We start from the raw sequence: 57,302 nt of genomic DNA, 5'->3' as shown, positions 1-57,302 counted from the left end.
GGCCGCGACGGAAACTACTACGGCCCGGTGGACAGCCCACGCATCTTCGGCGCGGAAGTGGGGTACCGCTTCTGAGGAGGCGGGGGGCGCGCCGGCCAGCGGCCGGCGCTACCGGTGGTGGTGCGGCGCAGACGGCCTGCGCTTCCAACGAACGGTAGTGCCGGCCGCTGGCCGGCATCTTCGGAACGCTACCGGTGCTGGTGCAATGCCCGCCGGTTGCCGATGTGCGCGCATGCCAGCAGCACGCCACCACAGGCCGTGGCGACGCCGTGCCAGAGCAGCGATTCCTTCAGCGGCAGGTAGAGCGAAGCCGACAACAGCAGGATGGCGCCCGTTGCGGCCAATCGCACCGGCAGCCCGCGCCCATGCCGGTACAGCCCGGCCGTGGTACTGGCCAGCGCCAGCGTCGAGGCCATCAAGGCGAACAACCATTCCCAGCGCGACATCATCAATAGCAGCGTCATCACGCCGTGGCCGGGGTGCTGGAACGAGCGCAGCGCCATCATTGCCGCCGGCACGAAGGCCAGCAGCAGGGGCAGGGCGATGCAATGGGCGGCGCAGGCCAGTGACAGCCAGGCACCGGCCAGATCGAAACGGGGATGCCAGCGTGCCGAAGTTGGCGGCTGGGCCAGAGCCCTTGCGGGGGTCGGGGGGATGTGGTCCATTATGTTACATAGTAACAATTGGAGTCTCCCTCATGAAGCTTCCTGCTGCTCTTTTCCTGCTGCTGGGCGCCAGCGCCGCGCAGGCCCATGACGTGCGCCAACTGGGCGCACATGTGCACGGCCAGGCCACTGTCGATCTCGCGCTTGACCAGCAGACGCTGGAATTCGCCCTGCAGGCGCCGGGCATCGGCATCCTGGATTTCGAGCGCCCACCGGCCAATGCAACCGAGCGGGCATCGCTGGCAGGTGCCACCGCCGTGCTGAAGAGCGGCAGCTGGGTCACCCTGCCCACGGCGGCCCATTGTCGTCTGGTCAGCGGTGATGCCAGGGCCGAAGGCTTCGATGCGACCGTTGCCGTGCCCACGGCCGGGCAGCATCGTCATGCCGGCTTCAGTGCCAACCTGCAGTACCACTGTGCGAATCCGGCGGCGCTTCGTGCCCTGGTGATGCGCCTTCCCACGCTGTTCCCGGGCCTGCACGAGGTCATCGTCAACACCGCGACGGACGGTGGCCAGGGGCGCACCGTGCTGACCACGGACAACCTGCGCGTGGTGCTGTCACCGTGAGCAGCGCGGCGGTGATCAGGCTGGACGAGGTGCAGTTCGGCTATGGAATGCGGCCCGTGCTGGACATTCCCCGGTTGCTCATCGCGCAGGGCAGCAGCGTGCTGCTGCGCGGCGCCAGTGGTGGCGGCAAGAGCACCTTGCTGGGCCTGCTGGCCGGCGTACTGCTGCCCAGCCAGGGCCGTGTCGAGGTGGCCGGCCATGCGCTGCATGGGTTGCGCGGGCCAGCGCGGGATCGCTTCCGTGCCGATCATCTGGGCGTGATCTTCCAGCAGTTCAACCTGCTGCCCTTCCTCAGCGTGCGCGACAACATCGCGATGGGCCTGCGCTTCTCGCGCCTGCGCAGTGGACGCATCAGCGGTCCGCTGGATGCCGAGATCGAGCGCCTGCTGCGCGCGCTGCAGCTGGACCCGGCGCTGATGCCGCGACGTGCCGGTACGCTGAGTGTCGGCCAGCAGCAGCGCGTGGCGGCCGCACGTGCGCTGATCGGCCGGCCGGCGGTGCTGTTGGCCGACGAGCCGACCTCGGCACTGGATCGCGAGGCCGCGACCGCGTTCCTGCAGTTGATGTCCGTGCAATGCCAGGCCGCCGGCACCACGGTGCTGGTGGTCAGCCATGACCACAGCCTGCAGCCCTTGTTCGACCGCACCATCGCCCTGGCGGAAATCAACCACGCAGGTGCCGCCCATGCTTGAACTTGCCTGGGCGAGCCTGCGCAGCCGCGCGTTGAGCGTCAGCCTGACCGTGCTGGTGATCACCCTCAGCGTCGTGCTGCTGCTCGGTGTCGAGCGTGTACGCACGCAGGCACATGAAGGCTTCGCCAGTACGGTGTCGGGCACCGACCTGATCGTTGGCGCGCGATCAGGGCCGGTGAACCTGCTGCTGTATTCGGTGTTCCATATCGGCGACCCGACCAACAACGTGTCCTGGCAGTCCTACCAGGAGCTGTCCTCTCTGCCGCAGGTGAAGTGGGCGGTGCCACTGTCGCTGGGCGATTCCTGGCGCGGCTACCGGGTGGTGGGTACCAGTGGTGGCTACTTCGAGCACTACCGCTACGGCGCGGGCCATGCGCTGGCGTTCGCGCAGGGGCGGCCATTCGATGATCTGTACGATGCAGTGATCGGTGCCGAGGTGGCGCGCGCGCAGAAGGTCGGTGTTGGCGACGAGATCGTGCTGGCGCACGGCACCGGCGCAGTCACCCTGGCCACGCACGCCGACAAACCGTTCCGCGTGGCCGGCATCCTGCAGCGCACCGGCACGCCGGTGGATTCGTCGCTGCTGGTCTCGCTGCCGGCCATCGAGGCGATCCATGTCGACTGGCGTTCGGGTGTGCAGTTGCGCAGCCAGAGCGTCAGCGCCGAGCAGGCGCGCCACCTCGACCTGACCCCGACCAGCATCACCGCCTTCATGCTCGGCCTGAATTCGCGCATCGCCACGTTCTCGGTACAGCGCAGGATCAACGAGTATCCGGACGAGGCGATGCTGGCGATCCTGCCCGGCGTAACTCTGCAGCAGCTGTGGCAATCCCTGGGCACCGCCGAGCGGGCGTTGCAGCTGATCAGTGCAATGGTGGTGCTGCTGGGCATGGTCTCGCTGGTGGCGTTGCTGGTTTCGACGCTGCAGGAGCGGCGGCGCGAGATGGCGATCCTGCGTGCGACCGGCGCACGGCCGGGTTACATCGCCGGCCTGCTGGTGGTGGAAGCGGTGGCGACCAGTGCCATGGCCTGCGTGCTGGCGTTGGCGCTGCTGGTGGCCGCCAGCATTGCCGGGCGTGGCTGGGCGCTGGCGAACTTCGGTCTGTCGATCACCCATGTGTGGCCGGATGGCCGCGAACTGGCGTGGGTGGCGGGTGTGCTGGCGACCAGCGCGGTGGCCGGCCTGGTACCGGCGCTGCTGGCCTATCGGCGCACGCTGGCCGATGGCCTGTCACCCGGGGGCTGAGCATGCGCTGGTTGCCGATGTTGCCGATGGTGCTGCTCCTGACCGCCTGCGAACGACCGGTGGATACCGGTGTGCAGGCGCTGCCAGCGTCACCGGTGGTCGATCACGATGCCTCGGCAGCTACCGAAGAACAGGAACTGGACTGGCTGCAGATGATGCCCAGGGACGAGCTGGCCGCGCTGGAGCGCGGCGAGGGCCCGGAAGTCGAGCACAACGGCAACCGGCGCATGCCGCAGTTCGGTACGTTCCGTACCGTGGACACCGTACTGCAGCGGCCGGTGCGCCTGCCCGGCTACGTGGTGCCGCTGGCCAACGCACAGGACGGGCGCCTGACCGAATTCCTGTTCGTGCCGTACTACGGCGCCTGCATCCATGTGCCGCCGCCACCGCCGAACCAGATCGTGCACGTGGTGCTGCCGCGCCCGATCGAGATGCCGGACATGTATTCGCCGTTCTTCCTGGCCGGTACCCTGCGTGCCGAACGGCTGGATGACGATCTGGCCGGTTCGGCCTACACCATGCGTGACGCTCAGCTGAGGCCGTATGAACCGTAGTGTCATGATCGGACTGACCTGCTGCCTGGGCCTGTTGGGGTGCACGCAGGCGGGTGGGGACGCCATGGCCCCCAGCGCAGCACCAGGCGCTGCGCGGCCGGCCACGACCGAGGCTCCCATCGATCGCTGGGACGCGCTGCGGCCCGATGAAGTGACCTACCAGCGCCCACCGCCGCAGATCGGCCTGTCACGCAATGGCATGGACGGGGTGGGCGGGCTGATCGACGACACCGGCTCGGGCACGCCACCGGGGCAGGAGATCGACCACTCCAGCCCGGACCGCGCCAAACAGTTCGGTTCCTCGCAGGTGGTCGATGCTGCCGATGGCCGCGCCGTGGACCTGGATGGCTACGTGGTGCCGCTGGGCACCAACGATGCCGGCCTGGTCGATGAACTGCTGTTCGTGCCGTTCTACGGTGCGTGCATCCACGTCCCACCGCCGCCACCGAACCAGATCATCCACGTGACCCTGGCCACGCCGATCGCACTGGGCGACCTGTGGGACCCGTACCGGTTGGCCGGCCGCCTGCAGGTGAAGCGCTTCGATGCGGATATTGCCAGCGCCTCCTACGACGCCGCAGCGGCGACACTGACGGCGATCCACAACTGATGGGCACGCGTTGGATCATCGTTGCGGGGGTGTTGGTCACCAGCGTGGTGTTGCTGGTGTGGTGGCACCTGCGCGCCGACGTCACCGAGCCACCGGCGATCGCCTTCCCGGCACCCGCGGCCGATGCCAGCCAGCGCATCGAACAACGTCTCGGCGAAGACCACGCTTTTCGCAACGATGTGCTGTTCCTGCTGGCGGCCACGTTGCGCGACCGCTGCGTGCCGGCACAGGCGGGGCTGCTGGCGCGCATGGCCAATCGTGCATCGCTGCCGGTGCTGGCCGCGGTCAGTGCGGTGACCCAGCAGGATCCAATGCTGGACCGGCCGATCTACCAGTACATCCAGCATCGCGCCGATGCCACGCGCTGTGGCCAGCCGCTGCAGATGCCGTTGGCCGGTGGGCGCAGCATGGAGGTGGACATCGAGCAGTACGCGCGCACCTTCCCGGACAGCTACTTCGACCCGCAGCGCAGCACTGAGCCGCGGGATTTCGGCGGCCTGTCGTTGCAGCAACGCGCAGGGAATGCCTGCAACAGCGTGCTGTATTCGGTACTGCCGCTGGGCGGCGCCGATTGGCGGTGCAGCAGCCTGCGCGCCAATGCCCGTGCGCGGGTGCGCGGGCTGTGCGAGGACGAACTGCGGCGCCAGCATGGGGCAACGGGCGGGGAACTGGACATGGCGGTGGGGCAGGGCATGCAGGCAGCCGTGGTGTCCGCGATTGCCGCGTTGCCGGAAGACTGCCGCTAGCCGCGTCCCGCTGGGGCCGGGCCATGCGTCGCCCGACGCAGTAGAGCCAGGCCATGCCTGGCTGGCGGTTCAGTCGAGCAAGCGCGCCTCTACAAAAGCTGAACCGACTGATTTCTCGGATCATAACTATACAGGACATCCTGTATAGTTATGGCTGTACTCCACCCCACCAGGTTCTCCCATGGCTTTGTCCCAGCCCCTGGCCGGTGCTCCGGCCCTGTCGCGTGCCCGTCGCTGGGCGCTGTTGTTCACCGTCGCCGCCGGCCTGCTGCTGGTTACGCTCGACAACTCCGTGCTCTACACCGCACTACCCACCCTGACCGAGGAACTCTCGGCCAGTGCCGGCCAGGCGCTGTGGATCATCAACGCCTATCCGCTGGTGATGGCTGGCCTGCTGCTGGGCGCGGGCACGCTCGGCGACCGCATCGGCCACCGCCGCATGTTCCTGATCGGACTGGTCGTGTTCGGCCTTGCATCGCTGGCAGCGGCATTCGCCGACAGCGCCGCACAGCTGATCGCTGCCCGCGCGTTCCTGGCGGTCGGCGCGGCGGCGATGATGCCGGCCACGCTGGCCCTGATCGGCCTGAGCTTCCACGAAGAGCGTGAGCGCAACATCGCCATCGCGATCTGGGGTTCGGTGGCGATCGTCGGTGCGGGGCTCGGTCCGATCATCGGCGGCTGGCTGCTGCAGCACTTCTGGTGGGGCTCGGTGTTCCTGATCAACGTGCCGGTGGTGGTGGTGGCCTTCGTCGCTACGCTGCTGCTGGCGCCGGAGGGCCAGCGCGACACGTCGCGCCCCTGGGACATGGTGTCCTCGCTGCTGGCACTGGCCGCACTGTCTGGCCTGGTGCTGGCAATCAAGTCGTTGATCGCTACGCCGCCGTCGTATGCGCTGGGCGCAGGCGCGCTGCTGCTGGCCGTCGTCACTGGCGCGGCGTTCGCACGCCGCCAGCAGCAGCTGCCGTACCCGCTGCTGGACTTCGCGATCTTCCGCAATCCGGCGTTCCTGGCCGGCACGCTGTCGGCGGTGTTCACCCTGTTCGCGATGGCCGGCCTGCAGCTGGTCACCACCCAGCGCTTCCAGCTGGTGGCGGGCTTCACTCCGCTGCAGGCGGGCCTGCTGGTGTCGGTGGCGGCGCTGGGCAGCCTGCCGAGTGCACTGCTGGGCGGCAGCATCCTGCACCGTGTCGGCCTGCGTCCGCTGATCTGTGGTGGCCTGGCGGCTGGCGCCGTGGGTGTCGGCGTGGTGGCGTTCGGTTTCCCGCACGGCCTTGGCTGGGTGGTGGCTGGCATGGCCATTACCGGCTTTGGCATGGGCTCGGCCATCTCGGTGGCGTCCACCGCCATCCTCAACAATGTGCCGGCACACCGCGCAGGCATGGCCTCGTCGGTCGAAGAGGTGTCCTACGAATTCGGTGGCCTGCTGGCGGTGGCGATGCTGGGCAGCTTGAGCGCGGCGATGTACGGCGCCTTCCTGCCGGTCTCGGCCGACATGCCCGAGCTTGCCCGCGAAGGCTTCACCCAGGCGCTGCACGTGGCACGCGAAAGCGGGCAGGGCGAGTGGTTCGCGCTGGCCACGGCCGCGTATGACCGCGGCTACCAGATCGTGCTGCTGGTGATCACGGTGATGCTGGCGCTCGGTGCGACGATCATCGCGCGCCTGCTGCGCGGCCGCGTCGGCAGCCGCGAGGGCGCGGCCGATCGCGTAAAATGACGCGATGAGAACCAGCAAGCGCGACCGCATCCTCGACGCCGCCGTCAACGTGATCAATCGTGACGGCGTGCGTGCGGTGACCTTCGAGTCGGTGGCGGCCGAGGCCAAGCTGACCCGCGGCGGCCTGCTGTATCACTTCCCGTCGCGCGAGGCGCTGCTGCGCGGCATCGACGAGCATCTGGTGCAGGCCTGGGAGACGTCGATGGAAACGCTGCTGGGCAAGCGTGCGGAGGAAGCATCGGCGCTTGAGCGCTACCAGACCTTCGTGCGCGTCTCGGCGCAGAGCGCCACCCGTGCCGAACTGATGTTCATGCTCGAATCGGCCGACCCGGACGCCGACGAGCGCCCGTGGGGCCCGGCAGTGCGGCGCTGGGCGCCGCTGCCGCCGTCGGCCGGGCAGAATGACCCGGCCGCACTCGACAACTTCGTGGCGCGGCTGGCCGCCGATGGCCTGTGGATCTACGAGGCGATGTACGAAGGGCAGCTGGATGAAAGCGTGCGCGCCCAGGTGGCCGAACGCATCGCGGGGCTGCTGGCGAAGCCCGATGGAACGTCCAGCTGAGCCGTTGACCGACGCGCGGACGTCGCTCTTGGTAGCGCCGACCGCTGGTCGGCTGTCATGTAGCGTCGAGCCTTGCTCGACTGACTTCCGGTCAGGTCACGAAATCCCGCGCTTCGCGCGATAGTCGACCCGCGGTCGACGCTACCCCTCACCCATTTACCCGACCTGTGCTGCGGTCGCCGCCAACCACGCCCTGGGCGACGCCCCCAACCGCTTGCGGAACGCCTTCGACAACGATGCGGTATCGGCAAACCCGACCTCGATCGCCACCTGCTTGACCGCCATGCCTGCCCGAAGCTGTGCGCAGGCCAGGCTCAGCCGCCAGTCGAGCAGATAGCTGGCCGGCGTCGCCTGCATCACCTCCTTGAACACGGCCGCGAACGCGCTGCGTGACATGCCGGCGGTCGACGCCATGCGTGGCAGCGTCCATTCGTCCTGCGGCGCCTGGTGCATCGCCACCAGCGTGCGTGCCAGTCGCGCATCGGACAGCCCGCGCATCAGCCCATGGCTGACGCCTGCCGCATCCGGATGGTCGACCACCCAGCGCAGGACCTGGATCAACGCCACCTCGAACAGGCGGTTGGTCAGCAGCCGTGACCCGCAGCGCTGGCGGTCGGCCTCGGTGAACAGCAGGTGCAGGGTGTCGTCCAGTTCGCCGATCGCGGCCAGCGGCACCACCATCACCGGCGGCAGCGACTGCACGATGGGATTGCGCGCTCCGCCATCGAAATCGAGCGTCGCGCAGGTGAAGTCCGGGCCATCCAGTGGGGCATTGAAGAACACGTGGTGCAGCGGCTGCGGGTACAGCAGCAGGCTGGGGGTGTCGATCTTCAACCGCGGCAGCGCGGTATCGCCATCGGGATGGCGCACCTCCATTTCACCCCGGCGCAGGATGTGCAGGAACGCACGACCGGGCTGCGGCTCGAAGACATGGCGCCCGCACAGCGGACCGCTATGGAACAGCGCCGCGTGCACCCGGAATCGTTCCAGCAGGGAGGAGAGGCGGTCGGGCGCGGAGGCGTCGAGGGGAATGCTCATGGACGAATGGACAAAATGTGCGGCATATTTAGCCTGATGAGTCCAGTGAGTCTACCTAGGATGAGCGGGTCGTCCAATCCCGGGCGCTTTCCCAAGGAGATCCACCATGTCCCGTGTCCCCCTGATCGATGCCGCCAACACCACCGCCGACCGCCAGGCCCTGCTGGGCCAGGTCCACGCCGCCTTCGGCGCCACCCCGGCCATGTTCCGCGCTGTGGCCAATTCGCCGGCCGCCCTGCAGAGCATGTGGGGCTCGTTCGGCGCAATGGGCGGCGGTCGCCTGTCGCCGCTGCTGGGCGAGCAGATCGCCGTCGCCATCGCCAACCGCAATGCCTGCGAATACTGTCTGGCCGCGCACACGGCATTGGGCCGCAAGGCCGGCGCCAGCAGCGAGCAGATGGCTGCCGCGCAGATCGGCCAGTCCAGCGATCCGGCCACTTCGGCGGCACTCGACTTCGCGCTGAAGGTGGTGGAGCAGCGTGCACAGATCACCGACAGTGATGTGCAGGCGTTGCGCGCAGCCGGCTTCGATGACGAGCAGATCGTCGAGATCCTCGCCCATGTGGCACTCAACCTGTTCACCAACTACGTCAACGTCGCGTTCGACGTGCCGGTGGACTTCCCGAAGGTGGCGCTGCGCTGAGATGCGGTTCGGCCCGGGTGGCAGTGGGCCGCCCGGGCCGGTCGAAATGGAGCAGACGGCGTGGTCGGCTCTACCTGTCGTCCGCCTGCAGCCGTTCGGGATGGGTATACACATTGAACCCGCTCTCCCGCGCGAACCCGACCAGGCACAGGCCGGCGCTGCGCGCCAGGTCGATCGCCAGCGCGGTCGGTGCCGACACCGCTGCCAGCACGCTGGCACCAGCGCGCACCGCCTTGCTCACCATTTCGTAGCTGGCGCGGCTGGAAATCACCAGCAACCCACCGTCGATGGCGTGCTCGTTGTGATGCAGGGCGCCGATCAGTTTGTCCAACGCGTTGTGGCGGCCCACGTCCTCGCGCACCCAGCCGATGCGCCCACTGGCATCGGCCCAGGCGGCGGCGTGGGTGGAGCCGCTTACCGCATTCATCGGTTGATGTTGGGCCAGCGTGGCCAGCGCCCGCTGCAATGCGGCATGCGGATAGGTGCGGCGCTCGCGGATCTGCGGCAGCGGGCGCAGCACATCCTCCAGCTGCCGCGTGCCGCACAGGCCACAGCCACCGCGACCGGGCAGCAGGCGGCCATTGGCCGGATCCAGATCGGCACCGGGTGCATCCTCGGTCACGGTCATCTGCAGCTCGATGCCCTCCAGCTGCGGGCGCACCTCGATCAACAGCAGTTGCGAGGGCGCAGTGATCAGCCCCTCGCTGAGCGAGAAACCCAGCGCGAAGTCTTCCAGATCGCAGGGGGTGGCCATCATCACAGCGAAGGCGGCGCCGTTGTAGCGCAGTGCAACCGGAACTTCCTCGGCCACCACGTCGACCTGCTGCTGGTGCCCCTCGCTGCGCCAGCGCTGCAACGGGCGCTGCGCCGTGCCGGCAGGCGGGGTGTGCGGCGGGGTCGAGTCAGGCATGCAGCGCGTCCGGGCAAGGGAAATACGCAGGTGGTGAACCACCCACGGCTTCGAGAATAGCGCAGTGGCCGGGCGCTGACGCGGGTGTAACCGTTGTCATGACACGCTGTGCTGAAATCAGCGCCAGCCTCTGGCGCAGGGCCGTGCGCCGTGCTTGACTGTGGGGCTTGCCGGGCCGCCGAAAGGGCTGCTGGCCCGCAGTAAACGTGTGTTGTTGTGTTCCTTCCGCCAGGTTCCCGAACATGTCCGAGCAGAAGCCGCCGCGTTACAAGCCCTACAACCAGCCGGCCGGTGGCTGGGGTGCCGCCGGCGCTACCGCCAAGGTGCTGCTGCAGCAGAGCGTGATCGGCAAGGGGTCGAAGGCGCTGCTGGCGATGAACCAGCCCGGTGGCTTCAAGTGCCCGAGCTGTGCGTTCCCCGATGCCGACGAACGCAAGAAGCTGGAATTCTGCGAGAACGGTGCCAAGGCGCTGGCCTGGGAAGCCACCCAGTTCCGTGCTGGCCGCGAGCTGTTCGCCCAGCACACGGTCACCGAGCTGATGGCGCAGACCGACTACTGGCTGGAAATGCAGGGCCGGCTGACCGAGCCGATGCGCTACGACGCGGCGACCGACCATTACGTGCCGTGCAGCTGGGACGACGCCTTCGCGCTGATCGGCCGCCACCTGCAGGCGCTGGACAGCCCGCACCAGGCCGAGTTCTACACCTCCGGACGCACGCCCAACGAAGCCGCGTTCCTGTATTCGATCTTCGTGCGCGAGTTCGGCACCAACAATTTCCCGGACTGCTCGAACATGTGCCACGAGCCGACCAGCCGCGGCCTGCCGCCGGCCATCGGGGTGGGCAAGGGCACCATCGTGCTGCAGGATTTCGAGCACGCCGAGGCGATCTTCGTGATCGGCCAGAACACCGGCACCAATTCGCCGCGGATGATGAGCAACCTGGTCGAGGCGCGCAAACGCGGTATCCCGATCGTGGCGGTCAACCCGATGCCCGAGCGCGCGTTGATCCGTTTCGCCGAGCCGCAGGATGTGGTGCAGATGGCCACGTTCGGTTCGACCGAGATCACCAGCGAGTTCGTGCACATCCGCATCGGCGGCGACCTGGCCCTGATCAAGGGCATGATGAAGGTGATGTTCGAACGCGAGGCGCAGGGCGAGCGCGTGCTCGACCATGAGTTCCTGGCCGAACACACCGTGGGCCTGGAGGCATTGCGCGAGGATGTGCTGGCGCAGGACTGGGAGGAGATCGTGCAGGTCTCCGGCATCTCCCAGGCGCAGATCCGCCGCTGCGCCGAGATCTACATCCGCTCCAAGGCCACCGTGATCTGCTACGGCATGGGCCTGACCCAGCACCAGTATGGATCGACCCTGCTGCAGCAGGTGGCCAATCTGCTGATGCTGCGTGGCAACTTCGGCAAGCCCGGTGCCGGCATCGGGCCGATCCGTGGCCACTCCAACGTGCAGGGCGACCGCACCGTCGGCATTGACGAGAAACCCAAGCCGGCCTATCTGGACCGCGTGCAGCAGGTGTTCGGCTTCGAGCCGCCGCGTGAGCATGGTCACCACGTGGTCGAGTCGATCGAGGCAATGCTGGATGGCAGCGCCAAGGTGTTCATCGGCCTGGGCGGCAATTTCATCCATGCGGTGCCCGACACGCCGCGTGCGTACGAGGCGATGCGCGGCCTGGAGCTGACGGTCGGCATCGCCACCAAGCTCAACCGCGGCCACCTGGTGCACGGCCGCGATGCGCTGATCCTGCCGGTGGTCGCGCGTTCGGAGCGCATCGTCACGCCGGCTGGCGAGCAGTTCGTCACCATCGAAGACGCCATGTCGAATGTCACCGCCTCGCGCGGTGTGCTGGAACCGGTCAGTGCGGAGGTACTGCCCGAGGTCGAAATCGTCTGCCGCATGGCGATGGCCACGCTGCCGCACAGCAGGGTCGACTGGGCCGGCTGCATGCATGACTACACCCCCATCCGCGAGCTGATCGCGGCGGTGTACCCGGAGATCTACACCGGCTTCAACGAGCGCATCCAGCAGCCGCACGGCTTCCATCTGGACATTCCACCGCGCCGCCGCGTGTGGCCCACGCCGAATGGCAAGGCCAACATCCTGGTGATGCCGGGCCTGGACGTGGACGCGCCGGTGGACGACCCCGAGATGCTGCGGTTGGCCACGGTGCGCTCGCACGACCAGTACAACACCACCATCTACAGCTACAACGACCGCTATCGCGGCGTTTACAACGATCGCATGGTGCTGTTCATGAACATCGAGGACCGGCTGGCACGCGGGCTGGAGAAGGAGGCGCTGGTCTACCTGGAGACCATCAGCGGTGATGGCGTGCAGCGGCGCATCGAGGGCCTGACCGTACTGGACTACCCGATGCCGCGCGGCGCCCTGGCCGGTTACTACCCGGAACTGAACCCGTTGTTGCCGCTGGACTACTACGATCGGGTCAGCGGTACCCCAGCGGCCAAGTCGATCCCGGTGCGGATGAGCGCAATGGTGGCGGCGATTGCGTGACGCGCGCATCGGCTATCATCAGCGGGTGAACCTGCCTGGCCTGCTGCTGCGATGGATGCTGCTTGTTGCCCTGGTGCTGAACGCACCGGCGCTTGCGATTGCCTCATCCTCGTACGCGGCGCAGTCCAGCGCGGACCACTGCGCCGCGCCGCACTCCGCTGCCATGGCCGGGTGCTGCGACGAGGCAGCATCTACGGTCTGCCAGGGCAATGAGTGCGAATGCCCGCCGGCCAGCGTCGGCATGCTGGCCACCCTGAGCGGAACGCCGGCGTCACCCTGGCGTGAGGCACCTTTACCAGCCAGCGCCCAGCAACGCGCACCGCCGCCGTTGCCGGATCCGCTACGGCCTCCCATCGTGTGATTCCCTGCAGGCCTCAAGCGCCTGCCGTAGCTGCTCGACTCATTCTCGACTCTGCCTGTGCCTTCGATGCGCAGGCAGCGGGCCGCGTTGCCCGCATCTGCAAAGGAATCAACACCATGAACCGTTCTCTCTCCCTCGGCCTGCTGCTGGGCACCGTACTGGCCACGACCGCCTGCGCGCGCGCTGCCGAAGAATCGCCTGCCGCGCCGGTTGCCAGCGAAGCCCCGGCGGCACCGATCAAGTCCAGCCCATCGCAGGTGGACCCGGCACTGCCCATTGCCATCGTGCACAAGACCGCCAGCTGCGGCTGCTGTGGCATCTGGGTCGACCACCTGAAGGCCGAAGGCTTCCAGGTGGATGTGCGCGATACCGATGACATGAACCCGATCAAGGTCCGGCTGGGTGTGCCGGTTGGCAAGGCCTCCTGCCACACCGCCGAGATCGGTGGTTACGTGGTTGAAGGCCATATCCCAGCCGAAGACATCAAGCGACTGCTGGCCGAACGTCCGGCGGCGCGTGGGCTGGTGCTGCCCGGCATGCCGGCCGGTTCGCCGGGCATGGAAATGCCGGACGGCTACGTGCAGCCGTATACCGTCGAGCTGGTACGCACCGATGGCACCACCGAGCCGTTCGCGCAGCACGGCCAGGGCGGCTGATGGTCGCGGGTGCCGGTCGTCCTGACCGGCACCCTTCGGAGAGCCGAGCCCACCCTCGGCGTGCTCTTTGTAGAGTCGAGCCATGCTCGACTGCTCTGCTTCAGTCGAGCAAGCTCGACTGCTCTGCTTCAGTCGAGCAAGCTCGACTCTACAGAATCAGCGGGCGCGGGCTGTTTCCTTGGCCAGCTGTGCGTCGAACTTCTGTTCGGCCGCATCCGCGTAGGCCTTGCAGGTCAGTGCCTTGGCGCTAGCCTTGCTGCCGGAGGCGTAGTCCCAGTTGCTGGCACCCGGATGAGGGGTCAGCAACACCTCGCAGGGCAACGCCCGCACCGTCGCGAAGCTGCGCCTGTAATCCTCGATCAGGTGCGGATAACGGGGGTTGCCCTGCAGCTGGTAGCCCGGTGCACTCAGGCTGTCGGCGTAGGCGATGCGCACCGGCTTGCCCTCGCGGGTATCGGTCCAGGTCCACGCGGTGCTGCCCGGGGTGTGCCCCGGCATGAAGTGCGCGGTGAACGCGATGCCGCCCACGGTGACCACTTCGCCATCCATGATGATGCGGTCTGCACTGGCTGGCGGATAAGTGATGTCATCACCGAAGTGCAGATCGTCGCTGCCACCGCGCGCCAGCAGCACCGCCGATTCGGCGTTGGCCGCTACTTTGGCACCGGTACGGCGCTTCAGCTCCGCCACCGGCCCGGCATGGTCGGCGTGTGCGTGGCTGAGCAGGATCAGCCGCAGGTCCTGCGGCGCCACGCCGCGCGCCTTCATGTTGCTGATGAGGTGGCCGGCCATCTGTGGCATGCCGCCGTCGAGCAGTACCGCGCCGTCAGCGGTCTGCACCAGCAGGGCGGTCAGGTCCTGCGTGCCGATCTGCCAGGTGTGGTCGGCAATCTGCAGCGGTGCCATCGGCTGCAGCCACGAGGCGTCCACGGTGTAGGCCCGCAGCTGCGGCAGTGGTGTCTCGGCGCCACTGGCGTGCGCGATCGGGAGAGCAGTGACCAGGGCGAAGGCGAGCGGGGAAAAACGCATGGTTCACGTCCGTTTGAAGGAGGCCCAGAAACTAGCATGGGCCTCCTTCATCGCGTCGCGCATAGATTTCATGGCTCCCATAAGGGCGCCATGGATCAGTACCGGTACTGCCACCCCAGCGTCAGCACCCGGCCGCGCCCGGAGAAGTAGCTCGGGTTCGACGGTGTGGTCTGCGAGTAGTAGCTGATGTACTGCCTGTTGGCCAGGTTCTGCACGCCCAGCGTGAAGGCGTGCTTGTCCAGCGTATAGCGGGCCACCAGGTCCACCGTGGTGTAGCCCTTGAACTCGGCCACGCGTGCCCCCTGCAGGTCGAAGTCGCGGTCGAAGGCGTGGCTGGCCTGCAGGCGGGTGCTCAGCTGCGGCGTCCAGTTCTGTTCCCAGAATGCCGTCAGCCGGTTTGGCGCGATGTTGACGCCAGCCAGATCGCTGTCGAGACGCCCATCGACGTTGGCGTCGTAGCGGCCGTTGGCGCGCGCGTAGCCCAGGCCCAGCCGGCTGTCGCCCAGGCGTAGGCGCAGGTTGGTTTCGAAGCCTTCCACCCGGGTGGCCTGGCGCTGCACCGCGTAGGCGTCGATGCCCGGGTCGTAGATCAGCACCGAGCCGAGCTTGGATTCGGACGTGTAGTAGGCGATGTCGCCGCTGAAGCGGCCATCGTCGTACTCCAGGCCGATCTCGCGGTTGTCCGACACCACCGGTGACAGGTCGATGAGATTGTCGACGCGCTGGCCGTCGCGGTTGATCGCGCGCAGCACGCGGCCGACGTCGGCCACGGTGTAGCCCTCGGAGTAGGAAGCGTAGGCATTGAGGCGATCGTTGATGTACCAGACCGCGCCGAAGTTGGGCAGGGTCTCGCTCATGGTCGGCTTGCCGCCGGCCACCTTGCGCGCGCCATAGCGCGGCAGGGTGGTGTAGTCGCCCACGTCCAGCTCGCCCTTTTCGTAGCGCAGGCCGCCGGACAGCATCAGGTGGTCGGTTGGCCACCAGTGCAACTGCAGCAGTGGCGACAGGCTCTGGTAGGTGGTCTGCGGCACCCAGTTCATGCCACTGGCCAGCAGCACCTGGTGGGTGCGGTCACGCAGGCCGTCCAGGCCCAGGGTCACATCCAGCGTGGTATCGGCAATGCGGGTCCAGCTCTGGGTCAGCTTGAAGCCGCGCTTGTCCGATTCGTTCTGGGTCTGGTCCCAGGCGGCATTGGCGCCGGTATTGCCCCACGGGTCCCACTGGCTGGCGCCATAGCGACCTTCGAAGTCGACCGCGAACGCCTGTGCCTGGAAACGGCCGCCCAGCAGTTCAGCGGCGCTGTAGTCCACGGTCAGCGAACGCGAGCGGTTCATCGGCGGATCCAATGGAGTGTCGCCGGGCACCGAAAGGGTCGGGCGGCCGGTGCGGTAATCACCGTTCACCGCCAGGTAGTTGTCCAGCCCGCGCAGCTCGTAGCGGTTGGCCATCAACTGCAGGCGGTGGCCCTCGGCAATGTTCCAACCCAGCTTGGCGAACACGTTCGACGAGGTCGAATCCATCAGTTCGCCCTGCGCGTTGGTGCCGATCGAACGGCCCTCGCCGTCATGGAACAGCCCCTGCTTCTCGTAGGCGAGGCCGGCAACCAGGTCGAACTGCTCGCCCCGCATGCCGACCAGTGCCGAACCACGCTGGCCATTGTCATCGCTGCGGCGGGGCAGGGCAGAGCTGTAGCTGACGTTGGTGTCGAGCAGGAAGGCGCCCGGCTCGCTGGGCGCGCTGCGGGTGATGATGTTGACGATGCCACCGGTACCGCCGATGCCCTGCAGCGCATTGGCACCATGGATGACCTCGATGCGTTCGATCATCGCCGGATCGATGGTGTGGGAATCACGTGAGCCATCGCGCAGCGGCGTCGACTGTGGCACGCCGTCGACCATGTACAGGATGCCGCGGCCACGCATGGTTTCGCCGTAGTTGGACATCTTTTCGCGCGCCGGTGCGAATGCCGGAATCTGCGACGACAGCACACGCGAGACATCCGAACCCAGTGCCAGCTGCTGGGCAATGTCTTCGCGGGTCAGCACGGTGATGGTGTTCGGCATGGCGGTCTCGCCCTGTGGCATGCGCGCGGTCGAGGCCGATACCGTGACGCGGGCCAGCGAGGTTGGCGCGGTCGAGGCGGTGGCCCGCGCCGGGGTGCTTGCTTTCATTGGCGCAGCGGCGGCGCTCACCACGAACACGCCTGGCGAGCGCTCCTGCAGCGTCAGACCGTGCCCGGCCAGCAGGCGCTGCAGCGCGTCGCGCGGGGTGTAGCGGCCATCCAGCGCCGGGGCCGTGCGGCCGCTCACGCTGTCGGCCGCGAACAACAGCTGGATGCCAGTCTGACGGGCCAGTGTGTTGAGTGAGGCCTGCAGCGAACCCGCTGGCAGATGCAGCTCCACGGGCGCGGACGCGGTGGTCTGCGCGGCAGCGGGCAGTGCGGCGCAGAGGCAGGCGGCGAGCAGGGTGGGGGTCAGCCGGCGCAGGGCGGCGGGCAGAACGGGGCGGGTCATGCGGGGTCCTTCGGAGGGGTTCAAGCAGCTGCCGGATGGGACGGCGCGCAACCCACCCTCGGCGTGGCAATCAATCGCGGGCGCGCAGATGCAGGCTGCCGTCGGCGGCGGTATGCACCTGGACCGGCAGGATCTCCGGCAACAAGGCGACCGCCGTCTCGGCACGATCGGCATAGAACACGCCCGACACCTGCAGCGGACCCAGTGCCGGGTCGTCCAGCACGATCGGACGGTCGTGATAGCGCTGCAGGATGCGCAGCACCTCGCTCAGTGGCATGCGGTCGAACTGCAGCCGGCCGGTGGTCCAGTCGGCCCGGTCCGGGTCCACAGCTTCCGGCGGAGACAGCGAGCCTGGCTGGGCCAGCAGGCGCTGCCCCGGCTTCAGTCGCTGCTCGGTGCCGCCGCCATCCACCCTGACACCGACCTCGCCGCGCCACAGCGTGACTTCGCTGAGATCGCCCTGGCGGTCAATATCGAACACCGTGCCGTAGTTGCGTACCTGTACCGGCCCGGCATCAACCTGGAAGCGGCGCCACGCCGAATGCTGCACCTCGAAGCGCACATGGCCCTGCGCCAGCAGCACCCGCCGCGAACGCAGATGGCGACGGACCTGCAGGTGGGTTCCCGCGTCGAGCAGCACGCGGCTGCCGTCCGGCAGCTCGATGTCGCGGCGCTCGCCGACGGCGGTCTGGTAGTCACGCACCTGCCAGGCCGGGTCGGTCAACAGCAGCGCTCCGGCCGCAAGCAACAGCACCGGCAGTACCCGTTTTGCGCCAGATCCGCCGCGCCGCCGCTGCAACTGCTCCGGGCCTGGCAACGGGAAACGCTCCTTCAGTGCCTCCCGGTGCTGATCGAGCGTGTCCTCGGCGGACGGTTCGGCGGGCGCCGACGGCGGTGCCGGATCGGGTGATGCAGGGCTCACCGCAGCGCACCGTGCAGCCGGCAGTCGGCCATGGCCAGGCGCAGATGACGTTCCACTGCCTTCAGGCCGATGCCCATCCGCTGCGCCACCTCGGCCTGGGGCAGCTCGTGGATCTTGTGCAGGATGAACACCTGCTGCCGCCGGCAGGGCATGCGCTCGATGCTGGTGGTCAGCCGCTGCAGCGCCTGCTGGCCCTGCGCCTGGCGCTCGGGTCCGGGGCGCTCGCAGGCGCCCTCGGGAAGCTCGGCGCAGGGTTCCACCCAGTGCCGGCGCAGATCCTCGGCGCGGCAGCGGTCGACCGCCGCATCGTGGGCGATCCTGCGCAGCAGCGCGATCGGTTGGCGGGCGTCATGCACGGCCGGACGTTCCAGCAGGCGTAGACAGACATCGTGCACCACTTCGCGGGCCAGCCCGGGCGAGCGGAACCGGCGATGCAGGTAGTCCACCAGTTCCTCGTAGTGGCGCACCAGCGAGGTCACCAGCGGCAGCGCAGGTGGGCGGGGAAGTGTCGGCTGGGACATCCGGACGGGCAGCAAGGGTGAAAGGCGGGTGCCGGGAGGTCATCCCTGCGTAATGACGCAATACTAATGGGAACTGTTCTCGTTTGCCATGCCGCGATCGCCAGGGCGATTGTTCGCCGCGTCTGGAAAGTGAATCCACGATCATCGGCTGGAGCGCAGAATCGCCCACGGCTAGCCTGCCTGCAGGCTCAAGGAGGTGGACCATGCATGTGCTTCTGGTGATGGTGGGTGGCGTCGTGCTGCTTGGGGTGTTCCTGCTGTTCGGGCGGCTGTGGAGCGTGGGCACCTCACAGCTGCCCACGGCCCTGATCGCGTTCATTGCCACCTGGCTGCTGGTGACGGTGGCCAACCTGTGGGTAGGCGTCAGCAAGGCCGGCTACGGGATGCGCGAAGAACTGCCGATCCTGCTGCTGGTGTTCGCGGTGCCGGCCCTGCTGGCCGGTCTGCTCTACTGGCGCCTGGCGCGCTGAAGGAAAGCCATGAGTACACGACTGCGATTGCCGGCCCTGCGCCAGCGCGACGGCCACCATGCGCGCGTGACCTACGAAGAGCTGTTCTTCGACCTGGTCTACGTGTTCGCGGTCACCCAGCTCAGCCACCACCTGCTGCATCACCTGGATCTGGCCGGCGTGCTGCAGACCCTGGTGCTGTGGTTTGCGGTGTGGCTGGGCTGGCAGTACGCCTGCTGGGTCAGCAACTGGTTCGATCCGGAAGCACCGCGTATCCGCGGCCTGCTGTTCGCCACCATGCTGCTGGCCTTGTTGATGTCCTCGTCCATTCCCGAGGCCTTCACCGACCGTGCCTGGGTGTTCGCCGGGGCCTACGCCATCATGCAGGTCGGGCGTACCGCCTTCGTGCTGTTCGAGGTTGGCCGCACGCATCCGCTGGCGCCGAACTTCCGCCGCATGCTGGCGTGGGTGAGCGTATCGGCCTGCTTCTGGCTGGCAGGCGCGGCAGCCGAGGGCAATACGCGGCTGGCGCTGTGGGCGATGGCGGTGGCCTGCGAGTACATCTCGCCGATGTTCGGCTTTGCATTCCCGGGCATGGGGCGTTCGCACACCCGCGAGTGGACCATCGAGGGCGGGCACCTGGCCGAGCGCTGCCAGCTGTTCGTCATCGTCGCACTGGGCGAGACGTTGCTGGCCACCGGTGGCGTGCTCAGCGAGGTCGAACAGTGGAGTGGGGCGGTGGTGTCCGCAGTGCTCGCCACCTTCGCCGGCACGATCGCCATGTGGTGGCTGTACTTTGGCATCTCCAGCCGCGACGCCACCGAGGCCATCAGCCATGCCGAAGACCCGGGCCGGATGGGGGCCAACTTCCACTATGTGCACGCGTTGCTGATCGCAGGGATCATCGCTACGGCGGTGGGCAATGACCTGGTCATGGACCACCCGCACGCTGTGGTGACGCCGGTGTATGCGGCCGTGCTGGTGGCCGGCCCGTTGATCTACCTGCTGGGCAGCGCGCTGTACAAGCGGGTGGTGTACGGGCGCGCACCGTACTCGCATCTGATCGGTGCAGTGGCACTGGGTGTGATGGGTTTCGTATTGCCGCAGACCCATCTGCTGACCGCTGGCTGGTTGACCAGCGCGGTGCTGCTGGCGGTGGGATTGATGGATACGCGGTTGAAGCACCGCCTGCAACGGGCGTGATCTTGTCCGGTATCCAGCCTGTGCCGGGTAGAGTCGACTGTTGGTCGACTGCTCTTCCACAAGGTTGTGGAAAATCCCGCGCTGCGCGCGATAGTCGACTGACAGTCGACTCTACCGCCGCCCTCTACCGCCTGAGGTGGCCTGGCCGAGCGCGGCGGCCATTGCCGCAAGCTTGCCGACCGTGTTGAGGTTGCGGGCGGTGCCTTGCTGGGCATAGGGAATCCGCAGGCGTGAGTCGGCCATGCCGTCGCCATAGTGGACGAAGATCTCACGGGTACCCAGCGCCAGCTGCTCATCGCGCAGGCCGGTCACCCCGGCCAAGGGATCCGTGGGCAGTGCCTCATCCACGAACAGCGCGACCACGCGATTGCCGGCGGCATGCGGGAACGGATTGCCGGCGGCAACCGCCGCGATCTCGGCTGCCGAGCGCACCAGCACACCCACCGGTTTTCCTGCATAGGCCTGCAGCCGTTGGCCAAGGGCTTTCCGCACGCCGGCTTCGTCAAGTCCGCTGCGGAACACCACGTTGCCGCTGGCGATATAGGTGCGGACGTCGGTGAAGCCGGCGTCTTCGCACATCGCCAGCAGTTCAACCATCGGCAGCTTGCCGGTACCTCCGACATTGACTGCTCGCAGCAGTGCGACATGCACGCTCATGGGGAACCTGCCTGCAGGCGGTCGTACATGCGTACCAGATCGACCAGCGTACGCGCGCCCATCTTGCGCATCACCTGCGCGCGGCGCACCTTCACCGTGATCTCGCTGACCCCGAGGTCACCGGCGATCTGCTTGTTGAGGCGGCCGCGCACCACGCCATCGACCACCTCGCGCTCGCCGCCGTTGAGCGTGTTCCAGCGCTGCTGCAGGGCGTCCAGTGCCTCGCCGTCACTGCGGCGCTGGCGGTCGATGTCGATGCCCTTGTGGATCGCATCCAGCAGCTCCTGGTCGCGGAAGGGTTTGGTCAGGAACTCGATGGCACCGTCCTTGATCGCGTTGACACCCATCGCGATGTCACCGTGGCCGGTGATGAACACCACCGGCAGCTGCAGGCCGTGGCTGCCCATCGTGCGATGGAACTCCAGCCCGCTCTGGCCCGGCATGCGTACGTCCAGCACCAGGCAGGCCGGCGCATCTTCCAGCTCGTGTTCGAGGAACGCCTGGGTGGAGGCGAAGGCCCGCACCTGCAGTCCCATCGAGGCCAGCAGGTCTTCCAGCGCGGCGCGCACCGACGGATCGTCGTCGATCACGTAGACGATGGGTGCCGGGTCGGTGATGGGTGCAGCGGGCTTACGCATGGGGAGAATCCGTGGCGATGGGCAGGTCGAACACGAAGCAGGCACCGCCGCCTGCCGGTCGTTCGGCGCGGATCTGGCCGTCGTTGGCCTCGATCATCGAACGGCTCAGGCTCAGACCGAGGCCCAGTCCGTGCGACTTGGTGGTCCAGAACGCATCGAACACACGCTCGGGGTGATCGGCGGGCAGGCCGACACCACGGTCGCGCACACTGAGGCTTACCCGCTGGCCGTCACGCCGGGTCAGCAGCGACAGGCGACGATCAGCAGCCGGCACCGCTTCCATCGCGTCCACCGCATTGAGGATCAGGTTGCCGATCACCTGCTGCACCTGCACGCGGTCGGCCTGCACCAGTGGCAGGTCGGCGTCCAGCAGCAGGGCCACGGCCACGCCGTGCTGGTCCAGTTCACTGCGCGACAGCGCCAGCATTTCCTCCACGGCCTGGTTCAGATCGAAGGCGCGCCGTTCCGGTGCGGCACCCTGGGTCAGGCCACGGATACGGGCGATCACGTCACCGGCGCGATGCGCATCGGCCAGGATGCGGGCCACGGTCTGCCGCGCCTTGTCTACGTTCGGTGGGTCCTGTGCCAGCCAGCGCTGGCAGGCCTCGGCGCTGCTGGCGATGGCCGCCAGCGGCTGGTTCACTTCATGGGCGATGGAGGTGGTCAGCTCGCCCACCGTGGAGGCGCGCGCCACCCGCAGCAGGCGGCCCTGCGCTTCCTGCACGGCGGCCTTGGCCGCTTCCATGTTCAGGGCAAGGTAGGTGGTGATGCCGATCACCAGCATGCCGATCACCGAGTTGACCAGGCCGATGCGGTAGGTGCCGAAGCGGGTCAGGAAGAAACTCAGCCCGGTCAACGCGATGCAGGCGATGGCCAGGGTGATCAGCCCGCGCGCGCTCAGTACGCGCGATGCGGCGAGGATGACTGCTGCGTAGAAGCAGGCGGCGGCGACGGCGTAATCGGTGACGGTATCGATCAGGAAGATCGCCGCCATCACGACGATCAGGGCCAGCAGCACCAGCGGGCGACGGGGCGACAGCGATGGCATCGGAACGGCTCCCGGGCGTGGGGGGAAAGGATAGCAAAGCCGTCTCGGGTGGATGCCGATCGGTAGTGCCGGCCGCTGGCCGGCAGCTGCAGGATTGTGCCGACCAAGGTCGGCACCTACCAGAGCGGTGCACGCGGGCTGTTGGTAGATGCCGACCTTGGTCGGCAGGCTCTGGCAGGAGCCATGGCATCTGATGGTTCTGTGCCGACCAAGGTCGGCACCTACCAGAGCGGTGCATGAGGGCTGTTGGTAGATGCCGACCTTGGTCGGCAGGCTCTGGCAGGAGTCATGGCATCTGATGGGTCTGTGCCGACCAAGGTCGGCACCTACCAAGCGGTGCAGGAGGGCTGTTGGTAGATGCCGACCTTGGTCGGCAGGCTCTGGCAGGAGCCATGGCATCTGATGGGTCTGTGCCGACCAAGGTCGGCACCTACCAAAGCGGTGCATGATGTTGCCGGCGTCCATGAGGTTGCCGGCCAGCGGCCGGCACTACTCCTCCAGGCTGGCGTTCCAGAATCCCTGCAGCACGCCGGGGGTGGTCGCCAGCGTGGCCAGCACCGCATCCAGTTCACCGGCATCCACCGTGGTGGCATACAGCACCGCTTCGATCTCCACGTCGCGCTCGCCGAACGGGCGCTGGTCCACCGCGCGTACCGGGTAGTGCGCCGGTTCCAGCAGCAGCAACAGCTGGTCCAGCACCTCGGCCTGCTGCTCACGCTGGCAGACCACGTTGATCGCATAGGTCGCTTCGCTGAATGCCTCCGGCAACGGCTGCCGCTGGATGCGGTTCACCACCGGCCGCAGCAGGGTGTTGGCGGCCAGCACGAACACCGCCGCCATCACCGCCTCCGGCAGCAGCTTGATACCCGCACAGGCGCCGACCGCCGCCGAGCCCCACAGGGTGGCAGCGGTGTTCAGGCCGGACACCTGCGCACCGTCCTTCATGATCGCACCGGCGCCAAGGAAGCCGACGCCGGAGATCACATAGGCCACCACATGCAGCGGTGAGGGCGGGCCGCCATACAGGTCATGGAAGCGCACGGCCAGGTCGACGAACACCGCCGCACCCACTGCCACCAGCGTATTGGTACGCAGGCCGGCGGTGCGTTGGCGCAGTTGCCGTTCCAGGCCGATGGCCGTGCCCAGCACGAACGCCACCGACAGGCTGATCAGCGAACTCAGGGTTGCGCCGGCGTTGAACGCCGGCAGGTTCGGATTGATGTCCATTGTGATTCTCCCTGGACAAGGCGGCGGGCGCTTACTGCCAGCCGTAGCGACGGATGTAGAACTTCTTCAGTGCGGTGGTCAGTACCGCATAGCCGAACAGGATCGCCACCAGGAACGGCCAGTAGCCGGTCGGCAGGGCCTGCAGCTTGAAGTAACCGGCCAGCGGGCTCATCGGCAGGGCCACGCCAATGGCCATGATCAGGCCGGTCATCACCAGCAGCGGCGGTGCGGCGATGCTCTGCAGGAACGGCACCTTCGGTGTACGGATCATGTGCACGATCAGCGTCTGGGTCAGCAGGCCCACCACGAACCAGCCGGACTGGAACAGGCCCTGGTCGGCCGGCGTGCGTGCATCGAACACGTACCACATCAAGGCGAAGCAGGTCAGGTCGAAGATCGAGCTGATCGGCCCGAAGAATACCATGAAGCGGCCGATGTCCGCCGGGTTCCACTTCAGCGGCTTTCGCACCAGCTCCTCGTCCACGTTGTCGAACGGAATGGCGATCTGCGAGATGTCATACAGCAGGTTCTGCACCAGCAGCTGCAACGGCAGCATCGGCAGGAACGGCAGGAAGGCCGAGGCCACCAGCACCGAGAACACGTTGCCGAAGTTGGAGCTGGCGGTCATGCGGATGTACTTCAGCATGTTGTTGAACGTGCGCCGGCCCTGGATGACGCCTTCCTCCAGCACCATCAGGTTCTTTTCCAGCAGGATGATGTCGGCGGCCTCCTTGGCGATGTCCACCGCGCTATCCACGCTGATGCCGATGTCGGCCGCGCGCAGCGCCGGTGCATCGTTGATGCCGTCGCCGAGGAAACCGACCACCTTGCCCTGTGCGCGCAGCTCGCGTACCAGGCGCTCCTTGTGCAGCGGGGTCAGGCGGGCAAACACGCGGTGGTGGTGCAACGCCCGCGACAGCGCACCGTCATCCATGCGCTCGATCTGCGGGCCGGTCAGGATGGTGTCCGCGTCCAGCCCCACCTGCGCACAGACGCGTGCGGTCACCAGCTCGTTGTCGCCGGTGAAGACCTTCACTTCCACGCCATGCGCGGCCAGCGCCTGCAGCGCCTGCGCAGCCGATTCCTTCGGCGGGTCCAGGAAGGCCACGTAGCCGACCAGGGTCAGGCCGCACTCGTCGGCCTGCGAGTAGGCGGTCTGGCTGGCGGCAGTCTCCTTCATCGCCACTGCCACCACGCGCAGGCCCTGTTCGTTGAGTTCCTCGGTGGTCTGCCGCACCCGCGCCAGGCGGCGCTCGTCCAGCGGCATGTCCTGGCCGTTCTCGCGCACGGTGCTGCACACCGCCAGCATCTCTTCCACGGCGCCCTTGCAGATCAGCTCATGGTGGTCCTCGCGCTCGGATACGACCACCGACATGCGGCGGCGCTCGAAGTCGAACGGAATCTCATCCACCTTGTGGTAGTCCTGCGACAGCCGCAACGAGCTCTGCAGCTCCACGTGCTCCAGCACCGCGCGGTCGAGCAGGTTGATCAGGCCGGTCTGGAAGTGGCTGTTGAGGTAGGCGAACTTCAGCACGTCCTCCGAATCGTGGCCGAACACATCGGTATGCCGCTCCAGCGCGATCTTGTCCTGGGTGAGGGTGCCGGTCTTGTCGGTGCACAACACCTCCATCGCGCCGAAGTTCTGGATCGCATCCAGGCGCTTGACGATCACCTTGCGCCGCGACAGCAGCACCGCGCCCTTGGCCAGGGTGGAGGTGACGATCATCGGCAGCATTTCCGGGGTCAGGCCTACCGCCACCGACAGCGCGAACAGGAACGCCTCGGTCCAGTCGCCCTTGGTCCAGCCGTTGATCAGCAGCACGAACGGCACCATCACCAGCGCGAAGCGGATCAGCAGCCAGCTGACGCTGTTGACGCCGGCCTGGAATGCGGTGGGCGCACGGTCGGTAGCGGTGCTGCGCTGGGCCAGGGTGCCGAAGTAGGTGCGGTTGCCGGTGGCCAGCACCACGGCGGTGGCGGTGCCGGACACCACATTGGTGCCCATGAACAACAGATTGTGCTGCTCCAGCAGGCCGGCCAGGCCATCGCCCGGGTGCGCGAACTTCTCCACCGGCAGCGACTCGCCGGTCATCGCCGCCTGTGCCACGAACAGATCCTTGGCGGTCAGCACGCGGCAGTCGGCCGGAATCATGTCGCCGGCCGACAGCACGATGTGATCACCGGGCACCAGTTCGCGGATCGGCAGGTCCAGCAATCGCGCCGGGCGACGGCTGTGCAGGTGCGCACCGAAGTACTGGTCGGCCACGTCTGCCGCCTCGGTGCCGGGATTGCGGCGCAGCACGCGAGCGGTATTGCCGACCAGTGCCTTCAGCCGCTCGGCGGCACGGTTGGAGCGGCCTTCCTGCACGAAGCGGATCAGCGTGGACAGCAGCACCATGGCACCGATCACGATCGTGGCCTTGATGTCCTCCGTCAGCCAGGACACCGCCGCCAGTACGGTCAGCAGCAGGTTGAACGGGTTGCGGTAGCACTGCCACAGGTGCCGCCACCACGGCAGCGGCTTTTCGTGATCGACCTCGTTGGGGCCGAGCGTGGCCAGCCGTTCCTCGGCCTCATGCGGGCTGAGGCCGTCGGCATGCGATTCCAGCGTGGCCAACAGCTGGGCTTCATCCTGCTGGGCAAGGGTGACTAGGCCGGTGGTGAGCGCGAACGGCGCGGCCTCGGCGCTGCCCGGGCCGAAGCCGGCCTCGGGCATCGCGCGGCGGCGGAACAGGTTGCCTGCGCGACGGCTGCGCAGGAAGGCGTTGAACCAGGCGTTGAGCAGGCTCATGGGACTCTCCTCGAATGTCAGAGCCGGCCGGGGCCGGAACACGAACGGAACGGATGGAACAGATCAGGCGTGGCGCATCGCCAGCACCGCCGGCGACCACGGCTGCATGTGCAGGCGCTGGCTGCCACCAATGCACAGCGGCTTCATCGCATCGCGCAGCGGGTAGGGCAGGTGGCGCAGCACGTTGATGCGCTCGCTGATCGGCAGCAGCGACAGCGCGTCGGCCACTACGCGCGGCGAGCCGAGCGACAGCGAGCGGGCGAACATGACCGGGCCGTGCTGCAGCAGCTGGCTGCGCAGGGCAGAAACATCGCGCTCACCGATCAGGCGGCGCAGGGTGATGTAGAGGATCTTGTACGACATGGGGGCGATCTCCAGGCAGGCGGCACCTGGCGATCCCCCGTCACTCAGGCAGGCAGGGACCGGCGGGCAGGCGCCAGGAACAGGCAACAAGCGGGCATCCGGGGCGCGGTGCGCCCGGCAGGGTCGGGGTCCATCTGCGTCTCCATGAGGGGAGGGGCCGGCCAGGGTTGCCCTGGCCAGTGGCGCTATTGTCCGCCCCTGAATGGGGCAGTCCTAGAGGCTCGTGGGTTAGCCCGGCTATACCTTGGTATAGCCGGGTACGCGTCGCGCCAATCGATGGCGCATCACGGGATCAATGCGCGGTGCTGGTCTGCTTGCACACGTCGTACTCGCCGCGGCTCAGTTTCTGGTCGCGATCGGTATCGCAGGCGTGCAGGCGCTCGGCCCAGTCGGGTGCCACGGCATCCACTTCAGCCAGGGTGACGATGCCGTCCTTGTCCTTGTCCAGCGACTCGTAGGACGGAATCAGCTTCACTTCGGTCACGTCCTCGGCGGCGGTGGCCTTGCTGGCCTCCTGCGGTTTGGAGCAGGCCCCCAACAGCAGGCCGGCGACAACGACGAGGGCAGCGGGAAGGTAGCGGAAACCGATCATGGCGTGCTCCTGTAGAGGGTTGGGTTCGCCACCGTGGCGCCCATGGCCGGATCATCGGCACCAGTCTGTAAGGGAGGTGCGAAGAATGCAGGTGATCCTGCGGGCGGGTGGGGCGCCGTTCACTGCCAGCGTAGGAATCGTTTCAAACCTGTAGGACAGATCCGATCTTTGCAACTTGTTGCATGGCTGGCGTGTAAGGCCGCTGTGAAAATTGTGGCTCGCCTCTCCCAGCGAGTCCGCCATGCCGCGCGTCCTCTGTTCGATCCTGTTGGCTCTGCTCGCAGGCAATGCCCAAGCCAAGACCCCACAGATCAACGTCGGCGTACTGTTCGACTACCTGCAACCCACGCACAGCAACCTGCTCAAGCGCATCCGCAACACCGGTGACGCCACGGCCTATGTGCGTGTGGAAGTCACCCAGATGCACTTCGATGCAGACGGCAAGGCCAGCGAAACGCCGGTGGATACCACCGCGCTGGTCCGCAATACGCCGGATGCCCAAGGCGTCATCGCCAGCCCCAGCCGCCTGATCATCGCAGGCAATGGACAGCAGGCCACACGCCTGGTGTATCGCGGTGCGCGTGACCAGGAGCGCTACTACCGGTTGCGCTTCATTCCGGTGGCTCCAACGGCCGAGGACTTCTCGCTCAGCGAAGAGCAGGCCCGGGAGGCGGCGGAGCTCACCTCGGCCATCCGCGTGTTCACCGGCTACGGCACGATCTTCTTCGTCGCGCCGGAGAACCCGCGCTACGACACGCGCATCGAACAACAGCAGGTACGCAATCGCGGCAACGCCACCGTGGTGCTGGACAACCTCCGCCAGTGCGAGCGCGACCGTCCCGATACCTGCACGCCGGGAATCATCGCCCATGTGCGTCCCGGCAACAGCTATGCGCTGCATGCCGCCGAGCACCAGTTCCTGCGTTTCGAGCTTCGCGAAGGCGACAGCCAACGCAGCATCGACTCGCGCCGTTAAGCCCACTTCCACCGATGGATCTGTCCCGAACGGGCCTGCCAGGCGCCCGCTGGGACGGCGTTGCCCTTGCCTGGCACCTTGATTTCCACCCTTGACCCTGGAGTGCATCCATGTCCCTGAAGACCACCCTGCTGGCAGCGGCCACCGCCCTGCTGATCACCCCGGCCGTTGCCCTGGCCGCTACCGAAACCAAGTCGATCACCGTCAACGTCACCGCTGACGTGCCGAACACCGCTGGCCTGCAGGTGTCCACCCCCGATGGCTGGGAAGGCCTGCCGCAGAACCTGCCGTGGAACACCGCCCGTCAGGAACTGGGTGAGCTGACCGGCCGTGTCATCAATATCAAGTCGCCGGCAGCGATCAGTGCCTACCTGTCGGCACCGGCACAGATGGCCTCGGCCGCCGACGTGGTCGACCTGGCAGTGAAGCTGGACAACGTGGTGGTGCCGGCTACCTCGGCCGCGAAGATCGAAGTCGCCAACGCCGCCCAGGCGGCTGCCGGCAAGTCGCTGGCCTTTGCCATTACCCCCACCGTGCCGACCGATGGCTACAAGCAGGGCAGCTACGGCGGCCAGTTCCACATGATTTTCGAAAGCGACATCTGACGATCATGCAGCTTCGTGCCCTTCCTGCCGCATCGCAGATGCAGCGGGAGGGCACGGGCATCCGCCCATGAAACGACCCGTCCGTCCCGCATCTCCGGCCCTTGCGCGATTGGCTGCCGGCATCGGCGCCGTGGTGTTTGCCGCGTCCAGCCATGCCGCCGGTCTTGCGTTGGGTGAGCTGCCCAGCCTGCTGGAGCAGCGCGAGCGCATGCCTGCGGAGTTCCGCGAGCATCTGTTCGGCAATCCGCTCACAGTGCGGGTAGAGCTGGACGGGCGCTACCTGGGTGACGCCGAGGTGTTGCTGCACGAAGACAATCGTGTGCAGCTGATCGGCTTTGGCGAAGCCCATGACAGCCCGCTGCCGCAGACGGAGCGGGCGCGCTGGGCCGAGGCATTGGCCGAGCCGCTGGCGCTGGGCGTCTGCAGCCAGCAATGTCGCGGGTTGTCGGCACTGCACTACAGCCTGTCCAATTCCCTGCTCAGCCTGCTAACCCCGGAGGGCGCGCACAAGGAAGGGCGCCACGTCACGCTGCCGGAGCGCGGCAGCCATGGGCTGATCGTGCGCAACAGCGTGGCCGTGCACGGCGGCCAGGAGCAACAAACGTCCGCACGCTACAGCGCCGAACTGCGCGGCAGCGTCGGCCGTTGGAGCACGGTCGGCAGCTACCAGTATTACGCCCAACCGGGCAGCCGCGAGCACTATCTCAGTGCACTGTATGCCCAGCGCGAACTCGGTGACCATTTCGTGCGTGCCGGCTACTTCCTGCCCACCTTCGAAGGCATCATCCGCCAGCCGCGCGCACCCGGTACCCAGAACGATACCGCGCTGGGCTTCATGCTCGGCTCGTCGGACGTGCTGCTGGCCGACACCCGCAGCCCCAGTGTGTACCCGGTCTATGTCACTGCCAGCCGCGAAGGCGTGGTGGAGATCCTGCGCGACGGCAATCTGTTGTCCACGCAGGCGGTCAAGCCGGGCATCCAGGAAATCGACACCCGCCGCCTGCCCGGTGGCATCTACGACGTGGAACTGCGTGTCATCGAGGATGGCCGCGAGGCCTCGCGTGAGACCGCGTCGATCCACAAACCAAGTCGATGGAGCGACCCCAGCCGCCGCTGGCGCTACAGCGTGTTCGCAGGCCAGCAGCGTGGCCTGCTCGACAGTGGTCGCGCACTACAGGAGGGCAAGCTGGCCGCCGGCGCGGTGGTCAACTACCTGGTGCATCCCCGTGCGGTGGCAGGTGCCACGGTGCAGCAGATCGGCACACGTCACGCGACGGGGCTGTCGATGGACTGGCAGGCCAGCGACCGCTTCAGCACCTACACCAATGTCTACACCTCCAGCGATGCCGGGCGTGGCGTCGACCTGCAGGGGTTGTACCGCTACCGCGCCGGATCGGTGGTGGCCAACCACGCGCGCAGCTGGGCCGAGCAACGCCAACGTGTCCTGCCCGGTGATGGCTCGGCGCCGCGCTGGGAAACCCGTGGGGGCTGGCAGGACACCACCGCGGTGTCGATCACCCATCGCTTCAGCCATCGCGACAACGCCAGCCTGCGGGTGGCGCGCAGCACGGGCTTCACCCAAGGCACCGGCATCGATGTGTCCTATGGACGCCGGGAGACCCTGTTCGGCAGGCACGATGTGAATTGGCGGGTCTCGGCCTACGATCGACCTGGCAGCCGCTTCACCCATTACCGCCGGCAGCGCGGCGTTGATCTGACCGTCAGCGTATCGCTGGGCAGCGAGCGTCGCAGCTACAGCGGCAGCCTCGGTAGCCGTACCGGCGAGGCTGGCCAGCGTGATACCTATGTCAGCGCGACAGCCACGCAGCGTGTGGATGGCAAGCTGCTGCAGAGCGTGAACGGCATGATCAGTGCCGAGCGCAGCGGCATCGGTGCTGGTGCAGGTGCCTACCTGCAGAGTTCGTTGTTGGAGGGAGACGTGCAGCTATACCGTGGCGCAGGCTCGGGCCACGTCAGCGGCAGCGCCAACCTGGACAGCACGCTGGTGATCGGCGGTGGCCGTGCCGCGGTGCTTGGTCAGGGCCGCAGCGGCAGCGTGGACACCGGCATCATCGTCGACGTGCGCAGTGACTATCCCGATGTTGCCCTGCGTGCCGACGACAGCCGGGGGGGCGGCGTGGCACTGAAGCCGGGGCGCAACTTCGTGCCGGTGACCGCTTACCGCGCAGGCCATGTGCAGTTCGATTTCCAGGGGCGGCACGCGCCCGCTGCCACCCTGCAGCCGTCCACCGTCAGCTACCACCTCAACAAGGGCGGGGTGATGCACGCCACCGTGGATGTGCTGCGCACGTTCACCGTGATGGGCCAGGTGATCGATGCGGATGGCAATGGCGTGCGCGGTGTGCAGGTGATCAACCATGCCGGGCGCAGCGTCAGCCAGGAAGAGGGGTTCTTCACGTTGGAACTGAGTGCACGGGCGCCGGTGGTGGAGCTGCGCTATCCGAACCTGGTGAGCTGCGTGCTGACGATGGAAGAGGGGCGGTATCCGCGTGAGGGTGATGTGCTGATGGTGGGTGGAATCAGATGTATCAGCAGCAAGGAAGCAGTTATCACCCGCGCAGCAACGGCAGATACCCGGCGCAGTTCTGTATCAGGAGCATCGAATTGAACCAAATCATTGAGCCGCGTCAGTCATGGTCCTGGCTGCTCGTGCTACTTGGATTCGTGGCAGGCACATGGCAGGCGCAGGCGTTGGATCTGAAGATAACGGGCGAATACAAGCCCACTCCACTGGAACCCGGGAACGGTCAATTTAAGGACACGACGCCTCGCCACAACTATTGCACCAGGCCAGGTTGCAGGCCCAGTATTCGCGTGGAGGGGGTGGCCATCAGCTATCCGGAAGGGTTCGAGGCAGGAGCCACGGGCAGGGAATCTCTCTACTTTCGCATGCCCTCTGTTCTGCGGACGGTGACGCTGACCCATGAAGAGAATGGAAGCGCGGTGGAAGTGCGCTGGCGAGTTGATAGTTTCACTGGCAGCGTTGAGGGCAGGCCGAACTCGGTGCGGCCCACTGGGCACTCGGCTCCACCTCCTTGCAATTCGATTTTTGGGCGTGGGGGGACGACCTGGTTCGACTTCCAGTGGCGCTTGGATGAGCGGGGGCAGGGCTGCTCAAAGACGGTTCTCGCCGACATGCCGCCAGGCAGATTTCTATACTTCGGGATCAGCTACGAGCTCCAGTTCCCCAATGCGGTTGCCATGCACAACGGCCGCTATACCGGTGTAGTGCCGCTCACAATGGGCCCGGGTGGGGACATCGACTTCGGTGATCGGGCATTGATTTCTGATGGCACCCTGAATATTGCAATCGAACTGGAAGTCCAGCATCAGTTCGCTGTGCGATTCCCTGTGGATGCGCCAGTGGTACAGCTAGCGCCGGAAGGTGGATGGTCGCAATGGCGAGACCACGGAATCCGGCCGAGCAGACTTAGGCAGGAGCTTCCCTTTCTGCTGACAAGCTCCATGGATTTCAACATGAAGTTGCAGTGTGAGCACGAGGCTGCGGATCGCTGCGGCATCCGTAATGCTGAAGACGATACAGTGGTTCCGGTAGACGTTGACGTGACCATTCCGGGAATGAGCAGCGTAATAGATGGACGCCCGGCACAGGGCACGCCGCTGCTGCCGGACAATGCGCGGGCCCCACGCTTCACCCCGGATGGCTATCTGTTGCAGCGCCGCTCAACGCTGCGCTTCACCGCAGGTCGCGACGCAGTGACAGAGATGCTGAAGTCGCCCGGCTCGCATTGGCAGGGCAACATGACGGTGGTGTTTGATGCCAATCCGTGACGAGGGGATAGCCGGCATGGGTAGAGTCGACTGTTGGTCGACTCTACCTGCAATCGCTGGAATGCCGGCCAGCGGCCGGCACTACCCCGTGCCTTCAGAATCGATCAGCAAACGCGTCCGTGGCCCGCACCAGTGCATCCACCGTCGCCGGCTCGTTCGCGCTGTGGCCGGAGGTCACCATCTCCAGCCTGGCTTCCGGCCAGGCCCTGGCCAGGTCCCAGGCGCTGCGCGGCGGGCAGATGATGTCGTAGCGGCCCTGCACGATCACGCCGGGCAGGTGGCGGATGCGGTCGATGTCGCGCAGCAGCTGGTCCGGCTCCAGGAAGATGCCGTTGCGGAAGTAGTGCGCTTCGATGCGGGCCTTGGCCAGCGTATCCAGCGGGTCATCGGTGGACACGGCATCCACGTCGTGCTGCAGGGTGGCGGCGTTGTCCTCCCAGCCCAGCCAGGCCTGCGCGGCGGCGATGCGGGTGGCCTCGTCGGCGCTGTCCAGGCGCGCCCAGTAGGCCGCGATCATATCGCCACGCTCGGCTTCCGGGATGTAGGCCTCATAGCGGTCCCAGCGCTCCGGGAAGATCCAGCGCGCACCGCCATTGGCTTCCGCAAACCAGCGGTTTTCCATCTCGCGGCCGAGGAACACGCCACGCACGATCAGGCCGGTGGCGCGTTCGGGATGCGCCTGCGCATAGACCAGCGACAGGGTTGAACCCCAGGATCCGCCATAGACCAGCCAGCGTTCGATGCCAAGGTGCTCGCGTACCTTCTCGATGTCGGCCACCAGGTCCTGTGTGGTGTTGTCGCGCAGCTCGCCGAACGGCGTGGAGCGGCCGCTGCCGCGCTGGTCGATCAAGACGATGCGGTAGCGCGCCGGATCGAAGAAGCGGCGGTGGGTGGGCGAGATGCCGGCGCCGGGACCACCATGCAGGTACACCACCGGGATGCCCTCTGGCGTGCCGCACTCTTCGATATGCAGGGTGTGCAGATCGCTCACCGGCAGGGTGAACTCGCGGTAGGGCTCGATGGCGGGGTAGAGGGTACGCATGGGGGTGCTCACAAGCAGGGACGTTCAGCATAGCGCCAAGCGCGCACAAGGCCAGGGGCAGTTGCCTGCCGGATGCTGGAAAGGGCCTGTTCGCTGCGCACAAGCTTTCGCGCTGCAAACGACCACCACTGGGACGTCCGCGCTCATTCGCGGTCTCAGTAGCGGCGCGAGCGAGCTGCTGATGCCTGCCGCGTATCGTCGCTGTCCGATGGAAGGCATTCGCAGTGGTGCGCAGGATGACCCGGTGGCGGCACAGTCCGGCCACCCTCATTCCATCAACCGGAGCATTCCATGAACATCGAATCGATCCTTTACTCGGCCCAGGCCACCGCGGTCGGCGGCCGCGAAGGTCGCGCTACCTCGTCGGACAAGACCCTGGACATCGCCCTCTCCACCCCGGCCGAGCTGGGCGGCACCGGCGGCACCGGCACCAATCCGGAACAGCTGTTCGCTGCCGGCTACTCCGCCTGTTTCCTCGGCGCCCTGAAGTACGTGGCCGGTCAGGAGAACATCGCGATTGCTGACAACGCCTCGGTCACCGGTCGCGTTGGTATCGGTGCGGTCAGCACCGGCTTCGCCATCGACGTGGCACTGACCATCTCGCTGCCGGGCGTGCCCGCAGTGCAGGCCGAGGATCTGGTGCGCAAGGCGCACATCGTCTGCCCGTACTCGCACGCTACCCGTAACAACATCAATGTGGCGCTGATCGTTGCCTGAGAGAGCAGGCCGCAGCGGGTGACTGCCTGCTGCGGCCAAAGGGCCGGGTTACCGATCCAGATCGTGCCAGTCGTGTGGCGCGGCGGCCAGGAAGGCGTGCGCGGCGGCATACAGCGCGGTGGCGCCGCTGGCGATGGACGCGGCGCCGTACTCGCCCAGTACGTGCAGCGTGCCAGCGGTACTGCCATCGCAGCGGTGGCCAAGCAACAGCACCGGAACCTGGGCCAATCTGGCCAGGCGCAGTGGCGCAGGCTCAATGGCACTTCCCGTCTCGCGCCACGGGCAGGGGTCCAGCAGGGTCACTACCGTGGCCCCACGTCGCAGTTTCCTCCAGGCCTGGCCGCAGCGCGGCGGCCGCCCGATATCCAGGCGATGACCCCAGCGCTGCAGGTCCAGCAACGTGCGGTGCATGGGCGAATCTTCATGGTGGAGGGCATTGATGAAGTAGTGTGCGGGGGCGCCCGGCCGATCCAGCAGCGCGGCCATGGCCAGGTTGAAATCGCCACTGGGCAGCAGGCAGATCACGCGCCGCCGGCCGGCCGAGGAGGCCCAGAGTGCGCCCGGATCGCGCCACGCCATTGCGCGCAGCCGTTGCTGCAGGGCAGGGAAGGGCAGGGATTGCAGGTGACGCGCCTGTGCGCTGCGTAGCCAGCGCCCCGCCAGGAAGCGGGCTGCGAGGGTCGAAGCCGAAGATGACGCGTGGCCCAGTCGCTGCAGGGTGTCGAAGGCCCGGCCATGCCGCTCCGCCTGCAGCAGCGGTCCGAGCACCGCAAATGCGCCTTCGGCAAGTGAGACCTGCGCAGGTGCAGGCAGCATCGGCAGCAGGGCGGCACCTATCTGCAGGCTTGCGCGGTGGCAGGCATGGCGGGCCAGCAGATGCAGTGCCCACCGGCGTTCGCGGCCTCTTGATGCGCTCATCGCGACGTCCTCGTCAACAGGGAGATGCACAGCGTCCCCAGCCCGAAGCGGCACGGAAACCGGACAAGTTCGAAATGTGGACAGAACTGTCTGGCGAGTTGAATGCGTCATGCGTCGGCGCATTTTTGGACCTTGTCCTACATCGACGGTCGCCGCCGCCACGCATGCTGGCGTTCTCATTTTCTTCACGTTGCGCGATGCCATGTCGCCCGCCTCATCCTCCCTCGCAGATTCGCTGCACCGCCTGCGCTCCGGCGCGGCGGCGACGCCGATCCATGCGGGCGAACTGCAGGCACTGAAGCAGTACCCGCGCCGGCTGATGCTGGCCTGCGGCGCAGTGCTGAGCCTGCTGTCGCTGAGCGTGCTGTTTACCCTCGTCGTGGTCCAGGTGAATGGATACGAGGCGCGGCGCATCGCTGACTTCCGCCGCGCCCACACCGCGTTGCAGATCCAGCTGGCGCGGCAGGACGCCAGTTACGCGCGGTTGGCGAACATGGCCGAGTACGCCTGGGACCGGAACATCCAGCTGGGCGATACCAGCGCCGACGATCTGCGCCGGGGCTACCTGCAGGGCGGGCAACGGCTGGTGGTGGTCGCAGACAGGAACAGCCGTCCGCAGATGGCGCTGGGTCTGGACACTGCACAATGGCGAGCGCAGGAACTGGAACGCTACCTGCAGCTGACCACAGCGGTATCGCTCATCCAGCGCCTGACCAGCACTGCCGACGAGAGTGAACCGGCCAGCGCGTCCTACTTCTTCGACCCCAGCGGGCAGTACCTGTCACTGGACAAGGGCCTGACCGAACGCAGCCTGATCACGGCGCTGGCGGCGAGTTCGCGCAGCGAAGTGTTCGAGCACCTGCGCGCGCCGGCCCAGCTGCTGGCGCCGGCGTCCGGACATGACCAGGTGCCCCTGCTCGAAAGCGTGGAGCGCAGCGACACCCCGCGTCGCACCTTCGGCCGTCATCCCATCACCGGCGAACCATCGTTGGTGTCGGTGTTCCAGGCCACCGTGGGTGCGACCCCGATTGCGACCTTCGTGGCCTATGAGCCGATGGCGCGACTGCAGGCGCTGCTGCGTCGTAACAGCCAGGGCCACATCACGTTGCTGGACCGCGACGGGATGCGGGTGCTCAGCTCGGATGATGCCGGCAGCGATGGCGACCTTTGCGCCGATACCGACTGGGTGCTGCTGGGCGATGCCACGCGTGCCCGTTTCCACAATGGACGTTTCACCCTGGCACTGCCGGTGACAGGCACGCCCTGGACGCTGGTGGAGACCTACTGCTGGGGCGACATTCTGCGCGGCATTGCATCGATGCTGCTCAGTGGTATTGCCTGCCTGCTGGCCGCGCTGGCCCTGCTGTGGTTCCTGCTGCTGTGGCTGCACCGACGCATGTACACACCCGCGTTCCGGCAGGTGAAGGCCATCTATGCGCGGGATCGCCGCCTTCGCCTGCTGCTTGAGCACGTGCCGGTGGGCGTGGCCCTTCTGGAAGCTGGCACCGGTCATGTGCAGGACTGGAATGGCCCGCTGCAGCGCATGGACCGCGCCAGCGGCGCGCGGCTGATGCCGCAGCTGCGCGAGGCGATGATGCAGGCCGACGTGCGCCATGGCGCGGTGACGATCGAGGGTAGCCTGGCCCTGGCCAACGATCCGCAGCAGCGCCTTTGCCATCGCACGCACATCCACTCCGGTGGAGACGCCTGGCCAGGCGGTGTGCTGCTGATGGTGGAAGACATCAGCCACGACATGCGCGAGCTGGAAGCAGAGCAGAAGCGGACTGCGGAGGCAGACGCCTGCAGCCGGGCCAAATCGAATTTCGTGGCGGCGATGAGCCACGAGATCCGCACCCCGCTGCACGGCATCATCGGCCACCTGGAGCTGCTGGCACGCAGCCCGTTGCAGGCCGAGCCCGCCGAACGCGTATTGCGCCTGCGCCAGTCCGCCGATTCCCTGATGGACATCATCACCGACGTACTGGATCTGTCGCGCATCGAATCCGGGCAATGGACACTCACGCCCGAACGCTTCGCACCGTCCGCGCTGCTGGAGCGGGTGGCGGTGCTGTACGCACCGGTGGCACAGGCCAAGGGCCTGCAACTGGACTGCGTGGTGGACGCCGATGTACCTGCGGCGGCCGTCGCACCGATGGCCGCCATCGAGCGGGTGCTGCGCAACCTCACCAGCAACGCGCTGAAGTTCACCGCCTCTGGCCGGGTGCAGTTGCGCGTCTCGCATGTGCGTGAGCAAGAGGGCGGGTTCCTGCGCCTTGAAGTCACTGACTCCGGTATCGGCCTGAGCCCGGAAGAAGGTGAGCGCCTTTTCCAACCCTTCGTCCAGGCCGGGCCCAGCATCGTGTCGCGCTTCGGCGGCTCCGGCCTCGGCCTCGCCCTGTGCCAGCAGCTATGCGAACGCATGGGCGGCCGCATCTGGGTGGAAAGCACCGCGGGTGTCGGCAGCCGTTTCGTGTTCGAGGTTCCGTTGCTGACCTCGATCGCCATTCCGGTGCCGCTGCCGCTGGCCGGGCAGCGGATCAATCTGTTGGCTGCGCCTGGCCCCTGGCAGGGGGAGCTGGAGCGGCGGCTGCGCAGGTGGGGGGCGCAGGTGCATCTGGTGCGCGGTCAAGCGGCGGAGATGTCGGCTGCGGCGGTCTGGGTCCTGTTCGAGACGCCGGCCGAGGAGCTGCGCTGGGTGTCGCGCAGCGGCCAGCCCTGGGTAAGGGTCTGCCGTGAAGGTCCCTTGCGCCCGCAGCCGGAGAACGGCGGTCACGTGGTCTCCTGCTACGCCAGTGAAGCCCTGTGTCAGGCACTCCTTCAGGCGCCGGCCCGCACCGCGTCACATATGCCAGCGATTGACGCAATCGGATAAATTGCATGGGCACCCACCTCAGGATCACGGTCATGGCAGGCACTGAAGCAGCGCAGGGAGCGGGCAGCACAGCGGCGGCCGCGCGCCTGGACGACCTGCGCCGGCTGCGCCGTCGCCTGTTGTTCGGGGGCGGTGCACTGATCACGGTGCTGGTACTGCTGACCGCCATCGTCAGCTCCATTGCCGACGTGGAAGAGTTCCACGCCCGCGAGCGTCAGTCCTTCCTTGAAGCACGGGCGGCGCTGGACTACTTCCTGTACCAGCGCGACCGCGCCTATGCCACCTCGGTCAACGGCAACGATGTGCTGTGGCGCGACCAGCGCCTGGCGCTGACGGCGGTGGGGACGCCGCTGGCCGAACGCTTCCACGCCCAGGGTGAGGAAGTGGTGGTGCGCGCTGAAGGACGTACCGCCGTGCCATGGCTGGTGCTGGGCGCCCGTGACAATCCGCTGCCGCCCGAGGAGCTGAAGGCCTACCTCGGCATGATCGATATCTACTCGGCCTACACCGCCGATTCGATCACCTCGCAGGACGCGCCAGGACCTGTGGCGATGTTTGCCTACGAGCCACAGGGCCGCCTGCTGGCCGTGTCCAACGTGCGCGACGAGGCGCAGCTGCTGCAGACCCTGGGCGTGGCCACCCGCCAGCAGGCCTTTGCCCGCCTGCTGCGTGATGAGCCCGAGGTACGCAAAGTGCAGCCACGTCCCGGCCCGATCCGCGCCGCGTCGCGTGAGGGCAGGCTGATCTCGCGCTATGCCACCAATCCGCTCAACGGCCAGCCTTCGTTGGTTGGTGTTGTCACCATGGCTGAAGGCACCACGCCGTACTTCCGGCGCGTGGTGTTCGAGTCGGTCGACAACATCAAGACCCGGCTGGAGGCGCGCGAAGAGGGCCGCTATCTGGTGCTGTCGGCCAAGCACGAGGTGGTGCTCAGCACCGGTGGCCTAAGCAGCCAGGAGCAGGATCTGTTGCTGCAGACGCTGCCCGCACGCAACGGCACCAAGCCCTCGCGGCAGTATGCGCAGGGGCGCTTCATCCTCAGTTGCAGCCTGCCTGGCGTGGACTGGACGCTCAGCCATGTCTACGACTGGTCCGATATCTGGAAGGCCCAGGGCCCGTACCTGCTGGCACGCAGCCTCAGTGCCCTGTTGATCATCGGCCTGTTGTGGTGGCTGCTGCTGCGCATCGACCGCCGTGTGTTCACACCGGCGCTGGCCGATGCCTCGCGGGTCTACGAGAGCGAAGCGCTGAGCCGCGCCATCATCGGCACCGCGCCGATCGGGCTGGCACTGCTGGCACGCGACAGTGGCAGGCCGCTGTTGCAGAACGACACCGCGCGCCAGCTGGTGGGCGAGGGTGCCGATGTCGGCAGCACTGTTGCGCCGCTGTACGCGCGGCTGGCCGAGCTGGGGCGCAGCAGCCACGGCGACGAAGCGCTGGAGCTGCAGTGGTCGCCCGACGAGGAAGGCAGTGACACCCAGCTGCAGATCAGCATGGCACTGGCTACCTATCACGACCAGGCGGTCTGGGTCTGCGCCCTGCGCGATGTGACCGCGCAGGTGGAGCTGGAAGACACCCTGCGCCGTGCCCGCGAGGATGCCGAGGCCGCACGCCAGGCCGCCGAAGCGGCCACCCGCGCCAAATCCGCCTTCGTGGCCACGATGAGCCACGAGATCCGCACGCCGCTCAACGGGGTTCTGGGCCACCTGGAGCTGTTGGCCCGTTCGCCGCTGCAGCCCGGCCAGCGCGAGCGCCTGGACCGCATCCGCTTCTCGGCCGATGCGCTGATGCGGATCATCAGCGACGTGCTGGACTTCTCGAAGATCGAAGCCGGGCAGCTGGATGTGGAGCCCGCGCCCTTTGCATTGCGTCCACTGATTGAAAGCGTGGCGCTGCTGTATGCACCCGACGCGCTGCGCAAGGGCGTGCGGCTGTTCTTCGCCGTGGAAGCAGCGCCGGGCCAGGACTGCATTGGCGATGCACACCGCATCCGCCAGATCCTCAATAACCTGGTCAGCAACGCGGTCAAATTCACCGAATCCGGCCGCATCATCCTGCGCGCCGAGCTGCAGGACGTGGCCGGCAGGGGGGCGCAGCTGCGCGTGCAGGTGATCGATTCCGGCATCGGCATGAGCGCGCAGCAGGCTGAGCAGCTGTTCCAGCCGTTCCAGCAGGCCGATGCCAGTGTCTCGCGTCGCTACGGCGGCAGTGGCCTGGGCCTGGCGCTGTGCCAGCAGCTGGCGCAGGCCATGGGCGGGCAGGTGTCGGTAGAGAGCACCGAGGGCGTGGGTAGCAGCTTCAGCCTGTCGCTGCCGGTGCGCCTGCAGCCGGCCGCGAACCCACCTGCGCAGCCGCTGCAGGGGCTGCGCATCACGGTTCTGTCCTCGACGCCGGAGTGGCGCAGCGAGGTCGGGCGCGTGCTGACGGAGTGGGGCGCGGAGCCCCAGCTGCTGGACGCCCCGCAGGCTGACGCCACGGGTGATGTGCTGCTGATCGTGGGTGACCACCGGCCGTGGAGCCTGGACGAGGAGCATCAACTGGCGGCCTCGCATCGGCGCACCGTGTACGCCCACGCTCAGGGACCGCTGACGCCAGACGTGCAGGGTGATAGAACCGAGGTCAGCTGTTATGCCAGCGATGCCCTGTTGGCGGCCATCGGCACGGATCAATCCACACCGTCCGCCATCGCGCCCGTCCAGTCGGCACCGGTATCACGTTCGCGCGGGCGCGTGCTGCTGGTGGAAGACAACGCCGTCAATCGTGAACTGATCCAGCAGCAGCTGGAAGAACTGGGTTACGACGTCGATGCTGCCGAAGACGGCGCCGCGGCACTGGCGCTGTGGCGCAATGACATCTACCTGGCGGTGCTGACCGATATCAACATGCCGGTGATGGATGGTTACGCATTGGCGCGTGAGCTTCGCCAACGCGGACAGTCGCTGCCCATCCTGGCAATTACCGCTACCGCACTGGCCAGCGAGCGTGAGCGCTGCCTGGCCGCGGGCATTGATGATCTGCTGTTGAAGCCGCTGAACCTGGAACGCCTTGAAGCCGGGTTGAGCAAGACTGGCCGCGTGCAGGTGGTTCCGGCCACAACGACTGCCAACCCAGGCAGGCCGTCCGCCTCCATTCGGCGCCTGTTCGTGGAGACCGGCGACAAGGATCTACAGGCGATGGTCGCAGCGCGTGCCGGGAACGACACACAGCGGCTGCTGGACCGCGTCCACGCGTTCAAGGGCGTACTGCAGATGCTGGGCGAAGTGGATCTGGGTGAGCGCTGCGGCGAGGTAGAGCTGGCACTGCGAGAGGGCCAGATAGTGCCGGAATCGCAGCTGGACGCACTGCGGGCGGCATTGCAGGCACGGTTGGATGACTACCGGCGAGATCTGGAGCAGGAACCGTGATGCGATCCAGAAGTACCGTATCAGCCGCGCGGAGCGCCGGGTTTCAGCCCAAGCTCGGCCGCGAACGAGTACAGCTCCGCATCGCGCTCCACGCCCAGCTTGCGCATGGCGTTGACCTTCTGCGTGCTGACCGTCTGTTTCTTGCGATCAAGGTGCGCAGCGATCTGGGTGATGCTCAGGCCCTGGATGAACAGCGCGACTACTTCTACTTCCTTCGGCGAAAGCGCAGTCACACGCCGTTGCTCCTTGCGCCGCAGCAGTTCTGCCACCGCCGGCGAGTGATAGCGGCGGTTGGCATACACCGCCATTACTGCGGCCTGCACCTGCGAAAGATCGTCGGCCTTGCTGACGATGCCGGACACACCGCTGGTATCGAGCTTGTGGATCAGACCAGGCTGGTCCAGGCCAGTCATCACCACAACGCGCAGGGCAGGGAAGTGGTGGGACAGATAACCCAGCAGCTCCAGCCCATCACCGAACGCGCCGCCCGGCATCGCGTAGTCGGTCACCAGCACGTCGCAGGGCTCGCGTTCCAGCAGCGCCACCAACTCGGTGGAATCGGCCACGGCACCGATGCACTGGATCGCCGGAGCTTCCTGCAGCGCGCTCTGCACGCCAAGGCGGATCACCGGGTGATCGTCGGCAAGGGCAACGCGAATAGCCAGCTGGGTCATCAAGGCACGGATCCGGTGGAAACGGAAAAGAGCAGTGTGCCGGCAACCGGCACGTACAGATCAATGAAGCACGCCAAGGACATCATGTCATGAAAATCCGCATCGTCATCGCCGATGACCATCCCGTCATTCTTGCCGGCGTACGCGAGTCGCTCGCCAGTGAGCCGGAAATCGAAATCGTGGCTACGGCTGGGGATTCTACGGCATTGGTCGAGGCGCTCAGCAAGCACTCCGTGGATGTCGCTGTGACGGATTTCTCGATGCCGGGCGGTGAGTACGGCGACGGCGTGGCGATGCTGGGATTCCTGCGAAGGCGCTTCCCGAAGCTGCCGCTGGTGGTGCTGACCAGCATCTCCGGTGCGCAGGTGCTGGCCGGCATCGGCCGCACCGGCGTGAACTGCATCGTCGGCAAGATCGACCCCATTGCCGAACTGACCCATGCCATCCAGGCGGCCCAGCGCCACGATGGCTACCTGTCGGGCAGCATCGTGGAACAGCTGGACAAGACGCGCGATGTGGCACTGACCAAGCGTGAGATCGAGGTGTTGCGGATGATTGCGCAGGGCATGGCGCAGAAGGAGATTGCGGAACAGCTGAAGCGCAGCCGGCAGACCGTCAGCACGCAGAAGCATTCGGCCATGCGCAAGCTGGGGCTGGAGCGCACCAGCCAGATCTTCGACTACGCGCTGGAGCAGGGCCTGGTATCTGCGTCGCAGGTGGCGCGGGGGCTTCCCGATGGTGGTCACAGTGGATGACGCCGCCGCAATCCGACATCGTCCGATGGAAACACCCGACGGAGAAACTAGTGTGGATGCATCGTTTGCATCCTCGCATGGAGTCGCCGTGCCGCCTCTTCTCGACGTTCGCATTGCCTCGTTGATGTCTCATTTCAGCCAGCTTTCGCCGCATGCGCAGAGGCGATTCATGGCATTGCTCAACGAGTACCTGTATGCGTCGCCGGTGCAGCGAAGGCAGCTGCGGCGGGATTGGGAGCGTGTGTCGGAACGGGCCTGTGTGTGCGGAGAGGGGCATGACGAAGGTTGGTTGGGTCCTTCCCGCGGGAAAGTTTGAGCGCGAGTGTCCTGGGCATTCCTTTGCGTACGCATGTGCGCCAAGCATGAAGTGAAGTTGGTGTGAAAATTCGGACGAGTCAGACAGCTTGAACGTCAAACATTGCGCATCGTGATCGGACCGGGAGATGTCCGCACGCGAGGTGACGCGCACTCCCGGGACTTTCCATCCTGAGAGAGATGTTCAATGAAGAACTCGCATCGTAATTCCCTGCTGGCCACGCTGCTGGTGTGCCTGGCCCCGGTTGCCGCTTCGGCCGCCGAAGGCTACCTGACCCCTTCCAAGAACGGCGGCAGCGGTGCCATGCCGTCCGGCTACACCAAGCTGTACTTCGAGCTGGCATCCAACGACTTCGCCGCCGACCTGGCACTGCCGGCCAACCCGCGCACCGCGGACCAGGTGATCCTCAGTACCATGGCCTGGGGCAGCAGCCGTCTTGATGCCAAGAACACTTCAGTGGAAGACCTGATCTACATTCCGGTGGAAAGCTTGAGCAACTTTGAGCTGATGCGAGGCGGCAATCCTGATCGCTGGCTCGCAACGGGCGGCCTGAGCGCAGGCCGCGTGCTCTTGAACAGCGGTGAGCACGGCATCGCACCGATGACGGACAAGCTGATGACCGACGTGCATGTGGCCGGCTCTGTGAAGAGCATCCAGCTGCCTGCCTCGGCGCCGGCCGGCGCAGTGGCTGGCGTGCAGAGCTTCAATGGCGTGGATGTCGCGATTTCGGGCGTGGCCGGTGGCGCTTCGGTGTGCCCGCAGTCCACCACCTGCGGCTTCGTGTTCGATGCCGCAAGCAATCAGTGGCACGCCCGCCGTGGCCGTGCGCATTTCCAACCGACCACCGTGCAATTGCCGATGCCGGAACAGCGCTGGACCGACATCGTGACCGGTAGCGCCGCCGATGATGTGGTCACGCCGCAGTTCATGGTGCTGCCTAGTTCGGGCATTGAGGGCGACATTCTGGAGTTCACCGATCCCTCCAACTCCAGGTTCTTCCGGGTTGGTACCGAGGGATCGGTTGGTTCGGTGCTCTCGGCACGGCCGCTGACCTATCGGTACAGCTCGCAGCAAGGCCGCTGGGTCCACCAGCCGCGATAAGCCTTGTCGATTCGTCGCTGGGTGGGAGTTCAGTGCTCCCGCCCGGCTCGCTGCACTTCTGTGGAACGCACCATGAAAATGATCACCCCGGCGCTCTGCGCCATCGCCGCCCTGTGCGGCCTTTCGACTACTGCATCGGCCGGCAACGCCGATGGCTACTACGCCACCGCCCGCATCATCGATGCCGACCATCGTGCCCGTAACATGGACGCCAGTGCCCGCCCAGGTATCGGTCGTTTCGTGGCCGGTGACGAGCGCCAGCGTTTCGTGACCGGCGCCATCGGCTTCGGCTATGCGCACGGCAACAGCTGGCGTACCGAAGGCGAATACACCCTGCGCCGCAACGATACCTACACCAGCGGCTCCAGCGTCTTCGCCACCAGCTTCAACAACCATGAAGTCAGCTCGCAGCGGCTGATGCTCAACACCTACCGCGACTTCGCCATCAACGATGCGTGGTCGGTGTATGGCAGTGCAGGTGCTGGTCTGGCTCAGCTGAAGTCGGGTGGCTGGCAGGGCAACACCAGCCGCCGCTACGACACCACCACCCGCACCGGCCTGGCCTGGTCGTTGGGTGCAGGCGTTTCGGTCGCCGCGTCTGATCGCATGACGATCGACCTGGGCTATCGCTATGTGGACATGGGCAGCACCGAAAGCGGCTGGAACACCTTCGGCAACGCCCGTGGGCTGCAGGACGAAAAGATGCGGCTGGATCTGAGCTCCAGCGAGATCCATCTGGGCGCTCGTCTGGCGTTCTGAACGAATCGCCGCGGGCTGGCAGGTCAACTCATAACTCGTCGTTGTCCTATGCCTGCCAAATCCCGGCATCCGTAGCATTTCCTCTCGAAGGGAATGCCCTTCGCTCAAGCCCAGGAACGCGCGGCTTGAACGCAAACCACCAACCCTAAACAGGAATTCAACAACATGAACAAGCTTGCAATTGCTCTGTCCGCCGCGCTCTCGCTGGGTGCTGTCGCTTCGGCCTCGGCGCAGGACGCCACCATCACCTTCAACGGCAACATCACTGCCGCAGCCTGTGCAATCAATATCGGTGGCGATGCATCGTCCAGCACCGTAACGATGCGTACTGTCACCGCGGAAGGTTTGAAGACCACCAATCCCGGTCATCGCAATTTCACCGTGACCGTGGGTGACAGCACTGTGGCGGGCTGCCCGGGCAACACGGCCGAGCTGATCCTCGACACCGCGAATGTCAATCCACTGACCGGCAACCTGATCAATCGCCATGTGAATCCGGGCGATCCCAATCCCGATCCGGCTGCTGCAGGTGTTGAAGTGCGGATCCTGGATGAATCGGGCACTGCCATCAATCTGGCTTCCGACACCATCGAAGCTGCAAAGGGTTCTGACAACAACTTCACCTACAAGTTCCAGGCGATCTATCACGTTGCGGACCACGGCGTCGTGACGGCCGGCAAGTTCGCCTCTGCGCTGCCGTTCATCGTCTCGCACTACTGAAGGTTGATGGATGGTTGGGACTCAGGGGTTCCAACCATCTTCGCCAATCGTTCTCTTCCATACCTGGAGTACATGATATGAACGCAATGCATCGCTCGATTCTGTGCACATGCCTGGCGCTCACCGCCCTGTCGATGGCAACGGCCGTGCATGCGGGTGTGGAGATCGACGGAACACGCGTGATCTTCAATGAAGGCATGCCCGAAGCGACGATTCGAGTGAAGAATCCGGGCAGCACGCCGGTTCTGCTGCAATCGTGGGTGGACACGCTGACAGAATCAGCCAGCCCGACGACGACCAAGGCGCCTTTCGTGTTGCTGCCGCCGATCTCGCGCGCCGAGCCCGGCAAGAGCCAGGTGCTGCGCATGAAGATTGCGAGCGGCAACCTTCCGCGTGACAAGGAAAGTGCCTTCTGGCTCAACGTGCTCGAGGTCCCTGCCATCAAGGCCGACCAGTCCCAAGGTGACGGCTATCTTCAGGTGACGGTCCGCAATCGATTGAAGATTTTCTATCGACCGAAGGGATTGGACGCACGAGGTGCAGGCAGAGCCGCAGCGAACGTGCAGTGGAGACTGTTGCCGCAGATCAATGGTGTGGCTCTGCAGGCTAAGAATGACAGCCCCTATCACGTCAGCATGGTCAAGGCCTGGCTGGTAGAAGGGCAGAAGGAGACCGAGGCACAGGGCATGCAAATGCTCGTGCCGTATAGCACGACCTCCTTCACAGTGCCGGGTGTCGGGCGCCTGCCGTCCAACGCCACGCTGAAGGTTCGCTACATCAATGACTTTGGCGGTGTGGTCAATACCACTTTGCCGCTGTCCTCGCCCTAACGGCGACTCGCTTCTCCGCAGCATGCCATCCACCGATGGATCCCCATCGGGTGGTTGCGCACGCCCTGATGCCAGGAACCCACTATGACTCGACATCATCCGACCAATGCTCCGAAGCCCTGCCGCCTGGCTAGCGCGGTGCTGGGCGTGCTGTTGCCGATGGCAGGGTTCGCCGCCCCCAACGTTGAATTCAATACCGACTTCCTGCTGGGCGGAAGTGCGATGGACCTCAGCCGCTACCAGCGGGGAGGCGCTTTGCCGGGCACCTACATCGCCGATATCCGAATCAACGACATCATCGTGGGTCGACGCGAAATTGTGGTCTCCGAGGACGATCAGGGCCTCGGCCAGATCTGCTGGGATCCGGAACTGTTCGGGATGATCGGCATCGATGCTGAGCGCCTGGCCGCCGCCATTGCCGACCATGCCAACAGTGATGACTATCTGGCATTGCCGGAAGGCCGAACCTGCACCGCTCTGGATGCCTATGTTCCTTCTGCGTCTGCATCGCTGGATACCGGCGAGCAGATCCTGGACATTTCCGTGCCCCAGGCCTATCTGGCGCGGTCGCCGAGGGGCTGGGTGGATCCGGCGTCCTGGGATCATGGCGTCAATGCCGCCACGCTCAGCTACAGTGCAAGTCACAGCCGTCAGCAAAGCCGTGGCAACAGCCGCAACAGCACAAATGTGATGCTGGATGCTGGCGTCAACCTGGGGGCGTGGCGTCTGCGCCATAGTGGCTACCTGAGCCAGGGTGAGCAGGGAACTGGCTATGCGGCCAGTCGCAGCTTCGTACAGCGCGACCTTCAATCCTTGGGCTCGCAGCTCACGCTGGGCGATGCGGCCACCGACGGTGACATGTTTGACGGCGTCTCCTATCGCGGTGTCAACATCAGCACCGACCCGCGTATGCTGCCCGATTCTCAACGCCTGTACGCGCCGATCGTGCGTGGCGTTGCGCAGACCAACGCGCGCGTGGTCATTCGCCAGCGCGGCTATGTCGTGCATGAGAGCACGGTCGCACCAGGTCCTTTCGAGATCGATGACCTTGAGGGCACTGGCAGCAGCGGCGATCTTGAGGTTGAAGTGACCGAAACGGATGGCCGTGTAGAGCGCTTCACGTTGCCTTTCACGGCAATGCCGCAGCTGCTGCGGCAGGGGCAGCAGCGCTTCAGCATCACTGCGGGCCAGTTGCGTGACCCGGCGACCGGCAATACCGGGTTTGCCGAGGCCACTCTGCGTCGTGGCTTTGGTAATCAGTTCACCGGTTTTGCCGGTGTTACTGTGGCGGATGGCTATCGCGCCGCCGTACTTGGTGGCGCGCTCAATACCCGATTGGGCTCCTTCTCGGGTGACATTACGCTCAGCGATGCCTGGTTGCCGCAGGCAGCCGACGTTGCGGCCGAACGTCGCAGGGGACAGTCCTATCGTCTTGCGTACAGCAAGAGCCTGTTCTCGTCCAGCACCAACATCACCATGGCAGCGTATCGCTATTCAACAGCGGATTTCCTCTCGCTGTCCGATGCCGCCCGTCTGCGCGAACAGCGCGAGCAAGGGAGCGATGCGTTTGCACCGATGCGGCAGCGCAGCCGCCTGGACCTGACCGTCAGCCAGCGCCTGGGCGAAAAAGGAGGGAATCTCTACGTCAATGGGAGCACGGCGGACTATTGGGACCATGGCAAGCGCCAGACCAATTTTTCGGTGGGCTACAGCAATCGCATCGGCCGTGCGTCCTACAGCGTTACCGCGCGCCGTACCCTGGAAACCTCGTTGTTCTCGTCGGGCCCGGTGCGACAGAGCAATAGCATCTATCTGGGCGTCAGCATGCCTCTTGGCGTTGCGCCGTCGGCGCCTCGTGTCACTGCGAACCTCAGCCATGACAGCAATGGCCGTTCGTCGCGCCGGCTCGGCGTGGCCGGCGCGCTGGGGGCCGATGCCCAGGGTAACTACAACGCGTCGGTGAGCGATCAGGGCAACGGCACCAGCTTCAACGCCGGCCTGAACTACCAGCTTCCGGTGGCCATGGTTGGTGCAAGTTACGGCCAAGCGCAGGGCAACCGGCAGTTGTCATTGTCCGCCAGTGGCGGCCTGGTGCTGCATGCCGATGGCATGACGCTGGCGCAGTCGTTGGGTGAGACCATCGGCATTGTTCACGTGCCAGACGCCGAGGGTGCTGGCGTGGGCAACATGGACCGCATCCGGACCGACCGTCGTGGCTATGCGATTGCTCCGCATCTGAACGCTTATCGCCGCAACGAAGTCAGCATTGACCCGGCAGGCCTGCCGCTGGATATCGAGCTCAGCGCGGGTTCGGTCTCCGCAGTTCCTACCGCGGGTGCTGTGGTGAAGATGGTGCTGCCGACCGCGATTGGCCGTAATGCACTGATCGAGGCGTTCACGCCGGATGGCACGCCGCTGCCGTTTGGCGCCGATGTCTACAACGAGGCCGGTGACGTCGTGGGGGTTGTGGGGCAGGGGAGTCGCCTGTGGGTGCGCGGTCTCGAAGAGCGGGGCGTTCTGGCGGTGCGGCACAGCGGTGACCTGCGTTGCGAGATTCCCTATGACTTGAGCGCGGGGTCGAGTGATGAACTGCGCACCAGCACGTGTGGTCTGCAGGGCCTGTCGGCACAGGCTGACGTGCAGCAACCAGCATTGCGAAACTAAAAGGATCAGTCTGTGAAAACGATCAAAAGCAGAATCGCACGACAGGTCGCCGTGGCGATGTGTGGCTTGGCGGCAGTCTCAGTAAGCGGCAGCGCGTTTGCGGTGTGCGTCAAGTGGTCCGACGGGAGTCATGACGTGTACGACGCCGCCGTCACTGCCAATGGCATGGGTGTAGGGCGTCCCGTAAGTTCCTGGCAAGCGCCTTCCGAGGACTACACAGGAGCATGCAGTTCCTCCATGGGCGGTGCTACGATGACGCTGACCGCGTCTGCCAGGGAAGTAGGCACCTATCGTGCAAGCGCGAAGGAGATCTACAGCATTTATGAATCAGGTGTGCCCGGGCTGGGGTACATCGTCAGTTTCCGTGGCTCATATAGAGGGGGGACGTTCGAGGCAGTAAGGAACGGCACTCCGGTGTCGTCTGGCAATCCTCGGAGCGAGGAGACCGCCTATACGGAGCTAAGGGTCAGATACATCAAGGTCGGTGACACGACTGCAGGCGATTATGATACGGCCCCGTTGGTTCTTGGGAATCTGCGGGTGCATGACGGGAGCGGCTCTGCCTACACGGTACCGATGACCATCAACACTGCCCGTATCACCGTTGTTCATCGTCCGGTCTGCTATCCGGAGCCGCTGACGGTGCGCATGGGTAGTGTGGCCAGAACGCTCTTTGACGGGAAATACAGCGCCGGGCCCGCTCGCGCATTTCATGTTGCGATCAACTGCGATAACTTCGTGGGAGATGTCGATTACTATCTTGAAGGGGTGGAGAGCAGCCCCGCAGTCGATGTTGATCGCGGGATCATTGAAGTGAGCGGGGGAGCTGTGGGGGTGGGCCTTCAGATGCTGCGTGATGCCGCAGGTGACCCGCCGATTCCCCTCGAACGGACCTATAATTTCGGTACCAACCGAGGCGGTGGAAGGATCAGTCGATACTTCAAGGCGCGGTACGTGCAGACGGTTGACAAGGCAGAAGACATACTGCCGGGAACCGCCAATGCCGCCATGCGAATTGTCATGGATTATCCTTGAGCTGCCTTGACCTCCGATGGGCAGGGTGAAGATTGATTCGCTGTTTACCAGTGAGGGTGCCATGAGTGGAATGGATTGGTTGGTCTGGCGTGTGCCGGCTCGGCGGATCGCCTGCCTGGCTCTACTGTCGCTCAGCGGACTGGTCCCGGTGCGCGCCCAGGTGGCTGTTGACGGTACGCGGGTGATCTTCCCTGCCGGCGCAGGCGAAGTGACCGTTGGCATCCAGAACCGCAGTGAGCAGCCTGCCCTGGTGCAGGCCTGGATCGGCGGCGAAGACGCGAAACTGTCCCCAGAAGCCTCAACGGCCCCCTTTGTCGTAGCGCCGCCGCTACTCCGGCTGGATGCCGGAAAGGACCAGAGGCTGAGGGTGCGCCTGATCCGCGACCGTGCCCCGGATGATGATCGAGAGCACATGTATTGGCTCAACATACTGGCTGCGCCACCCCAATCTGCGGCAGCCGATGATGAGAACCTGTTGCAGGTGGCCATTCGCAGCCGTTTCAAGGTGCTGTATCGACCATCGGCACTGGCCGCGAGCCTTCCTGCGAACTTTGCGGAGCGCATGACATTTGCGATGCGCAGAAGCGTTTCAGGTCTGGAGCTCGTGATCAGTAACCCCACCCCTTATCACTTCAATCTGGGGCAGCTGGCGGTGGCATTGGACGGGAAGCTGCTGCCCCTCGACAATCCGTATGTGGCGCCATTCTCCGAGAGGTCCGTGCCTTTACCGGCTGAGGCGGCCAACGGCGTCAGCAGCGTGAAATTCGCCTGGCTCGATGACAACGGGCAGCTGCAGGCCGGAAGTCGGCAGTTGGAATCCCCATGACGTAGCTGCCAGCCCCAAGGGCTGGCGTTAGGCACTGATCTTCTACATGATGCCCTCTACACACCACTGAGCCCGTGGCTTAGGTAGCCCGGTTATGTTGGGATTCCTGGCTGACTGCTGCAAGAGAGAGCCCGCATGAGAAAGTTGGAACTGCGTGGAATGAGGCGCTGGACCGCAGCCATGTGGATGGCCGGTCTCGGGCTGGCTTTCTCCGGCTCCGCTTGGGCGCGCTGCGACAGATTCAGTGACGTACTGAGCGAAGTTGCGTCGACCACCCTGGTTACCAACGGTACCAGCAACGGCCGTCCTGTTTCCCCGTGGCTGCCTGAGCATACGGATGATCGCTACACAGCCGGTTGCACATGGGGTGGTAGCATCCTCTTCTTCGGCGATCGCGATCAGATTGGCAGCTATTCTGAAAATGGACTCGCCTACAGCGTTTACGAGTCGGGTGTGGCTGGGCTGGGCATGATTTTCGCCGTGCGCTCACGTGACGATGGGGGGCCGTTTGTGCCGATCCATGCTGACCGTTCGAGCACTATCAACTTTCGGGAGCAATGGATGTTTCCGCAGGTGCGTGCGCGCTTCATCCTGATGGCGGATATCGCTGCCGGAACCCATACAACGCGCGCTTTTGAATTCGGCAGCGGATTGTACAGCGACTCGACAACCATCAAAGCGACGGTCAATTATTCGGTTTCCGGCACGACAGTTACGGTTGTCCACCGGCCACTGTGCAGGCCTCAGCCTGTTGTTGTTCGAATGGGGAGCGTACCGGCGACAGATTTCCGCGGCCAGTACAGTGGAAGTCGTAGTCGGAGCTTTCAAATCCAGCTGGATTGCCAGAGCGGAGTGGGGGAGGTGCGCTACTACCTGGATGCGACCGACACAAGCCCGGTTGTGGATGTGGATCGAGGTATCGTGGCTGTCACCGGGGGCGCGGCAGGTGTTGGGCTGCAGATGCTCCAAAGTGATAGCGGGATGCCAATTGCACTTGGGAAGGTCCATCCGTTTGGCACAAGCACGGATGCCGGGCAAATCAGCAAGCAGTTCCATGCGCGGTACGTGCAGACGGCCGAGGAAAGCAAGGACGTTCAGCCCGGGGGGGCCAACGCGTCCATTCGGATTGTAATGGACTACCCCTGACACCGGCCCAGGTAGACAGAAGGCATGAGTGCGTTGTCGCTGTCGAACCGTAGGGGGCCTCAGATGGCGCGAACTGCTTATCACGCAAGCGGCCCCGCCCCCAAGATCGGCGGCCCCCAGTGGGGACTTTAAGTCACTGAAAACAGGCATTTTCGCCGGTTCAGCAGTGTGCGACAATGCCGCCCGCTGCAAAGATGTCTCCGTCTGAACCCCGCGCTGGCTTTGCTTCTGCCGCGCAGGTGTGTACATGATGGAGTGCCACCGGAAAAGGGTGGCCGGGCCTGGAAACCCGTAGTGACTGTAGGAATACGCTTGCCAGCCGGCGCCGCCTTGTACGGCGCCGGCTGGCAATCCGTCTGCGCGTTATGGCGGGGCGGTGCGTGGGGGTGCGTGCAAGCGCACCCGCCGGCAATGACTACAGTCCTCCGGTTTCCAGCCATGTGCCGTCCCGCCGCCTTTGTTAAGGCGGCTGGCTCCCCATGTCTTACACGGAGACCTGCCATGAACGCATCAGATATTCCCCCTCTGCGCGCCCAGTACGCCCCGGCCAATGCCGAAGAGGCCGAGGCCGCAAAGCCTGATCCCAACAGCCTGATCAACCTGCTGCATCAGATTGGCCGCGGTGCCGCGGCTGACGGCCAGCCCTGGCCCGAGCGCCATCAACTGCCCGGCCGATGCCTGGCGCTGGCTGACACCGATGGCGCGTTGGCTGGCCTGCGCGTCGTGAACGAGATCCTGCTGGCCGCCGAGCGCGCCCGGCAGAACGGTGGTCCGGAGCATTACGTGGGCGACCGCGTGATGGAGGGCTTGAAGCTGGCCGCGTTGGCGTTGACGAACCAGGCTATTTATCGCCTGCATCCGGAGTAAAGGCACGCAACGTGTCTGCGGCCTTCAGGCTTTCTGTAGAGTCGAGCCATGCTCGACTCATCGGGGGAATCGGAGTCGAGCATGGCTCGACTCTACAGGTGAGGCATGTCTGGCGCGGAGGCCGCTCGGCTCAGAAATCCATCGTGGCTGACAACAGCACCGTCCTCGGTGCGCCCAGCGCTAGGCTGGACAACAACGGCATGCCCCAATACGCCTTGTTGGTCACGTTGTTCACGCTGGCGCACAGGGCGAGCGGTCGGCCCGCCATCGTGGTGCTGTAACGCGCACCCACATCAAACAACGTGCGCCCCGGCACCGACAGACTGTTGTCGGCACTGATGTATTGCTTCGACATCGCCGTGGCATTGCCGGTCAGGGTCAAACCCTCCAGCGCAGGCACATCCCATTCAACGCCCAGCTTCGCCTGCCGCTGCGCAACGGCGGTAGCGATGCGGCCTTCATTCACGCCACCTGCCGTGCGGGTCAGCTTCGGTTGCACGTAGGCCACGCCGCCCAACAGGCGCACGCCATCCAGCGGTGAGCCGAAGAAGCCCCATTCCACGCCACGGTTCCGCTGTTCGCCACCGAACGAGAAGATATTCGTGACTGGGTCGGTGTAGCTGCTTGGGCGCTTGATCTCGTACACGCTGAAGGTGTGCGCGAAGCTGCCCAGATCCAGTTTCAGGCCAAGCTCCTTCTGCTTGGTGCGGAACGGTGCGAACACATCGCCGGCGTTGGCGGCGGTCATCGGCGCGGTGGCGCCCTGGCTGAGGCCTTCGATGTAGTTGGTGTAGATCGAAAGCTTATCGGTGGCCTTCACCAGCAACGCGGCGGCCGGGGTGGTGGCGCTCTCGTCATAGCGCGAGGTGCGCGCACCGCTGGCCACGTTGAAGGTCTCGCTGACCACCTGCTGGCGACGCACGCCAACGGTCAGCTGCACGCGGTCATCGGCGAAGGACACGGTGTCGGCGAAGCCGATGCTGTCCAGCCGCAGTTCGGTGTGCGAGATATGCGGTGCCACGAACGGCGCGGCCGGGCCCCACACCGGGTTGTACAGGTTCGTGGTCCAGTCCCAGCCCGGCACGCTGCGGCGGCCGTAGTCGTTCTGGGTGTGCTGGTAGTGGGTCACGTTGGCGGCCCACTGATGGCTCACGCTGCCGGTACGGAAGCTGCCGCGCAGCCCGGCGTCACCGGATTGCTTCTTGATGTCGAACGCCAGCTGGCCCATCACCGTGGTGAAGTCACCGGCCGGATTGAGAATCTGCGCACTGATCGAACCGTTGTAGCGGTAGTCGGTCTTGCTGGTGCCATAGGCCAGGTAGGCCATCAGGTGTTCGTTGATGTCCAGCTCGCCACGCAGCATCGCGCCCTTGTCCTGGCTGTCCACATAGGCCCAGTCCGGGTTGATCAGCGTGTCGCCGCGCGGTGGCCGCGGAATCGCCACGCCCGGTGCCAGGCCGACACCACGGGCGGGGCCATCGACGCGGTCGTCGGCGCTGTACAGATCGGCGGAGAGGCGGGCGCGCTCGCCGCGCCAGTCCAACGCCAGCGAACCCAGCTGCACCTTCTTGCTCTGCTTGCCGACAGCACCGTCACCATCACGGTAAGCGCCGTTGAAGCGAATGCCGAACTGTTTGTCGGCACCCAGCCGGCGGCCCACATCCACGTGGGTGCCGAACTGCGCATCGGAGGCGAAGTTGGCGCTGACCCGCAGCAACGGCTGCTCGCCCGCACGCTTGGGCACCAGGTTGACGCTGCCACCGACCGAGCCGCCCGGTGGCATGCCGTTGAGCAGCGCGGAAGGCCCCTTCAAGACATCGATGCGCTCGAACATCTCCGGCGAGGTGCGGTAGTACGGCGCCATGCCGCTGAGGCCGTTGAAGGTGGTATCGCTGGTGCTGGAGGCGAAGCCGCGGATGGCGTAGTTCTCGCTCCAGGCGCCGGTCACGCCGTTGCTGAACACCGTGGGGTCGGTGGCAGCGATGACATCGGTGAGGTCCTTGGCCTGACGGTCGCGGATGAAGGCTTCGGTGTAGCTGACCGTACTGAAGGGCGTGTCCATGAAGTCCTTGTCGCCGAGCAGGCCAACCCGGCTACCGGAAGCCACCTGGCCGCCGGCATAGTCGCCGGTCACCCGGCGCTGTTCCTGCACCTGCACCGAGGGCAGCGTGGACGGCGCGGAGTCGGCCAGCGCGGCAAACGAGGCCAGCAGCCCCAGTGCCAGGGCCGACACCCGGTAGCGCCGGGCCATCGGCGGATGCATCTGCACGCGGGTCGCGGAGGCCGCTGCGGGCTGCAGCGGAGAGGAAAGGTGGTACACGGTCATGCCAGGTTCCTGTGAATCGCAGGTGCGAACGCGCCTGGCGCGCTGCCGACGGCAAGCACGGGGGAGGGCGCAGCGCAGGGTTGTCGGCTGGGTGGGGACCTGGCGGGAAGTGAGCCATGGGCTCGATTGCGGACGGCGGCGGGGTTGCGAACCACACGCATTCCGAATTAGTTGAGTAAATTAAACTAAACCATATGAAGCGGACAAGAGGGTCCCTTTGCTGGCACCCTCGCTACGGTATGAACATGCACCCTGAGATCCCGGCGTCGGCCCGTGGCCGTCCGCCCACCATCACCCCCGATCGCCTGGCCGACATCGGCATCACGCTGGGCCTGCCGAACCTGACCATGGCCAACGTGGCCGCCGAACTGGCGGTGACCCAGGCCGCGCTCTACAAGCGCGTGGCCAACCTGGAGGCCTTGAAGCGGCTGGTGGCCGATACGGTGTTCCAGCGCTGGCAGATTCCGCGAGCCTCGGCCGATGCGCCGGGTGGGCTGCAGGCGTACCTGCTGGGGTTCGTCGATTCGCTGTGCGAGGTGGTGAAAGCACACCCCGGGCTGCCGCCGTACCTGTTGCGCCGTTCGGTGGCGACCGCGCCGATGCTGGACAAGATCGCCTCGCACCAAGCGCATGTGGCCGAGGTGTTCGGCCTGCCGCTGGACAAGGCACGCTGGCTGCTGGCCACGATCGCGTTCTACTGCATTGCCGGTGCGGACACGGTCTACGGGATTGCGGACGATGAAGAGGGCCAGGTGATCACCGAGTTCAAGCAGGGCATGCGTGCGCTGGTGATCGGTTCGCTGGAGGTGTTGAACGAGGATGGCAACTTGTAGAGTCGAGCCATGCTCGACTGCTCTTTCGGATGAATGCAGTCGAGCATGGCTCGACTCTACAATGCGGCCATGCCTGCCACGCCCACCCTCGATGATCTGCGCCGCCATGCGGTGGCGCGTACGCTGTTCAAACCGACTACGCTGCTGACCGCGATCCGGCGCCTGGGCTTCGTGCAGGCCGACCCGATCCGCGCACCGGCACGCGCACAGGACCTGACCCTGCGCCACCGGGTGAAGGACTACCGCGCCGGTGACCTGGAGCGGCGCTATACGCGCCTGCCGGTGGAAGAAGATTGCCTGGTGAACTACGGCTTCCTGCCGCGCGAGCATCTGGCGCTGATGCATCCGCGTGTGTCCAGGCGCGCATGGGATGCCGAGACCCAGCGCCGCGCGGCGGACGTGCTGGCCTTCGTGCGCGAACGTGGCAGCGTGCATCCGCGCGAGGTCGATCAGGCGTTCGCGCATGGCCGGGTGACCAACTACTGGGGCGGCACCAGCAATGCCAGTACGCACCTGCTGGATGGCATGCACTACCGCGGCCTGCTGCGCGTGCAGCGGCGCGACAGCGGCACCCGCATCTACGCGGTGGCCGAGCACGCTGAAGCCGATGCCAGCGAGCAGGCGCAGATCGAACGCGCCGCCGCCTTGATCGATGTGGT

Annotated in this window: 52 protein-coding genes (2 of these 52 only partly in view); 34 read left to right on the top strand and 18 right to left on the bottom strand. The window is 66.0% G+C overall.

Annotated features, from left to right (window positions below):
• Positions 1–75, top strand: partial view of a TonB-dependent receptor gene (locus N5D91_RS04115; protein ID WP_180853929.1) — the end only. It extends 2,058 nt beyond the left edge of the window; 75 of the gene's 2,133 nt are visible here — the last part of the coding sequence; the start codon falls outside the window, past its left edge; the stop codon is at positions 73–75.
• A 113-nt stretch (positions 76–188) separates the two neighbouring features.
• On the opposite strand, the gene N5D91_RS04110 is transcribed toward N5D91_RS04115, so the two are convergent.
• A complete protein-coding gene (locus N5D91_RS04110) occupies positions 189–665 on the bottom strand; it encodes a MerC domain-containing protein (protein WP_153855459.1) in 477 nt (158 codons plus the stop codon).
• A gap of 32 nt (positions 666–697) precedes the next feature.
• On the opposite strand from N5D91_RS04110, the gene N5D91_RS04105 reads away from it, so the two are divergent.
• The 8 genes from N5D91_RS04105 (at position 698) to N5D91_RS04070 (ending at position 7,355) form a co-directional block, all read left to right on the top strand.
• The gene (locus tag N5D91_RS04105; RefSeq protein WP_180853928.1) at positions 698–1,231 is read left to right on the top strand and encodes a DUF2796 domain-containing protein; all 534 of its coding nucleotides are present in this window, start codon (positions 698–700) and stop codon (positions 1,229–1,231) included.
• Complete coding sequence (locus tag N5D91_RS04100; protein ID WP_180853927.1) at positions 1,228–1,923, top strand: ATP-binding cassette domain-containing protein; 696 nt, start codon at positions 1,228–1,230, stop codon at positions 1,921–1,923. Before N5D91_RS04105 ends, N5D91_RS04100 begins: the two co-directional genes overlap by 4 nt.
• A complete protein-coding gene (locus tag N5D91_RS04095) occupies positions 1,916–3,169 on the top strand; it encodes an ABC transporter permease (RefSeq protein ID WP_180853926.1) in 1,254 nt (417 codons plus the stop codon). The genes N5D91_RS04100 and N5D91_RS04095 overlap by 8 nt, the downstream gene beginning before the upstream one ends.
• A gap of 2 nt (positions 3,170–3,171) precedes the next feature.
• The gene (locus tag N5D91_RS04090) at positions 3,172–3,723 is read left to right on the top strand and encodes a DUF3299 domain-containing protein (RefSeq protein WP_180853925.1); all 552 of its coding nucleotides are present in this window, start codon (positions 3,172–3,174) and stop codon (positions 3,721–3,723) included.
• Positions 3,713–4,333, top strand: coding sequence for a DUF3299 domain-containing protein (locus tag N5D91_RS04085; protein WP_180853924.1), 621 nt, complete (start codon positions 3,713–3,715; stop codon positions 4,331–4,333). The genes N5D91_RS04090 and N5D91_RS04085 overlap by 11 nt, the downstream gene beginning before the upstream one ends.
• On the top strand, positions 4,333–5,079 hold the full coding sequence (locus N5D91_RS04080) for a hypothetical protein (RefSeq protein WP_180853923.1): 747 nt from the start codon (positions 4,333–4,335) through the stop codon (positions 5,077–5,079). The genes N5D91_RS04085 and N5D91_RS04080 overlap by 1 nt, the downstream gene beginning before the upstream one ends.
• A gap of 181 nt (positions 5,080–5,260) precedes the next feature.
• Positions 5,261–6,793 (top strand): MFS transporter, encoded by a 1,533-nt coding sequence (locus N5D91_RS04075; RefSeq protein ID WP_164080251.1) that lies wholly within the window; start codon positions 5,261–5,263, stop codon positions 6,791–6,793.
• A 4-nt stretch (positions 6,794–6,797) separates the two neighbouring features.
• A complete protein-coding gene (locus N5D91_RS04070; RefSeq protein WP_164161877.1) occupies positions 6,798–7,355 on the top strand; it encodes a TetR family transcriptional regulator in 558 nt (185 codons plus the stop codon).
• Between the two features lie 156 nt (positions 7,356–7,511).
• Here N5D91_RS04070 and N5D91_RS04065 read toward each other — a convergent pair whose 3' ends face one another.
• Positions 7,512–8,393 (bottom strand): AraC family transcriptional regulator, encoded by an 882-nt coding sequence (locus N5D91_RS04065; protein ID WP_180853922.1) that lies wholly within the window; start codon positions 8,391–8,393, stop codon positions 7,512–7,514.
• 106 nt (positions 8,394–8,499) lie between these two features.
• On the opposite strand from N5D91_RS04065, the gene N5D91_RS04060 reads away from it, so the two are divergent.
• Positions 8,500–9,036, top strand: a complete 537-nt coding sequence (locus N5D91_RS04060; protein ID WP_180853921.1) for a peroxidase-related enzyme — start codon at positions 8,500–8,502, stop codon at positions 9,034–9,036.
• 70 nt (positions 9,037–9,106) lie between these two features.
• Here N5D91_RS04060 and fdhD read toward each other — a convergent pair whose 3' ends face one another.
• Complete coding sequence (gene fdhD / locus N5D91_RS04055) at positions 9,107–9,946, bottom strand: formate dehydrogenase accessory sulfurtransferase FdhD (RefSeq protein WP_110712470.1); 840 nt, start codon at positions 9,944–9,946, stop codon at positions 9,107–9,109.
• Positions 9,947–10,188: 242 nt separating this feature from the next.
• Here fdhD and N5D91_RS04050 point away from each other — a divergent pair, with 242 nt between their 5' ends.
• From N5D91_RS04050 to N5D91_RS04040, 3 genes are all read left to right on the top strand, one after another.
• Positions 10,189–12,474: an FdhF/YdeP family oxidoreductase gene (locus N5D91_RS04050; protein WP_180853920.1), complete on the top strand. Its 2,286-nt coding sequence runs from the start codon at positions 10,189–10,191 to the stop codon at positions 12,472–12,474.
• A gap of 25 nt (positions 12,475–12,499) precedes the next feature.
• Entirely contained in the window at positions 12,500–12,835 is a 336-nt protein-coding gene (locus tag N5D91_RS04045) for a hypothetical protein (protein ID WP_180853938.1), read from the top strand.
• A 116-nt stretch (positions 12,836–12,951) separates the two neighbouring features.
• Positions 12,952–13,491, top strand: coding sequence for a DUF411 domain-containing protein (locus N5D91_RS04040; RefSeq protein WP_106468162.1), 540 nt, complete (start codon positions 12,952–12,954; stop codon positions 13,489–13,491).
• 156 nt (positions 13,492–13,647) lie between these two features.
• Here N5D91_RS04040 and blaL1 read toward each other — a convergent pair whose 3' ends face one another.
• The 4 genes from blaL1 to N5D91_RS04020 form a co-directional block, all read right to left on the bottom strand.
• On the bottom strand, positions 13,648–14,520 hold the full coding sequence (gene blaL1, locus N5D91_RS04035) for a L1 family subclass B3 metallo-beta-lactamase (protein WP_180853919.1): 873 nt from the start codon (positions 14,518–14,520) through the stop codon (positions 13,648–13,650).
• A gap of 95 nt (positions 14,521–14,615) precedes the next feature.
• Positions 14,616–17,033 (bottom strand): TonB-dependent receptor, encoded by a 2,418-nt coding sequence (locus tag N5D91_RS04030; RefSeq protein ID WP_180853918.1) that lies wholly within the window; start codon positions 17,031–17,033, stop codon positions 14,616–14,618.
• A 70-nt stretch (positions 17,034–17,103) separates the two neighbouring features.
• Entirely contained in the window at positions 17,104–17,955 is an 852-nt protein-coding gene (locus tag N5D91_RS04025; RefSeq protein WP_279907090.1) for a FecR domain-containing protein, read from the bottom strand.
• Positions 17,952–18,476 carry an RNA polymerase sigma factor gene (locus N5D91_RS04020; RefSeq protein ID WP_180853916.1) on the bottom strand — a complete coding sequence of 175 codons (525 nt, stop codon included), beginning with the start codon at positions 18,474–18,476 and terminating at the stop codon, positions 17,952–17,954. Before N5D91_RS04020 ends, N5D91_RS04025 begins: the two co-directional genes overlap by 4 nt.
• A gap of 203 nt (positions 18,477–18,679) precedes the next feature.
• Between N5D91_RS04020 and N5D91_RS04015 the strand changes: the two genes are divergently transcribed.
• Both N5D91_RS04015 and N5D91_RS04010 read left to right on the top strand, forming a co-directional pair.
• The gene (locus N5D91_RS04015; protein ID WP_032129472.1) at positions 18,680–18,946 is read left to right on the top strand and encodes a hypothetical protein; all 267 of its coding nucleotides are present in this window, start codon (positions 18,680–18,682) and stop codon (positions 18,944–18,946) included.
• A gap of 9 nt (positions 18,947–18,955) precedes the next feature.
• Complete coding sequence (locus tag N5D91_RS04010; RefSeq protein ID WP_180853915.1) at positions 18,956–20,128, top strand: low temperature requirement protein A; 1,173 nt, start codon at positions 18,956–18,958, stop codon at positions 20,126–20,128.
• A gap of 111 nt (positions 20,129–20,239) precedes the next feature.
• On the opposite strand, the gene N5D91_RS04005 is transcribed toward N5D91_RS04010, so the two are convergent.
• The 7 genes from N5D91_RS04005 to N5D91_RS03975 form a co-directional block, all read right to left on the bottom strand.
• Complete coding sequence (locus N5D91_RS04005) at positions 20,240–20,785, bottom strand: DUF1697 domain-containing protein (protein ID WP_180853914.1); 546 nt, start codon at positions 20,783–20,785, stop codon at positions 20,240–20,242.
• Entirely contained in the window at positions 20,782–21,423 is a 642-nt protein-coding gene (locus tag N5D91_RS04000) for a response regulator (RefSeq protein WP_180853913.1), read from the bottom strand. Before N5D91_RS04000 ends, N5D91_RS04005 begins: the two co-directional genes overlap by 4 nt.
• The gene (locus tag N5D91_RS03995) at positions 21,416–22,471 is read right to left on the bottom strand and encodes an ATP-binding protein (RefSeq protein WP_110712460.1); all 1,056 of its coding nucleotides are present in this window, start codon (positions 22,469–22,471) and stop codon (positions 21,416–21,418) included. Before N5D91_RS03995 ends, N5D91_RS04000 begins: the two co-directional genes overlap by 8 nt.
• A gap of 489 nt (positions 22,472–22,960) precedes the next feature.
• A complete protein-coding gene (locus N5D91_RS03990) occupies positions 22,961–23,698 on the bottom strand; it encodes an MgtC/SapB family protein (protein WP_180853912.1) in 738 nt (245 codons plus the stop codon).
• Positions 23,699–23,729: 31 nt separating this feature from the next.
• Entirely contained in the window at positions 23,730–26,489 is a 2,760-nt protein-coding gene (mgtA, locus tag N5D91_RS03985; protein ID WP_180853911.1) for a magnesium-translocating P-type ATPase, read from the bottom strand.
• Between the two features lie 63 nt (positions 26,490–26,552).
• On the bottom strand, positions 26,553–26,852 hold the full coding sequence (locus N5D91_RS03980; protein ID WP_088026117.1) for a hypothetical protein: 300 nt from the start codon (positions 26,850–26,852) through the stop codon (positions 26,553–26,555).
• Positions 26,853–27,144: 292 nt separating this feature from the next.
• Positions 27,145–27,444, bottom strand: coding sequence for a hypothetical protein (locus N5D91_RS03975; RefSeq protein WP_180853910.1), 300 nt, complete (start codon positions 27,442–27,444; stop codon positions 27,145–27,147).
• 241 nt (positions 27,445–27,685) lie between these two features.
• Here N5D91_RS03975 and N5D91_RS03970 point away from each other — a divergent pair, with 241 nt between their 5' ends.
• The 4 genes from N5D91_RS03970 (at position 27,686) to N5D91_RS03955 (ending at position 32,838) form a co-directional block, all read left to right on the top strand.
• Positions 27,686–28,420 carry a CS1 fimbrial subunit B flags: Precursor gene (locus N5D91_RS03970; protein WP_180853909.1) on the top strand — a complete coding sequence of 245 codons (735 nt, stop codon included), beginning with the start codon at positions 27,686–27,688 and terminating at the stop codon, positions 28,418–28,420.
• A 110-nt stretch (positions 28,421–28,530) separates the two neighbouring features.
• Positions 28,531–29,025, top strand: coding sequence for a CS1 type fimbrial major subunit (locus tag N5D91_RS03965; protein ID WP_180853908.1), 495 nt, complete (start codon positions 28,531–28,533; stop codon positions 29,023–29,025).
• Between the two features lie 67 nt (positions 29,026–29,092).
• Positions 29,093–31,654 carry a TcfC E-set like domain-containing protein gene (locus N5D91_RS03960; protein ID WP_180853907.1) on the top strand — a complete coding sequence of 854 codons (2,562 nt, stop codon included), beginning with the start codon at positions 29,093–29,095 and terminating at the stop codon, positions 31,652–31,654.
• Positions 31,651–32,838, top strand: a complete 1,188-nt coding sequence (locus N5D91_RS03955; RefSeq protein WP_180853906.1) for a hypothetical protein — start codon at positions 31,651–31,653, stop codon at positions 32,836–32,838. The genes N5D91_RS03960 and N5D91_RS03955 overlap by 4 nt, the downstream gene beginning before the upstream one ends.
• Positions 32,839–32,932: 94 nt before the next feature.
• On the opposite strand, the gene pip is transcribed toward N5D91_RS03955, so the two are convergent.
• Complete coding sequence (gene pip / locus N5D91_RS03950) at positions 32,933–33,880, bottom strand: prolyl aminopeptidase (protein WP_180853905.1); 948 nt, start codon at positions 33,878–33,880, stop codon at positions 32,933–32,935.
• A gap of 291 nt (positions 33,881–34,171) precedes the next feature.
• Between pip and N5D91_RS03945 the strand changes: the two genes are divergently transcribed.
• Positions 34,172–34,597, top strand: coding sequence for an organic hydroperoxide resistance protein (locus tag N5D91_RS03945; protein WP_180853904.1), 426 nt, complete (start codon positions 34,172–34,174; stop codon positions 34,595–34,597).
• A gap of 48 nt (positions 34,598–34,645) precedes the next feature.
• On the opposite strand, the gene N5D91_RS03940 is transcribed toward N5D91_RS03945, so the two are convergent.
• On the bottom strand, positions 34,646–35,515 hold the full coding sequence (locus N5D91_RS03940; RefSeq protein WP_180853903.1) for a hypothetical protein: 870 nt from the start codon (positions 35,513–35,515) through the stop codon (positions 34,646–34,648).
• A 202-nt stretch (positions 35,516–35,717) separates the two neighbouring features.
• Here N5D91_RS03940 and N5D91_RS03935 point away from each other — a divergent pair, with 202 nt between their 5' ends.
• Both N5D91_RS03935 and N5D91_RS03930 read left to right on the top strand, forming a co-directional pair.
• On the top strand, positions 35,718–38,387 hold the full coding sequence (locus tag N5D91_RS03935) for an ATP-binding protein (RefSeq protein WP_180853902.1): 2,670 nt from the start codon (positions 35,718–35,720) through the stop codon (positions 38,385–38,387).
• Between the two features lie 32 nt (positions 38,388–38,419).
• Positions 38,420–41,791 carry an ATP-binding protein gene (locus N5D91_RS03930; RefSeq protein WP_180853901.1) on the top strand — a complete coding sequence of 1,124 codons (3,372 nt, stop codon included), beginning with the start codon at positions 38,420–38,422 and terminating at the stop codon, positions 41,789–41,791.
• A gap of 20 nt (positions 41,792–41,811) precedes the next feature.
• Here N5D91_RS03930 and N5D91_RS03925 read toward each other — a convergent pair whose 3' ends face one another.
• A complete protein-coding gene (locus N5D91_RS03925) occupies positions 41,812–42,465 on the bottom strand; it encodes a response regulator transcription factor (protein ID WP_180853900.1) in 654 nt (217 codons plus the stop codon).
• A gap of 89 nt (positions 42,466–42,554) precedes the next feature.
• Here N5D91_RS03925 and N5D91_RS03920 point away from each other — a divergent pair, with 89 nt between their 5' ends.
• From N5D91_RS03920 to N5D91_RS03875, 10 genes are all read left to right on the top strand, one after another.
• On the top strand, positions 42,555–43,220 hold the full coding sequence (locus N5D91_RS03920) for a response regulator transcription factor (protein ID WP_180853899.1): 666 nt from the start codon (positions 42,555–42,557) through the stop codon (positions 43,218–43,220).
• 502 nt (positions 43,221–43,722) lie between these two features.
• Positions 43,723–44,637: a hypothetical protein gene (locus N5D91_RS03915; RefSeq protein WP_180853898.1), complete on the top strand. Its 915-nt coding sequence runs from the start codon at positions 43,723–43,725 to the stop codon at positions 44,635–44,637.
• A 72-nt stretch (positions 44,638–44,709) separates the two neighbouring features.
• The gene (locus N5D91_RS03910) at positions 44,710–45,396 is read left to right on the top strand and encodes an outer membrane beta-barrel protein (protein ID WP_180853897.1); all 687 of its coding nucleotides are present in this window, start codon (positions 44,710–44,712) and stop codon (positions 45,394–45,396) included.
• A 165-nt stretch (positions 45,397–45,561) separates the two neighbouring features.
• A complete protein-coding gene (locus N5D91_RS03905; RefSeq protein WP_180853896.1) occupies positions 45,562–46,116 on the top strand; it encodes a type 1 fimbrial protein in 555 nt (184 codons plus the stop codon).
• 77 nt (positions 46,117–46,193) lie between these two features.
• Positions 46,194–46,946 carry a fimbria/pilus periplasmic chaperone gene (locus N5D91_RS03900; RefSeq protein WP_180853895.1) on the top strand — a complete coding sequence of 251 codons (753 nt, stop codon included), beginning with the start codon at positions 46,194–46,196 and terminating at the stop codon, positions 46,944–46,946.
• 84 nt (positions 46,947–47,030) lie between these two features.
• A complete protein-coding gene (locus N5D91_RS03895; protein ID WP_279907091.1) occupies positions 47,031–49,610 on the top strand; it encodes a fimbrial biogenesis outer membrane usher protein in 2,580 nt (859 codons plus the stop codon).
• 12 nt (positions 49,611–49,622) lie between these two features.
• The gene (locus tag N5D91_RS03890; protein WP_180853893.1) at positions 49,623–50,645 is read left to right on the top strand and encodes a fimbrial protein; all 1,023 of its coding nucleotides are present in this window, start codon (positions 49,623–49,625) and stop codon (positions 50,643–50,645) included.
• Between the two features lie 25 nt (positions 50,646–50,670).
• A complete protein-coding gene (locus N5D91_RS03885) occupies positions 50,671–51,471 on the top strand; it encodes a molecular chaperone (RefSeq protein WP_180853892.1) in 801 nt (266 codons plus the stop codon).
• 135 nt (positions 51,472–51,606) lie between these two features.
• Positions 51,607–52,617, top strand: a complete 1,011-nt coding sequence (locus tag N5D91_RS03880; protein WP_180853891.1) for a fimbrial protein — start codon at positions 51,607–51,609, stop codon at positions 52,615–52,617.
• A 501-nt stretch (positions 52,618–53,118) separates the two neighbouring features.
• Positions 53,119–53,484 (top strand): hypothetical protein, encoded by a 366-nt coding sequence (locus N5D91_RS03875; RefSeq protein WP_180853890.1) that lies wholly within the window; start codon positions 53,119–53,121, stop codon positions 53,482–53,484.
• A 130-nt stretch (positions 53,485–53,614) separates the two neighbouring features.
• On the opposite strand, the gene N5D91_RS03870 is transcribed toward N5D91_RS03875, so the two are convergent.
• Positions 53,615–55,810, bottom strand: a complete 2,196-nt coding sequence (locus N5D91_RS03870) for a TonB-dependent siderophore receptor (protein WP_180853889.1) — start codon at positions 55,808–55,810, stop codon at positions 53,615–53,617.
• Positions 55,811–56,049: 239 nt separating this feature from the next.
• Here N5D91_RS03870 and N5D91_RS03865 point away from each other — a divergent pair, with 239 nt between their 5' ends.
• Both N5D91_RS03865 and N5D91_RS03860 read left to right on the top strand, forming a co-directional pair.
• On the top strand, positions 56,050–56,643 hold the full coding sequence (locus N5D91_RS03865) for a TetR/AcrR family transcriptional regulator (protein ID WP_180853888.1): 594 nt from the start codon (positions 56,050–56,052) through the stop codon (positions 56,641–56,643).
• A gap of 45 nt (positions 56,644–56,688) precedes the next feature.
• Positions 56,689–57,302, top strand: partial view of a crosslink repair DNA glycosylase YcaQ family protein gene (locus N5D91_RS03860; protein ID WP_258011482.1) — the 5' portion only. Its footprint extends 499 nt past the window's final position; 614 of the gene's 1,113 nt are visible here — the first part of the coding sequence; it begins with the start codon at positions 56,689–56,691; its stop codon lies off the right edge, out of view.

It is taken from the genome of Stenotrophomonas sp. GD03794 (assembly GCF_029842145.1).
Taxonomy (GTDB): Bacteria; Pseudomonadota; Gammaproteobacteria; order Xanthomonadales; family Xanthomonadaceae; genus Stenotrophomonas; species Stenotrophomonas riyadhensis.
This window is presented reverse-complemented; position numbering and strand designations above follow the sequence as displayed.

Coding starts and splice junctions, on each gene's coding strand:
- N5D91_RS03865 (WP_180853888.1), top strand. CDS start 56,050: ATGAACATGCACCCTGAGATCCCGGCGTCGGCCCGTGGCCGTCCGCCC.
- N5D91_RS03895 (WP_279907091.1), top strand. CDS start 47,031: ATGACTCGACATCATCCGACCAATGCTCCGAAGCCCTGCCGCCTGGCT.
- N5D91_RS03935 (WP_180853902.1), top strand. CDS start 35,718: ATGTCGCCCGCCTCATCCTCCCTCGCAGATTCGCTGCACCGCCTGCGC.
- N5D91_RS04050 (WP_180853920.1), top strand. CDS start 10,189: ATGTCCGAGCAGAAGCCGCCGCGTTACAAGCCCTACAACCAGCCGGCC.
- N5D91_RS04010 (WP_180853915.1), top strand. CDS start 18,956: ATGAGTACACGACTGCGATTGCCGGCCCTGCGCCAGCGCGACGGCCAC.
- N5D91_RS03875 (WP_180853890.1), top strand. CDS start 53,119: ATGAACGCATCAGATATTCCCCCTCTGCGCGCCCAGTACGCCCCGGCC.
- N5D91_RS04105 (WP_180853928.1), top strand. CDS start 698: ATGAAGCTTCCTGCTGCTCTTTTCCTGCTGCTGGGCGCCAGCGCCGCG.
- N5D91_RS03960 (WP_180853907.1), top strand. CDS start 29,093: ATGAAACGACCCGTCCGTCCCGCATCTCCGGCCCTTGCGCGATTGGCT.
- N5D91_RS04005 (WP_180853914.1), bottom strand. CDS start 20,785: ATGAGCGTGCATGTCGCACTGCTGCGAGCAGTCAATGTCGGAGGTACC.
- N5D91_RS03870 (WP_180853889.1), bottom strand. CDS start 55,810: ATGACCGTGTACCACCTTTCCTCTCCGCTGCAGCCCGCAGCGGCCTCC.
- N5D91_RS03970 (WP_180853909.1), top strand. CDS start 27,686: ATGCCGCGCGTCCTCTGTTCGATCCTGTTGGCTCTGCTCGCAGGCAAT.
- N5D91_RS03880 (WP_180853891.1), top strand. CDS start 51,607: ATGAGAAAGTTGGAACTGCGTGGAATGAGGCGCTGGACCGCAGCCATG.
- N5D91_RS03980 (WP_088026117.1), bottom strand. CDS start 26,852: ATGTCGTACAAGATCCTCTACATCACCCTGCGCCGCCTGATCGGTGAG.
- N5D91_RS03910 (WP_180853897.1), top strand. CDS start 44,710: ATGAAAATGATCACCCCGGCGCTCTGCGCCATCGCCGCCCTGTGCGGC.
- N5D91_RS04030 (WP_180853918.1), bottom strand. CDS start 17,033: ATGACCCGCCCCGTTCTGCCCGCCGCCCTGCGCCGGCTGACCCCCACC.
- N5D91_RS03965 (WP_180853908.1), top strand. CDS start 28,531: ATGTCCCTGAAGACCACCCTGCTGGCAGCGGCCACCGCCCTGCTGATC.
- N5D91_RS04090 (WP_180853925.1), top strand. CDS start 3,172: ATGCGCTGGTTGCCGATGTTGCCGATGGTGCTGCTCCTGACCGCCTGC.
- N5D91_RS03940 (WP_180853903.1), bottom strand. CDS start 35,515: ATGAGCGCATCAAGAGGCCGCGAACGCCGGTGGGCACTGCATCTGCTG.
- pip (WP_180853905.1), bottom strand. CDS start 33,880: ATGCGTACCCTCTACCCCGCCATCGAGCCCTACCGCGAGTTCACCCTG.
- N5D91_RS04040 (WP_106468162.1), top strand. CDS start 12,952: ATGAACCGTTCTCTCTCCCTCGGCCTGCTGCTGGGCACCGTACTGGCC.
- N5D91_RS04080 (WP_180853923.1), top strand. CDS start 4,333: ATGGGCACGCGTTGGATCATCGTTGCGGGGGTGTTGGTCACCAGCGTG.
- N5D91_RS03990 (WP_180853912.1), bottom strand. CDS start 23,698: ATGGACATCAATCCGAACCTGCCGGCGTTCAACGCCGGCGCAACCCTG.
- N5D91_RS03995 (WP_110712460.1), bottom strand. CDS start 22,471: ATGCCATCGCTGTCGCCCCGTCGCCCGCTGGTGCTGCTGGCCCTGATC.
- mgtA (WP_180853911.1), bottom strand. CDS start 26,489: ATGAGCCTGCTCAACGCCTGGTTCAACGCCTTCCTGCGCAGCCGTCGC.
- N5D91_RS03930 (WP_180853901.1), top strand. CDS start 38,420: ATGGCAGGCACTGAAGCAGCGCAGGGAGCGGGCAGCACAGCGGCGGCC.
- N5D91_RS04085 (WP_180853924.1), top strand. CDS start 3,713: ATGAACCGTAGTGTCATGATCGGACTGACCTGCTGCCTGGGCCTGTTG.
- N5D91_RS04110 (WP_153855459.1), bottom strand. CDS start 665: ATGGACCACATCCCCCCGACCCCCGCAAGGGCTCTGGCCCAGCCGCCA.
- N5D91_RS03905 (WP_180853896.1), top strand. CDS start 45,562: ATGAACAAGCTTGCAATTGCTCTGTCCGCCGCGCTCTCGCTGGGTGCT.
- N5D91_RS03915 (WP_180853898.1), top strand. CDS start 43,723: ATGAAGAACTCGCATCGTAATTCCCTGCTGGCCACGCTGCTGGTGTGC.
- N5D91_RS04015 (WP_032129472.1), top strand. CDS start 18,680: ATGCATGTGCTTCTGGTGATGGTGGGTGGCGTCGTGCTGCTTGGGGTG.
- N5D91_RS04020 (WP_180853916.1), bottom strand. CDS start 18,476: ATGTCCCAGCCGACACTTCCCCGCCCACCTGCGCTGCCGCTGGTGACC.
- N5D91_RS03925 (WP_180853900.1), bottom strand. CDS start 42,465: ATGACCCAGCTGGCTATTCGCGTTGCCCTTGCCGACGATCACCCGGTG.
- N5D91_RS04065 (WP_180853922.1), bottom strand. CDS start 8,393: ATGAGCATTCCCCTCGACGCCTCCGCGCCCGACCGCCTCTCCTCCCTG.
- blaL1 (WP_180853919.1), bottom strand. CDS start 14,520: ATGCGTTTTTCCCCGCTCGCCTTCGCCCTGGTCACTGCTCTCCCGATC.
- N5D91_RS04000 (WP_180853913.1), bottom strand. CDS start 21,423: ATGCGTAAGCCCGCTGCACCCATCACCGACCCGGCACCCATCGTCTAC.
- fdhD (WP_110712470.1), bottom strand. CDS start 9,946: ATGCCTGACTCGACCCCGCCGCACACCCCGCCTGCCGGCACGGCGCAG.
- N5D91_RS04095 (WP_180853926.1), top strand. CDS start 1,916: ATGCTTGAACTTGCCTGGGCGAGCCTGCGCAGCCGCGCGTTGAGCGTC.
- N5D91_RS03900 (WP_180853895.1), top strand. CDS start 46,194: ATGAACGCAATGCATCGCTCGATTCTGTGCACATGCCTGGCGCTCACC.
- N5D91_RS03975 (WP_180853910.1), bottom strand. CDS start 27,444: ATGATCGGTTTCCGCTACCTTCCCGCTGCCCTCGTCGTTGTCGCCGGC.
- N5D91_RS04075 (WP_164080251.1), top strand. CDS start 5,261: ATGGCTTTGTCCCAGCCCCTGGCCGGTGCTCCGGCCCTGTCGCGTGCC.
- N5D91_RS04070 (WP_164161877.1), top strand. CDS start 6,798: ATGAGAACCAGCAAGCGCGACCGCATCCTCGACGCCGCCGTCAACGTG.
- N5D91_RS03945 (WP_180853904.1), top strand. CDS start 34,172: ATGAACATCGAATCGATCCTTTACTCGGCCCAGGCCACCGCGGTCGGC.
- N5D91_RS04060 (WP_180853921.1), top strand. CDS start 8,500: ATGTCCCGTGTCCCCCTGATCGATGCCGCCAACACCACCGCCGACCGC.
- N5D91_RS03920 (WP_180853899.1), top strand. CDS start 42,555: ATGAAAATCCGCATCGTCATCGCCGATGACCATCCCGTCATTCTTGCC.